Here is a 56,949-nt window from a genome sequence, read left to right as displayed (position 1 = left end):
GGGCCGCCAGCAATGCGGCGATGAGTGCGGTAGCCTATTCGGCGGCCACGATGTCCGGGGTTGCGGCATTTGCCGCCTGGTTCGGAATTCGTTCGCCCGCAGCGCAGGACCAAGGCTGAAACAGCGAAGGTTTGCTTTCGCATGCAACCAGTTGTTCCGGAAACAGCAAAGACCGGAAGGCATTTCCCTCCGGCCGCTGCCGGTGATCTGCGTGCGGTGCTATTCCGCCGCCTGGCTCAGCGGCTCGACGGCCAGCCAATCGGCAAAATCGGCGAGTGCGCGCTGGCTCATGGCCAGCTTGCGGGCAACCGCCTTGTCCTTGCCGCGAAACCTTCCGCCGCCCTCGGGGCGGACGATGGCGCCGGGTTCGAGCGGCGGAAACAGGCCGAAATTGATGTTCATCGGCTGGAACGAGCGCTTGCCCGGCTCGTCGTCGCTGACGATGTGGCCGCCGGTGATGTGGTTGATCAGCGCGCCGAACGCTGTGGTGACCGGCGGTGGCGTGAACGCCTGGCCGAGCCGTTCGGCGGCGGCGAAGCGGCCTGCCATCAGGCCGACTGCGGCGCTCTCGACATAACCCTCGCAGCCGGTGATCTGGCCGGCGAAGCGCAGGCCGGGGCGCGACTTCAGCTGCAGCGTCGGGTCGAGCAGCAGCGGCGAATTGAGATAGGTGTTGCGGTGCAGGCCGCCGAGGCGGGCAAATTCCGCGTTCTCGAGCCCCGGGATCATGCGGATGATGTCGGCCTGCGCGCCGTAGCGCAGCTTGGTCTGGAAGCCGACCATGTTGTAGAGCGTGCCGAGCGCATTGTCCTGGCGCAACTGTACCACGGCATAGGCCTTGATGTCCGGCTGGTGCGCGTTGGTGAGCCCCATCGGCTTCATCGGCCCGTGGCGCAGCGTCTCGCGACCGCGCTCGGCCATCACCTCGATGGGCAGGCAGCCGTCGAAATAGGGCGTGCCCTCCCATTCCTTGAACTCGGTCTTGTCACCTGCGATCAGCGCGTCGACGAAGGCGTCGTACTGGTCCTTGGTCATCGGGCAGTTGATGTAGTCCTTGCCGGTGCCGCCGGGACCGACCTTGTCGTAGCGCGACTGGAACCAGCAGACGTCCATGTCGATGGATTCGGTGTGGATGATCGGCGCGATGGCGTCGAAGAAGGCGAGCGCGTCCTGGCCGGTCTGCGCGGCGATGGCGGCCGCCAGGTCAGGCGCGGTCAGCGGTCCGGTGGCGATGATCGCCTGGTCCCAGTCTTCAGGCGGCAGGCCGGTAATCTCCTCACGCGCAATCGTGATGAGCGGTTCTGCTTCGATCGCCGCGGTCACCGCCTGGCTGAAGCCGTCGCGGTCGACGGCAAGCGCGCTGCCTGCCGGCACCTGATGCTTGTCGGCGCAGGCGATGATCAGCGATCCGGCTAGCCGCATCTCGGCATGGATGACGCCGACGGCGTTCGATGTCGCGTCATCGGAGCGGAAGGAGTTCGAGCATACCAGCTCGGCCAGGCCATCTGTCTTGTGCGCCTCGGTGCCGCGAACCGGGCGCATCTCGTGCAGGATGACGGGGACGCCGCGGCGGGCGAGCTGCCAGGCGGCTTCTGAGCCGGCAAGGCCGCCGCCGATGACATGGACGGGGGAGGTGGTGTTATCGGTCATGGCCGATGCTTTACAACAGAAGCGAACGAACCGGAATTGCTTTCGCCGGTGATCTGACTGAAATTCGCAGGAACCGGAGCGTCTGTCGTGTGTGGCAGAGGGCCTGGAATCAAAACGGCGCCCGATGGGCGCCGTTGCAGACAGTCACGAGGCCGCTCGCCTCAGCGGCGCAGGCCGCGGGCAACCCGATCAATGTCCATGCGGCTCAGGCCGATGTCGTTGAGCGACTCATTGGAGAGGTTGGACAGCTCCATTGCGGTCTGGCGGGTTTTCATCCAGCTGCGTGCGGTGCGAAGAATGTTCATGGTAGGCTCCTCAGTGTGGCGGTTGCCCGTCACATTGGCGGGCCATCATTTCCGTGCACTTGATATAGGCGATTGCCGTGCAAATGAGCAGGTCTGGATTGGCGCAGCTGCCATGCAAGAAATGGGGGACTGGCCGGAAACCAAGGCTGGGGTATAAAATGCCCAAAAAACAAGCTTGGCAAGGCGGTGCGGCTCGACGTGGCTGAACCGGTCCGGCAGACGGTCGCAACAAAACGGCGCCCCGGAGGGCGCCGCCAATCACACTATATCTGACCCGTTCAGGTCTTAACGGCGGCGCATGCCGCGGGCAACCGAGTCGATGTCGAAGCGGTTGAGGCCGATGTCGGCGAGCGTTTCGTTGGAGAGATTGGCAAGCTCGATTGCAGTCTGGCGGTTCTTCATCCAGGTGCGGGCGGCGCGAAGAATGTTCATGGTAGGCTCCTGAGGTGGCGGTTGCCCGTCACATTGGCGGGCCATCAATTCCGTGCCGTCGATATAGGCGTTTGCCTCAGAATTGTGCAGCGCAATAATCGCTGGCCTGCCATGCGTTTTTCGGAGGACTGATCCATCGCGGGTGCAGTTTTCAGAAGTGCAATTAAAATAGGCAGCAATCGTGTCGCCGCGGTGCTCTTTAGCCATGGATCCGCGCGGATACGGGCCCGAGCGGCAGGCCGCATGTGTGGTGCAAACGGAAACGGCGCCCTCTTGCGAGGGCGCCGTTTGATCGGGCGGCAACAGGGTTGCCGCGCGGGTGGTCTGCTTACTGGGCTGCGCGACGCGAGACGAACGGGATGTCGCCGCGGGAGATGCCGAGATCGCTCAGTTCGCGATCGGACATGCGGGAAAGTTCGTTGACGGTCGTGCGGTAAGCGCGCCACTCGTTGTAGGACTTGCGAATGTTCATTGTCGTTCCTTTCAGGCTTTGATCTGGACGGTTCGAACCGCCCGTTTGCATGCTCACAATATAGGTGACGAGGTTTGGATTGTGCAGTGCAATAAATTGCATAATAGCCATGCGGCTCGTGCAGGGCGGATTAACAAAGTGTTGATTTGCAGCCGGTTGCGGCTGCTGCCGGCGGACTCGGCGCTCATTGCGCCGGCCTTCACGCGGATGCGGATCGATTGACGGTGGCACGACTGGCTGGAAGGGGCGGGCGCTGAATCAAATAGCGCCCACCGGGGGAGGAGGATCCGGTGAGCGCCATTTTGCACGACTGGCAACCTGGGAGGAGGAGGTGGCTGCCAGTCACATCGGTACGGCAATGGGAGGAGGATACTGCCGGCCCGAATTCCTAAATCTTAAAGCGCGCGCCTGGCGACGAACGGGATGTCGCCGCGGCTCATGCCGATGTCGCCCAACTCACGCTCGGAAAGCCTGTTGAGCTCCGAGCAGGTTTCGCGATATTTCCGCCAACTGGCGTAGGATGTGATCAGTTTCATCTTTCGCTCCTTGGGGTCTCTGCCGGTTCGCCGCTGCAGCGCTCCGATGACCAACACATAGGTCATACTAATCGATTTGTGCAGTGCAATATCATCATGAGAGCCATGCGAAAAACGCATGCGTGGGCATTTGCCCATTTGGTGGGCTGAAATTTGTCTGCCGAATCAAATCGTTCGCACCGGCACCATTCGCATTTGCTGCCCGCTGCAAAGGGCTGGGGAATGCGGGCGCGGATGGCGCATTTCCCTTTGTGCGGCCCGAGCCCGGTGCTATAGAGGCGCCGCGTCCGGGTTCGCCCGGCGCCACCGGGGCAGCGCCCCATGCGGATGTGGCGGAATTGGTAGACGCACTTGGTTTAGGTCCAAGCGCCGAGAGGCGTGGGGGTTCGAGTCCCTCCATCCGCACCAGCACCGGTCAACCTTGTGCAGCGTTCGCCCACAGCGCCAATCAGGGCCGGGTGGACCGTCAGCGATCACAAGTGCGACGGGGCGTGATCGATCAACACCGCAGCGCAGGCGCCGGCCCGTTGATCTCGAGAGTTTCGGCCGCGCCGGGTGGTCAGGCAGCGGGTCTCTCTCTCTCTCTCTCTCTCTCTCTCTCTCTCTCTCTCTCTCTCTCTCTCTATTTCCGTGGCGCCCGGTACAATTCGCCATGGCGGCCCGCGATGGCGTGCCACCCGCGCGCCGCGATCTCGCCGGCCAGGCGTCGGGAATCGGGCTGTGCGGCAAGCCGGCCGTCCCTGATTCGGTCAAGCAGGTCGAAAGCCTGGTCCGGGCTTTCGGCGGAATGGCTCACGGCTCTCAGCCATGCGGGCGTGATCTGCGTGTGCGTGGTCAACAGGCCCGCCCCGTGCGCAAGGCAGGCGATGGCCGAACCACGCTTGTCGGTCACGCCGTCGGGGAAGGGCAGATACGCCACATCAGCCTCCGCCAGAAGTCTCGAGACGTCGGCCGAGGGCAGGTTCAGGTGCAACGTGACGCCCAGCCCTGCCTCCGCGTCGCGGACAAGCGCGGCGATGTCGGCATGGTCTTCCAGCAGCGCGCCGATCATCGAGATGTCGGCCGGCCAGTCGGCGGCGCGGATCCTGCGCGCCGTCGCGACAAAGTCCTCGATGCCCTTTCCGCGTGCGATCTGCCCGAAATAGACCAGGCGCAGCCGCGATCCGCATGGCACATGCGGGAACAGGGGGACGATATTGTTGCCGATCGGAATCACGCTCAGCCGGTCTTTCGAAAACGGAAACCAGCGCGCAAAGAGATCGCGTTCCTGGTCGCTCGAAAAGATGATCCGCCTGGCGAGCGCCGCGTGCGAAAGGAAGATCAGCTTGCGCGGCAGGCTGAAGAGCCGGAACTCATGCAGGGTGACGAAAACATCGGGCAGCAGCAGCGGCAGCAGAGCCGGCGAGAGCGAGTTGCCCATGTGCAGCGACGGATACTGGACGTGAAAGACCACGTCCTGGCTCCCGGCATATTTGCGGCGGATCCCGAGAATGCTTTGCAGCGACCAGGGCCGAAGATACTCGACGACCGCCTCGACGCCGGTTCCGGCAAAGGCGGCGGCGAGCTGTGCGGTGTAGTTGCCGACACCGCAATGGGATGTCTCGGGCGCCGAGACGAGAAATACGGTCTTCACGCGATCCTCCTGGATTGGCCGGCATGCTACATGCGCGCTGTTAAGAGCCGGTGAAGTTCGGCGGCATCCGCGCCGGTTCGGTCTTCGGGCCGCGCAGCGCCGGCCGGCCACCCCCGCCGCAACCTCGTCGCGGCAGGCTCCCGAGCGGTCATCTCTTCGTCACACGGAGGTCGTGATCTGTTGACGCTCAGGCTTGCCATTTGGCTGAAAATCGCATACTTGCGGGGACGGTCGGCCGGGGTTTCCCCTGCCGCTGGATTGGTTTGCGATGATCCTGTGTCATTTCGTGGACCAGAATGGGACCATATCGCAGAAGACAGAATGCTGCGGGAGCGCGAAACGCAAGCGGAAACAACGACTTGGATTCCAAGTTCGAAAGCGTTTCCTCAGTCCGGCGCGTTCCGGCCGCAGCAGTTCGAAAGTCCGGTTTGGCTGCCGACTGGCACATCCGACAGGGCAAGTTGAGACGGGCCTCCGATCGGGCAACCGATGCGAGAGGCATCACTGTAAATGCCACATGCGGCGCCGGAGGTCCGGCGTTGGCGCCGGGCGGCAACGTTCCGATCGGCGCAATCGCGAGGAAATGAAGGTTTGAACATGCAGGTTACCGAAACGCTTGCCGAAGGGCTGAAGCGCGAACTCAAGGTCGTCATTCCGGTCAAGGACATGGCAGCCGAAATGAATTTGAAGCTGGCTGACGCCAAGGACAAGGTCCGCATCAACGGATTCCGTCCGGGCAAGGTGCCGATGGCGCATCTGAAGAAGGTCTACGGACGTTCGATCATGGCGCAGCTCGTCAACGACATCATCCAGGAGCGTCCGACCGCGATCCTCTCCGAGCGTGGAGAAAAGGCTGCGACGCAGCCGCAGATCGCCATGACCGAGGACGAGGCGCTGGCCGACAAGATCCTCGCCGCCGAAGCCGATTTCGAATTCACCATCAGCTATGAAGTCATTCCGAGCTTCGACATCATGGATCTCTCCGAGATCAGTGTCGTGCGCGAAGTGGTCGACGTGCCTGCCGAGGAAGTCGACGAGCAGGTGCTTCGCGTCGCCGAGGGCAGCCGCACCTACGAGACCAAGAAGGGCAAGGCCGCCGACGGCGACCGCGTCACCATCGATTATCTCGGCAAGGTCGACGGCGAGGCCTTCGAAGGCGGCGCTGACCAGGACGCCGAACTGGTCATCGGCTCCAACCGCTTCATCCCCGGTTTCGAAGAGCAGCTCATCGGCCTGAAGGCCGGCGACGAGAAGGTCATCACGGTGACGTTCCCGGCCGCCTACCAGGCTGCCCATCTCGCCGGCAAGGAAGCCACCTTCGACATCACCGTCAAGGAAGTGGCAGCGCCCGGCAAGGTCGAGATCAACGACGAACTGGCCAAGTCGCTCAACCTCGAATCGGCTGACAAGCTGCGCGAAGTCGTCCGTTCGCAGATCGAAAGCCAGTACGGCCAGGTCACGCGGCAGAAGCTGAAGCGTCAGATCCTCGACCAGCTCGACGCGGCGCACAAGTTCGACAGCCCGTCGACCCTGGTCGACGCAGAGTTCGAAAACATCTGGCGCCAGATCAACACCGAGCTGTCGGATTCGGGCAAGACCTTCGAGGACGAGGACACCACGGAAGAAGCCGCGCGCGAGGAATACCGCACGCTGGCAGAACGCCGCGTCCGCCTCGGCCTGGTTCTGTCGCAGATCGGCGAAAAGGCCGGCATCCAGGTCTCCGACGACGAACTGCAGCGCTCGTTGTTCGAACAGGTTCGCCGCTTCCCGGGCCAGGAACGGGAGATCTACGAATATTTCCAGAAGACGCCCGGCGCCGTGGCTTCGCTGCGCGCCCCGATCTTCGAGGAAAAGACCGTCGATCACATGCTCGGCCTGATCAAAGTCACCGACAAGACGGTGTCGAAGGAAGAGCTGATGGCTGACGACGAGGCCGAAGGCTCCGACAAGGCCGAGAAGCCGGCCAAGAAGAAGGCCGCGCCGAAGAAGAAGGCCGCCAAGAAGGACGAAGCCGAGGGCGCAGCCGAGTAACCGGTTCCGCTTCGAATGCTCCGAGGCCCCGCCAGACCGGCGGGGCCTCTTGCGTTTGGGGTTGGCGCTTTCCGCATTTCCCCTGCGATCCCTGAGGGCGAGGAAGCAATTTCAGCGCCTCGACGCGGTTGAAAGCCGGAAAATGCGGGTCCGGAGGGTGCCTGCCTCCAATCCCTCACCAAAAAAATCTGCGACTTGGCCCTGACGGTCCGAGACCGCGATTTCGCAGCCTCTCCGGCGAGTGAGACGCGGGCGGGCGGCGCTCGCCCGACCCGACCGACCCGGATCCGGCAATGGCTAATCCGCCGACCTCGGGGAGGCGCCCGCGGTCGCGTCAGGCCGGGGCGGATGGGTCTGCGGAAAAAACTAGCGCAGGACCTCGACCGTGACATAGGTGCCGCGGCCATTGCGGCCGTAGATCTCGACATAGACGCGGGCGCGGCCACTCATCAGCGCACGGGCGGTGGACTGGTCGATGTCGCCGTTCTGCAGCAGCGATTCCATCGCCGCGCGGTTGTCGGCGCTGCCGAAGAACGGATCGTCCTCGTCGCCGGGCTGGCTGATGCCGTAGCGGTGAAAATTGGCGCGGTCCTGGCGCAGCACCTGCCAGGGCGCGGTCAGGCGCTTGCCGGACGAATTGTAGAGATCGTCCTCGCCGATGACGGCGGAATAGGCGCCGATGATCTCGTCGTTGTCGTCGGCCGGATTGCCGGACTGCTGCTCGTAGAACTCGCGGTCCATCTCGATCTGGCGCTGGACGTCGCCGGCGCATTCCTCGGGCAGCATCTGCCAGCTCTCCTCGGCGTCGAAGCAGGGGCCGAGATCCTCGCCCTGGCAGATGCTGGAGGCGATCTCGAGGCACCGATCGCTCTGCGCGAGCGCCGGCGCCGGGGCAAGGGCGAAGAGCGTCAACGCGAGGATGGCGGGCATGGATCTGATGGACATGGAAGGTCCTGAGGCTGGAGGATGGCTGCGGTATCGTAGGAGGCGAAGGAGATGGTGGCAAGGGACGCAACCCTCCGTATCCGCTGCGACCGGAATGCTCACCGCACCCCTTGATGGTTACAAATGCAACTGGTTTGATGCTGCCATGATGTGATGCGGCTTTTGTCAGCCGCCGGGAGGATTTGCCATGACGATTGCCAACGCGCTCGCCTACATGCCGGGCTTCGGCAACGATTTCGAGACCGAGAGCCTGCCCGGCGCCCTACCGCAGGGGCAGAACTCGCCGCAGCGATGCGCCTACGGGCTTTATGCCGAGCAGCTTTCGGGATCGCCCTTCACCGCGCCGCGCGGCGCCAACGAGCGTTCCTGGCTCTACCGGATCCGGCCGTCGGTCCGGCACACCGGCGACTTCCGGCCGCATGACCGGCCATTGTGGAAGACGGCGCCGCATGTCGAGCCGGGTGTGCTGTCGCTGGGCCAGCGGCGCTGGGACCCCGCGCCCTGGCCGGAGGAGCCGACCGATTTCCTCTCCGGCATGCGGACGATGACCACCACCGGCGACGCCGCGACCCAGGTCGGCATGGCGACCCATGTCTACATGCTCTCGGCCGACATGGTGGACGATTATTTCTTCAACGCCGACGCCGAGCTGATGATCGTGCCGCAGGAGGGAAGCCTCATGATCTTCACCGAGCTCGGCTGCATCGAGCTGTCGCCGCTGGAAATCGCCATCCTGCCGCGCGGCATGATCTTCCAGGTGGCGCGGGCCGAAGGCACGGAGCGGGCGCGCGGGTATGTCTGCGAAAACTACGGCGCTAAGTTCACGCTGCCCGAGCGCGGCCCGATCGGCGCCAATTGTCTCGCCAATCCGCGCGACTTCAAGACCCCGGTGGCGGCCTTTGAGGACAAGGAGACGCCCTGCCGCATCCATGTCAAATGGTGCGGCGGCTTCTATGTGACCGATGTCGGCCAGTCGCCGCTCGACGTGGTCGCCTGGCACGGCAACTTCGCCCCCTACAAATATGATTTACGTACCTTTTCGCCGGTCGGCGCCATCGGCTTCGACCATCCAGACCCGTCGATCTTCACGGTGCTGACGGCGCCGTCGGGCGAGGCGGGAACGGCCAATATCGACTTCGTCATCTTTCCGCCGCGCTGGATGGTGGCCGAGCATTCCTTCCGCCCGCCCTGGTACCATCGCAACATCATGAGCGAGTTCATGGGGCTGATCGCCGGACGCTACGACGCCAAGGAGGAAGGCTTCGTGCCCGGCGGCATCTCGCTGCACAACATGATGATGCCGCACGGGCCGGATGCGAGTGCGTTCGAAAAGGCCTCGACGGTGGAACTGAAACCGGTCAAGCTGTCCGACACGATGGCTTTCATGTTCGAGACCCGATTCCCGCAGATGCTCACGGGCTACGCGGCGGGGCTCACAACATTGCAGCCAGGCTACGTTCGATGCTGGGATGGACTCGAACGCAGATTCGACGGCACGCCGGAGGGACGCTGGGAGTGAGCAATCGACTGGTCCTGTTGGGCACCAAGGGCGGACCGGCCATCCGCCCGGGAGGCCCTTCGCCGACTTCAACGCTGCTGGAATTGGGCGGCCGGCGCATCGTGATCGATTGCGGGCTCGGGGTGACGCGCGCGCTGGTCGAGGCCGGAATGGCGCTGCCGATGCTCGACATGATCATCATCACCCATCTGCATTCCGATCACGTGCTTGAATTCGGGCCGCTGATCCACACCGCGTGGACCTCGGGGCTGAAGCAGCCCGTGACGGTGTTCGGACCGGTGGGTACCCGCTCCCTCTGGGACGGCTTCCTCGCATCGCTCGCCTATGACATCGACATCCGGATCTCCGACGAGGGCCGCCCCGACATTCGCCAGATGGTGGAGATCAGCGAATTCGGCGAGGGCGTTTTGCTCGATGATGCAACACTGCGGATCGAGGCGCTCAGGGTCGAGCATCCGCCGGTCACCGAGTGCTACGCGCTGAAATTCACCGGTGATGGACAGGTGGTGGCGATGTCGGCGGACACGGCATTCTTCCCGCCGCTCGCGGACTTTGCCCGCGGCGCCGACATACTTCTCCACGAGGCGATGCATCCGGCCGGCGTCGACCGGCTGGTGGCGCGTACCGGCAATGGCGCGCGGCTGAAGCGGCACCTCATCGACAGCCACACCATGGCCGCCGATGTCGGCCGCATCGCCATGATGGCCGGTGTCGGGCATCTGGTGCTCAACCATCTGGTCCCCGCCGACGACACCGAGATTACCGCCGCCCACTGGACAGAGGAGGTGCGGACGACATGGTCCGGGCCGCTGACGGTTGGGTCCGACGGACATGAGATTTCCCTGGCTTCGGCCGCTCACAGAAGGATTGCGCCATGAAACTTGCCACCCTCCGCGACGGCAGCCGCGACGGCCGACTGGTCGTCGTCTCGCGCGATCTCACCCGCGCCAGCGGCGTGCCGCACATCGCCCGGTCGCTGCAGGCAGCACTGGACGACTGGGCGCATGTGGCGCCGAGGCTCGCGGACGTGGCGTCGATGCTGGAAGCCGGCGCCGAGCCCGCCGAGCGCTTCCACGAGCGCGATACGCTCTCGCCGCTGCCGCGCGCCTACCAGTGGGCCGACGGCTCGGCCTATGTGAACCATGTCGAACTGGTGCGGAAGGCCCGCAACGCCGAGATGCCGCCGAGCTTCTGGGAAGACCCGCTGATCTATCAGGGAGGCTCGGACTCGTTTCTCGCGCCGCGCGGCGCCATCAGGGTGGCCGATCTCGCCCATGGCGCCGATTTCGAGGGCGAGGTGGCGGTCATCGTTGGCGACGTGGCGATGGGCGCCGACCTCGACGCCTGCCGCGATGCGATCAAGCTGGTGATGCTGGTCAACGACGTGTCGCTCAGGGGCCTGATCCCGGGCGAACTCGCCAAGGGTTTCGGCTTCTTCCAGTCCAAGCCGTCTTCGGCCTTTTCGCCGGTCGCCGTCTCGCCGGACGAGCTGGGCGAGGCCTGGGACGGCGGCAAGCTCTCGCTGCCGCTCTCAATCGATCTCAACGGACAGCCGTTCGGCCGCGCCGATGCCGGCACCGACATGACCTTCGACTTTCCGCGGCTGATCCAGCACGCGGCGCGCACCCGGCCGCTGATCGCCGGCAGCATCATCGGATCGGGAACGGTGTCGAACAAGGGCGCCGACGGCGGCCCCGGCAAGCCGGTCAGCGAGGGTGGCGCGGGCTATTCCTGTATCGCCGAACTCAGGATGATCGAGACCATCGACGGCGGCGGACCGAAGACGCCGTTCCTGAAATACGGCGACACGGTGCGCATCGCCATGAAGGATGCCGACGGCCGGACCATCTTCGGGGCGATCGAGCAGGTGGTGGAACAGGCGTGAGGACCATCGCATGAGCAAGGCCTTCGCATCCGCTGGCGACATGGCGGAAAAGCCGGTCACCTTCTCCGAGATCGGCCGCGACATCTGGGCGTTTACCGCCGAGGGCGATCCCAATTCAGGGGTGATCATCGGCGACGACAGCGTCATGGTGATCGAAGCGCAGGCGACGCCGCGGCTGGCGAACAAGGTGATCAAGAAGGTGCGCTCGGTCACCGACAAGCCGATCAGCCATCTGGTGCTCACCCACTACCACGCCGTGCGCGTGCTCGGCGCCTCGGCCTATGGCGCGGGGCAGGTGATCATGAGCGAGACCGCGCGCGCCATGGTGGCCGAGCGCGGCCAGGAGGACTGGGATTCCGAGTTCGGTCGCTTTCCGCGGCTGTTCGAGGGGCACGAGAGCATTCCCGGCCTGACCTGGCCGACCACCACCTTCCGTGACCGGATGACGGTGTATCTCGGCAAGCGCCGGGTCGATCTGATGTTTCTCGGCCGGGCGCACACGGCCGGCGACATCGCCGCCTTCGTGCCCGACGCCAACGTGATGTTCACCGGCGACATCGTCGAGGACCACTCGGCCTGCTATTGCGGCGACGGTCACTTCCACGACTGGCCGGGTACGCTCGAGAAGATCCGCGGCTTCGACCTCGACGCGGTGGCGCCGGGCCGCGGCGGGGCGCTCGCCGGCCGCGACAAGGTCAACGCGGCGCTCGCTTCGACCGCCGACTTCGTCCGCTCGACCTACCGGCCGGTGGCCCGGGTGGCTGGCCGCGGCGGCTCGCTCAAGCAGGCGTGGGACGCCTGCCGGGCGGAATGCGACCCAAAATTCTCGGGCTACGCCATCTACGAGCACTGCCTGCCGTTCAACGTGGCGCGCGCCTATGACGAGGCGCTCGGCATCGACACGCCGCGGATCTGGACGGCGGAGCGCGACCGGCAGATGTGGCAGGACCTGCAGGGAGGCTAGCAATGGACCCCTATCTCGGCCTGGCATTGAACAATGGTTATGCCAATGCGACGCTGTACGCGGCGATCGAGGGCATGTCGCGGGAGGCGTTCACCGCGCCGCGGCCGGGATTCTTCGGCTCGCTGGCGGCGACGCTGAACCACATCCACGAGGTCGATCTCTACTATATCGACGCAGTGGAAGAGGGCGGGCTCGGCCACAAGGTGTTCGCCCGCGACCGGGAGACCGATCCTGTGGCGCTGGCCCAGGCGGTGGCGCGCGCGGACGACAGGCTGGTGGCCGTCTGCCGCAGCCTGGACGCCGAACGGCTCTCGCGCAGAGTGGCGATCGAGATCGAGGGCGGTTTCATCCATGAGACAGTCGGCGACATCCTGCTGCATCTGTTCCAGCACCAGATCCACCATCGCGGCCAGGCGCATGTGCAGGTGCAGGACGCCGGCATTGCGCCGCCGCAGCTCGATGATTTCTTCCTCGAACACTACCGGACGCCGATCGCCACCCGTTTCGCGGCCCGGCTCCACGGTGGCGGGGCGGAGTAGGGCGGTGGCGGAGACCCGAAGATGGGCGCGTCGTAGCGCCTGCCACCTCGGCTCAGGCGAAGGCGACATCGTAGGCGCGAAGCTGGCGGTCCGTCGACATCAGTCGAAGACCGTCGAGTCGAGTCTGTGCGATAAGCATGCGGTCGAAGGGATCTGTGTGATGGGTCGGCAGGGAGGCCGCCTCCACCGCGTGAGCGGGTGTAATGATCAGAAACCGGTGACCGACCTCTGCAGCCTGGTTCCAGATTTCCTCCGGGATGGGCAGCTTTCCAGCGCGCTTCTTGATTTCGATCTCCCAGACCGTTGCCGCGCTGATCCAGGTAACGCCGTCACCTCTAAGCATTGGCCTATACCGGCTCGGCAGGCGTCGATTGTCGTAGAGCGACCATATCAAGACATGACTGTCGAGCAGATACATTGGCGGTCGCGTCACGTCAGTGTTTCAAAGCCGGTGGGGATCTCGTCCCAGTTGTCCGGCAACGAGAATTGCCCCTCGAATGCACCCACCTTCGGCCGCCTCGGCTTCTCGGGCGGCGCCTCGCCGCTGATGCGGGCATATGGCTTGCCGTTGCGGGTGAGGTGGATGTCTTCGCCCTTGGCGGCGCGGGCGAGCAGTTCTGACAGCCGGGCCCTGGCCTCGGTGACCGAATATGTGACGGGTTTGGCGGACTTGGCATGTTCGTTCATGGCAAACATCCTTCGTGACCTCAATTTAAGCGAGAAGCCGGTCTTCAGCAAGGCGAGCCATGCCGCGGTATGAGCACCGGCCCTTCGACTGCCGGCCGGCGCCGGAGCTGAGCGGGGCGGCACCCGGGCGCTACTCTGTCGTCATCGTCGGCGCCGGGCCGGTCGGGCTGGCGCTGGCCATCGATCTCGCGCTGCACGGAGTGACCTCGGTGGTGCTCGACGACAACAATGTGGTTTCGGTGGGCAGCCGGGCGATCTGCTGGGCAAAACGCACGCTGGAAATCTTCGACCGGCTCGGCGTCGGCGCAACGATGGCGAAAAAGGGAGTGACCTGGCAGGTAGGCCGGCTCTATCACCGCGACGAGGAGATCTGGTCGTTCGACCTCTTGCCCGAGCCCGGCCACCGCATGCCGGCCTTCGTCAATCTGCAGCAATATCATGTCGAAGCGATGCTGGTGGAGCGGGCGCAGCAGTTTCCCGAGCTGATCGACCTGCGCTTCAAGTCGAAGGTCACTGCGGTCGATCAGCTCAAGGATGGTGCGCGGGTGACGGTGGAGACACCGGATGGCGGCTATCCCATGGAAACCGATTGGCTGGTCGCCTGCGATGGGGCGCGATCCTTCGTGCGCGGCGCGCTGGGGCTCGAATTCTCAGGCCAGACATTCGAGGAGAAATTCCTCATCTGCGACATCGAGATGGAAGACAGCCCGTTCGGCGCGGGGCCGGCAGAGCGCCGCTTCTGGTTCGAGCCGAGCTTCCATGACGGCCAGTCGGTGCTCTTGCACAAGCAGCCTGACAACATCTACCGGATCGACCTGCAACTGGGGCGGGACGCCGATGTCGAGTTCGAGAAGCGCGAGGAGAATGTGCTGCCGCGCATCCGCCGCATTGTCGGCGATCGGCCGTTCTCGATCGACTGGATGAGCATCTATCGTTTCACCTGCGCGCGGCTTGAGCGCTTCGTCCGTGGCCGCGTGATCTTCTGCGGCGATAGCGCTCATGTTGTCTCGCCCTTTGGCGCCCGCGGCGGCAATGGCGGCATCCAGGATGCCGACAATCTGGGCTGGAAGCTTGCGGCGGTGATCAAGGGCGAGGCGCCGGCCGGCCCGATCGAGAGCTACAATGACGAGCGCGTGCACGCCAGCGACGAGAACATCGGGCATTCCACCCGCGCCACCAATTTCATGACGCCGAAATCGCCGGTGGAGACCATGTTCCGCGACGAGGTGCTGCACCTGGCGCGAGACCATGCGTTTGCGCGCAAACTGATCAATTCGGGGCGGCTGTCGCTGCCCTGTGCGCTGGCCGGCTCATCGTTGGTGACGCCGAACCCGGACGCGCCCCTGCAGCCCGGATCGGCCGCGCCCGATGCGCCGATCCGGAGTGCGGACGGCGAGGGCTGGCTGCTCCACCGGCTCGGGGGCGAATTCATGGTGCTGAGCGTCGGCCCCGCGCCGGATCTCGCGGACTGCGGCGTGCCCCACCTGGTCGTCGCGCCGGGGTCCGGCTTCGAGGATCCCACAGGGCTTGTGGCCACGCGCTACGGCACGGGCTGGACCTATCTCGTCCGGCCCGACCAGCATGTGGCAGCCGCCTTCGACCGGCCGGATGCCGCAACGGTGCGGGTGGCCCTGTCGCGGGCGCGCGGACAGTCGGCAGAGGAGAGAGTCGCATGATCGACATCGGCACTGACCGGCTGGGGCCGGCTGGCGACCTGTTCTATGACCGGCTGATCCGGGCGCATGCCGGCCTTGACCCGGAGGCCAGCCAGCGGCTCAACATGCGGCTGGTGCTGCTGATGGCCAATGCCATCGGTGACGCGAGGATTCTCGAAGCGGTGCTCGACGCCGCGAAAGGCAGCTCCGATGACTGATGTGGTGTTGTACGACTACTGGCGCTCCTCTGCCAGCTATCGCGTGCGGATCGCGCTGAACATGGCCGGCATCGGCTACCGCAGCGTCGCTGTCGATCTGGTGGCCGGCGAGCAGCGCTCGGAACCGCATCTCGACCGCAACCCGCAGGGCTATGTGCCGGCACTCGAGATCGACGGGCTGCTGCTCACCCAGTCGCTGGCCATCGTCGACTATATCGACGAGACCCGCGGCTGCGGCTTCCTGCCGGAAGATCCGGCCGGCCGGGCGCGGACAAGGGCACTGGCCCATGTCATCGCCATGGACATCCACCCGGTCTGCAACAGCAATGTGGTCGCCCGCGTGGCCGAGCTCACCGGCGGCGGCGACGCCGCGAAGGTCGAGTGGATGCGGGATTTCATCCGCAAGGGACTGGTGGCCTTCGAGAGGCTGCTCGACCATCCCGCCACGGGGCGTTTCTGCCACGGCGACCGACCGGGGGTCGCGGATTTCTGCCTGGTGCCGCAGCTCTACAATGCCGAGCGATGGGGCGCACAGATCGCCGACCTGGGGCGCATCCATGCCATCCGCATCGAATGCGACAGGCTGCAGGCCTTCATCCGGGCGCATCCCGACGCGGCAAGATGAGGGGCCGCTGCGCGCAGATTCGCTCTGGACGCGGGCTGAGCACTGCCTACCTTGTGCCTGACCGTAGCTGAATGGAGACCCCGTTGCCGAAGGCCGAGCTCGAACGCATCTATCGCCGATACATCGACTGCCTCAACGCCCGGGACTGGAACAACCTCGACCGCGTCGTCGGAGAGGACGTCCATTACAATGCCGAGCGCGTCGGGCTTTCCGGTTACCGGGCAATGCTGGAACGCGATTTCCGCGCCATTCCGGACCTCCGCTTCAACATCGGCCTGATCGCCTGCGATCCGCCGCATGTCGCAAGCCGGCTGCTGTTCGACTGCACCCCGGTGGGCGAGCTGTTCGGCCTGCCGGTGAACGGGCGGCGAGTGTCGTTCTCGGAAAATGTCTTCTATCAATTCCGCGAGCGGCGCATCGCGGCGGTATGGTCGGTCATCGACAAGGCAGCAATTGCCGCGCAGCTCTGACCGGCCGCGCCGATGTCAGTCTTTCGGCACCATGGTCAGACGCGAGATCTTGTCGATCAGCGCGGCATTGAGCAGGCTGCGGAACTTGACGTTGATGGTGTACTGGCCCTGGCTTCGCACGGCGCCGAGCACCTTGGAGCCGAGCCCGGGGATGATGACATAGGCGTCTTCCAGCCGGGTGGGGAAGTAGTCGCTCGTCAGAAGCGCCCCATCCTCGCAGATGTTGACGAGCCATGCGGGAACCTGGCTGCGCTCGGTCTCACCGCGCCTGCGGACATGGGTGATCACCGGACAATTGGCGTCGCGGCGAAAGTAGACCCGACGGTCGGATCTCTCTCCCAGTTGCGTCAGCGCGTGGCTCTTCATCTTCATGGCGTATCCCGTGGCAACGGCCCGGTCCCAGCATGCTCGCTTTGCGCTAAGGAAGTGTTGACGGCGGCGGGCGCGATTGCCCTGGCGGCCTCGGCTTCCATTCCCGCAGGCGCCGTTCCGCTTCGGCCAACAGCCCGGCGTCCAGAGTCTGCCTGAGATACAAAAGCCGGAGCCAGGCCTGGCCCGGCTTCTTCATCGAGGCCAGCGCCAGCCACATATAGGCTGCGACATTGTCGCGCGGAACGCCGCGCGCGGTGTTGTAGGAGACGCCAAGCTGGTACTGGGCGTCGGCGTCATCCAGTTCCGCGGCGATGCGCCACCAGTGCAGCGCCGTTGCCACGCTTCTTTCCACGCCCTCGCCCTCGGCATGGATCTGTGCGAGGTGATTGATCGAGTAGATGTTGCCCTGGGCCGCGGCGGCCTGGAAGTAGTGCAACGCCTTCTCCATGTCAGGCTCCACGCCATAGCCATACTGGTAGGCGTCGCCCATGTTTGCCTGCGAAGCGACAACGCCCTTGTCGGCGGCTTTCAGGTCCCATTTGACCGACTCGGCAATGTCCTCCGCGACGACCTGGCCGTTTCGATAGAGAAAAGCGAGGTCGGCCTGGGCATCGGCGTAGCCCTGCTCGGCCGACAGCCGCCACAACCGGGCCGCTTCCGCATAATCCTGGTCTATCTTGGTGCCGAAATAATAGAGCTTGGCCAGATTGTACTGTGCAACTTCGTTGTCCTGCTCCGCCGACGCGCGGTACCATTTGATCGCCTCCGCGCTGTCCTGAGGCACGCCGCTGCCCTCCATGTAGAGAACGCCCAGATTGTTCCTGGCCATCGAGTGCTCCTGATCGGCGGCGAGCCGGTACCATTTGGCGGCCTCGGCGGGCGCCGGGCTTATTCCCAGTCCGACATCGTAGAAGTAGCCGACCGCGAACTGGCCGTCGCGATCCCCCATGTCCGCCGCCTCCTTGTACCACTGGAACGCGGCAAGGTAGTCCTGTTCGAGGCCGCTGCCGGACTCATAGAGCCGGGCGAGCCCTGTCATGCCGCGGGAATTGCCGCCCTCGGCGGACTTGCGGTACCAGGATTCCGCCATTGCGTAGTCCTGCGGCACGACGACGCCGCCGGCGTAGAAATCGCCCAGATTGGCCTCGGCCATGTGGTTGGCCTGGGCAGCCGAAAGCCTGAGGTAGCGCACCGCCGCGTTGAGGTCGATTTCCGTTCCCGTGCCGTAGAGATAGTCCATGGCAAGGTTGTTCTGCGCCTGCCCGTGGCCGGCATCGGCGGCCAGCTTGTAGAGGCGGAAGGCCTCGAAGGCGTCGACGGGAACGCCGCGCCCGTTGTCATGGATGATGGCGAGGGCAAACTGTCCGTCGGCATCGTTGTCGTCTGCGGCGCGAGCATACCAGTGCCGGGCCTGGCCCAGGTCCGGTTCCACGCCGTAGCCGTAATAATAGCAGTGGCCGAGATAGACATAGGCGGGCACATGGCGGTGGCTGGCAGCCGTGCTGAGCCATTTCAGAGCTTCGGTATCATCCACCTCGACGCCGTCGCCGAAATAGTAGGAGATGCCAAGCTCGAATTCGGCGGCGGGATGGTGCTGGTTGGCGGCGAGCCGAAACCATTTGACCGATTCGGCGAGGTCGACGCGAAAACCGTCTTTCCGGTAGGCGTAGCTGTGGCCGAGCTGGTACTGCGCCTCGGCGTCGCCCGCCTCGGCCGCCTGTTCCCACAGGCGCGCCTGGCGCGAAAGGGCGACAGCGCCGACAGTTCGAGGATTTTCGGTTTCTCGGGCCTGGGTGAGGCCGGACGTGAGCATTGCCAACACCAGTGCAGCCGCTATCCGTCCGCCCATTCCCGCCCCCTTCGGCGCCTGCCGTCTTCCGCAACCGTTACGCTAGCAATTAATTATATATGCCTGTGGAATTGCAAGGTAAATCGCCGCCGGCCGATGCAGGGACAGCTGAAAACGCAAACCGCGGCGGCATCAGGGATGCACGCCGCGGCCGCGGGAGGGCAGGTCGATGGGAATCAGTTGACCTTGGGCAGAGTGATTTCGACGTCCACGGTCTTGGAGTTGGAAAAGCCGCCATTGTAGAGATAGAAGCCGCCGACGATGAGAACGACGGCCAGAATGGTGGCGATGAACCAACCGCTCGCGCCGCCGCCGCCGGTCTTGATGATCGTGGTCTTGTCTTCTGTCATGTGCATAATCCCTGTATGGCCGGAACTGTTTCCGGGTCTCGCACTCACAATCCGCGGCGCGTTGATTGGTTCCGTATTTGCTGATCAAAAGAATGCTCAGATGAGCCGGTGACTGCGAAGATCGTGCCGGGACTGTCGCGGAATGGCAGGCACGAGGCGGCGTGGACCGGCCGATCCCGCCGTGGCGGGACCACGTCCATCTTCAGGCGGCGGGCGGCCCGGGCAGGGCGGCGGCAAGCGCGCTGCGGATGATGCCCGAGATTTCGTTGCAGGCGGCGTCGGGGTCGGATGCCTCGATCGCAAGGGCCAGCCGGTGGTGGGCCTCGTAGGCGGCGACGCGGCGGCTGCGGCCGTGATCCGCGCCGGCATCGGCGGCGATCGTCAGAGTCACCGCAAGCTCGACCATGCCGCCGATGGAGCGCAGAAACGGATTGGCGGAGGCCTCGGCGATCGTGCGGTGAAATTCGAGTTCGGCCAGCGCGAAGGGCTCGACGGCGTCGAACGACATTTCCATCTGGTGGGCCCAGTATTTGAGCAGGCGGATATGGTCGGAATTGCGGTGGCGGGCGGCGAGATCGGCCGCGCGCAACTCCAGCGCCAGCCTGGTGTCGAACAGGCTGGCGATGAAATGCCTGTCCGGCTCGGCCTCGAAATGCCAGGACAGCACCTGGGCGTCGAACAGGTTCCAGCGGTTGCGCGGCAGCACCCGGGTCCCGACCTTTGGGCGGGCCTCGACCAGCCCCTTGGCCTCGAGCGTCTTCAGCGCCTCGCGCAGCACCGTGCGAGAGACGCCGTACTCGCTCATCATGGCCGCGTCATTGGGCAGGATCGAGCCGATGGGAAACCGCCCCGAAACGATGCCTACGCCGATATCGTTGATTACATAGGAGTGGAAATTGCGCGCCGCGAGCCGCCCCGAAAGAGAACGGATCAGGCTGCCGGCTTCACTCATGCTTCAATTTCCTGACATGCTTGAGCTTCGGCGCCGAGGACGAGAAGATCACCCGTTGCAGAACGATAAACAAAAACAGCAACATGCCGATCACGATCTTGGTCCACCAACTCGAAAGCGAGCCGTCGAAGATTATGTAGGTCTGCACCAGACCCTGCAGCATGACGCCGACAAAGCTGCCGAAGATGAAGCCGTATCCACCGGTCAGCAACGTGCCGCCGATGACCACCGCCCCTATGGCGTCGAGTTCGACGCCGACGGCTGCCAACGGATAGCCCGCCGAGGTGTAGAGCGAGAAGACGACACCGGCAAGACCTGCAAGGAAGCTCGACAGCGTGTAGACAAGAATGGTGGTGCGCGCCACCGGTACGCCCATCAGCGAAGCAGATGTGGCATTGCCGCCGAGCGCATAGACATAGGAGCCGAATTTGGTGCGGTGGGCAAGAATGGCGCCGATGACGAAGACCAGCAGCATCAGGCCGCCGATGAAGCTGATGCGGCCGCCGCCGTCGAGCTTGATGTAGAGCGTCGAGATGAACGAGTAGAATTCGTGGTTGACCGGGATCGAATCCTGGGTGAGCACGGAGGCTGCGCCGCGGGCGAGAAACATGCCGGCCAGCGTGACGATGAAGGACGGCACCTGCAGGAAATGGATGGCGCAGCCCATCAGCGCGCCGAAAGCGGAGGCGACGACCAGCGCGATGGCGAAGGCAATCAGCGGATGGACCGAAAACCAGCTGACCAGCACGGCGACGAGCACGCCGGTGAAGCCGATTACCGCTCCCACCGAGAGATCTATGCCGCCCGATATGATGACGAAGGTCATGCCGACGGCGGTGATGCCGAGGAACGCGTTGTCGGTGAGAAAATTGCCCAGCACGCGGGTCGAGAACATGTTGGGGAACTGTGCCACGCTGAGCCCATAGGCGATGATGAAGATGATCGTGGTGGCCGCCAACGGCCTGAGACTGCGGTTCATGGCGTGCTCCGCTTGCCGGCATTGCGACGGCTGAAGATCAACAACTGCTGGGCGATCGGCGACTGCAGGACGAGGATGAGGATGATGACACCCGCCTTGACGATCAGGTTGAACTCGGGCGGGAAGCCGGAGACCAGGATCCCGGTGTTCATGGCCTGGATGATGATCGCGCCGATGACCGCCATGGGAATGGAAAAGCGGCCGCCGAGCAACGAGGTGCCGCCAATGACGACGGCGAGGATGGCATCGAGCTCAAGCCAGAGGCCGGAATTGTTGGCGTCGGCGCCGCGGATGTCGGCGGCCACGATGATTCCGGCGACTGCGGCGCAGAAACCCGAAAGAGCATAGACTGAAATCAGCAGCATGCGAGAGCGGATGCCGGCGAAGGTCGCCGCCGAGCGATTGATGCCGACGGCTTCGATGAACAGCCCGATCGCGGTCCTCCGCACCGCCAGCGTCACCGCGATCATCAGCACCAGGGCGATGACCGCCGCCATCGGGAAGCCGAGAAACGAGCCGGTTCCCATGAAGATGAGATGCGGATCGGAGAAGGTGACGATCGAGCCCTCGGTGATCAGCTGCGCCAGGCCTCGCCCGGCCACCATCAGCACGAGGGTGGCGATGATCGGCTGGATGTCGAGAAGGGCCACGAGCAGGCCGTTCCAGACTCCGCACAATGTGCCGACCGCAAGCGCCACGACGATCGCGGTGAAAGCCGAATAGCCGTCCACGACCATGGTGGCGGCCACCGCGCCGGCCACCGCCATCACCGCGCCGACCGAGAGGTCGACGCCCTTGGTGGCGATCACCACCGTCATGCCGACGGCGAGGATGGCCACCGGCGCGCCGCGGTTCAGCACGTCGATGAGGCTGCCGAAGAAGCGGCCGTCCTGCCAGGCGATATCGAAAAAACCGGGAAACAGAAACCAGTTGAGGAGAAGAACGCCGGCCAGCGCGACGGTCTGCGCATTGAGGATGCGCATAAGGGGATGGCGTCTCATGATGCGATGGCCTCGTCGCTCTGGTTGGCGATTGCCTGGACAATGACCGAGGGATTGATGTTCTCGCCGCGCAGCTCGGCGACCAGTTCCCGGTCACGCATGACGACGATGCGGGACGAATAGGCAACCACCTCGTCAAGTTCGGAGGAGATCACGACCAGCGCCATGCCGTCGTCGCGCAACCGGTTGATGGTGCGGACGATCTCGGCGTGAGCGCCGACGTCGATGCCGCGGGTGGGCTCATCGAGGATGAGAAAGCCCGGATCGGTGGCAAGCCAGCGGGCCAGGATCACCTTCTGCTGGTTGCCGCCGGACAGCAGCTTGATCGGCATGTCGGGGGAGGCGGCGCGGATATCGAGCATCTCGGCAAACCGGCCGGCGATCTCGAGCTGGTCGTCGCGGTTGAGAGCCCTGAACCATCCGAGCTTGCCCTGCAGTGCGATGACGATGTTCTCCCGCACCGACAGGTCGCCGATGATGCCGTCGGCCTTGCGGTCCTCGGGGCAGAAGCCGAAGCCGTGGGCGATCGCGTCGGAGGCGGACTGGATGCTCACCGGCGTGCCGTTGAGCCGGATTTCGCCCGAATCGGCCGGGTCGATGCCGAACATGATGCGCGCCATTTCCGTGCGCCCAGAGCCGAGCAGGCCGGCCACTCCGATGACCTCGCCCTTGTGGATGTCGAGCGAGAAGGGCTGCAGGCTACCCGTCCGACCGGTTCCCCTGAAGCTGACGAGAAGCTCGCCGACTTCGCGCTCTCCGACCGCCGACGTGCCGCCCGAAAAGGAAATGTCCTTGCCGAGCATCATCCGCACCACGTCCGTCCGGCTCATCTCGGTGAGCGGCTCCGTGCCGATCAGCCGCCCGTTGCGCAGGATAGTCACGCGGTCGGCGATGGCGAAGACCTGGTCGAGAAAATGGGTGATGAAGACGATTGCCAGGCCCCGCGCCTTGAGGTCGGCGATGACCTCGAAGAGCTTTTCCACCTCATTGCGGTCGAGGCTGGCGGTGGGTTCATCGAGAATGAGCACCTTGCCTGAGAGTTCAACGGCGCGCGCTATGGCGACGATCTGCTGGACGGCGACGGAATAGGCGCCCAGTTCGGCGCGCGGATCGATATCGTCGAGCCCGTATCGTGCCAGGAGCTCGGTCGCCTCGCGCTCGATGCGCCGCTTGTCGACCATGCCGAAGCGGGTCGGTTGACGGCCGAGAAACAGGTTTTCGGCCACCGAACGGTTGGGAAGCAGGTTGACCTCCTGGTAGACGGTGCCGATGCCGTGCGCCTGCGCATGCAGAGGATCGCGAAAGCTGACCGGACGGTCCTCCAGCAGGACTTCGCCGGCATCGGGATGATAGGCGCCGGTGAGGATCTTGATCAGCGTCGATTTGCCGGCGCCGTTCTCGCCCAGAAGCGCGTGCACCTCACCGGGACGAAGCGCGAAATCGATGTCCTGCAGGGCGGTGTGCTCGCCGAAATACTTGCAGATGCCGCGCGCCTGCAAGGTGTAACTGGTGTCGGCCATCGATCCCCCTCCCGGCATCATTGCGCAACTATTCCCGCTTGCGCATCCACGCGCAAGCGGTTCCGCCGGACGGGCCGGCGGAACCGATCTCGATTCTGGCGCTCCTAGTAGCCGAGACCCTTGCGGGTGTCGTATTCACCCTGCGGATTGTCCGCCGGGGTGTAGAGCTTGGATTCGGTGATGATGAACTTCTCCGGCTTGGTGCCGTCCTTGAGATAGGCGGCCAGGACGTCGAAGGCCGGGCCGGCCATGTTCGGGGTCAGTTCGACGGTGGCGTTGGCTTCGCCGGCGACCATGGCCGCGAAGATGTCCGGAACCGCATCGATGGACACCACGTAGATGTCGGAGCCGGGCTTGAGGCCGGCATCCTTCATGGCCTGGATGGCGCCCACTGCCATGTCGTCATTGTGGGCGTACATGGCGCAGATGTCCTTGCCGCCATTCTCGGCCTTGATGAAGCCTTCCATGACTTCCTTGCCCTTCGAGCGAGTGAAGTCGCCGGTCTGGCTGCGCGCGATGGTGATGTTGGCATGGCCGGCAATGGCTTCCTCGAAGCCCTTCTTGCGGTTGATCGCAGGCGTCGAACCGACGGTGCCCTGGAGCTCGACCACCTTGCATTCCTTGTCGCCGACGGTGTCGACGAGCCACTGGCCGGCAACGCGGCCTTCCTTGACCTGGTCGGATGCGACGGAGGCGAGATAGAGGTCTTCGGACGCGTCAACGCCCCGGTCGAGCAGCACCACGGGGATGTCGGCTTCCTTGGCTTCGGTCAGCACGTCGTCCCAGCCGGTGGCGACCACGGGAGCCACCAGGATGGCGTCGACGCCCTGGGCGATGAAGCCGCGGATCGCCTTGATCTGGTTTTCCTGCTTCTGCTGCGCGTCGGCGAACTTGAGATCGATGCCGCGTTCTTCCGCCTGCTGCTTGGTGACCGAGGTTTCGGCTGCGCGCCAACCGGATTCGGATCCGATCTGCGAGAAGCCGACCGTCATTTCCGCGGCGAGCAGGGGTGTGGACAAGGCTGTGGCAATGCTTGCGGCGAGCGCAAGCCTGGCGAGTATTGACATGATTTCTTCCTCCCAAAGGCGCCGGCATGATCCATCCATACTCGGCGTGACTGGACGCTAGCAAAAGTACTATTATATGTAAAGTGGATTGTCGGGCAGCGCCGGGGATCGCCGAAGGAACTGAATCCGCGCCGCGCCGCGTTGCGCCCACAAAATCCACCTCCTAAATAAATCGTGCAAAATCAGATAGGTATTGAGAGAGACGTGGTCTCGTTGGCGCCGCAAGCAGCGAGGGAGTGCCGATATGGCCGCCCGAAGCCGGCGGCGCGGGAGTGCTATTCCCACCTGCGAGATGCGAAGGCGGAATTGCTGCATTGCACTATAAATGAGTATTGGGCGTGAGCGTGACGGCAAACGGCGAAGTTGTAATCCGCCGCACACAAATCACGCGGCCGGCAGAAGCATGGCGATCAAGATCTGCTCCGGTCTGGACTTGGAGCTCAGCCCGACTTCATTCGTGGAACGCATCGACCTCATGACGGCGGCCGACGAGGAACGCGTCGGCGACATGGCGAAGCGGCGACACATCGACATCGATCCGTCCGGCGGCCAGAAGCTCGGCGAAATGCTCGTAGATTGCCGGATACTCGCGGTCCGGCCCGGACACGGCGGGTTCGCCGTCGATGGTCAGCCTGCTGCCACCTTCCGACAGGAGCAGCGAGCCGGCATCGGTTTCGACGGCAATGTCCCAGGTCTGATGGCCTTCGTGGCGCCAGTCGAACTCCGCCGTCACCGTGGCCCCGAACGGATCGGCGAACTCCAGCCGCGCGGCGATCGGTGTCTGGCAGTTGGACGGAAAATCGAGATCCGCCGATGCGACGTGCACCGGGTGCGGCATGATGCGGGTGAGGATGGAAAGCGCATTGATGCCGGGATCGAAGACGCCGACATTGCCGGCATTCCAGATCCAGGCCTGGCCCGGATGCCAGCGACGGACATCTTCCTTCCAGACGATCCGGACCGATCGGATTCGGCGCGGGGCAAGCCAGTCGCGGGCCGGTTCCACACCGAGCGCATGCCTGGAATGCCAGGTGGCGTAAAGTGTCAGACCGCGCTCGCGGGCCTCGCCGACCAGGGTCTCCACCTCCGTCAGCGTGGCGCCAGGGGGCTTCTCCAGGAGGACGTGGCGCCCGGCGCGCAGGGCTGCCATCGCCATGTCGAAGCGGACGGCGGGCGGTGTGCACAAGGCTAAGGCGGTGATATCCGGACGCTTCAGCAGCATCGCGTCGAGCGCGTTGTAGTGCTCGACGCCATCGACCCGGGCATGACGGCTGACGGCCGCGCAAAGGGTGAAATTCGGATTGTGCTCTATCGACGGCATGTGCTGGTCGCGGGCTATCTTGCCGACCCCGACGATGGCGATGCGCGTCGGTTCAGTGGCTTTCACGGCCCACTGCCTTCCCGCGCCTGCCCTTGAGGATGTCGAAATCGGCGCCCAGATCCGCGCCTTCGACATGGTTGTGGTAGAGCGCCTCGTAGCCGCTGATCGGACGGTGGATCGACGGCGCCCAGGCGGCGAGCCGGCGCTCGAGTTCGGCGTCGGTGATGTCGAGATGCAGGCGGCGGCCGGGCACGTCGATCTCGATCATGTCGCCCGACTGCACCACCGCCAGCGGTCCGCCAACAGCGGCCTCGGGCGATGTGTGCAGCACCACGGTGCCGTAGGCGGTGCCGGACATGCGGGCGTCTGAAATCCGCACCATGTCCTTGATGCCCTTCTTGAGGACCTTGGGCGGCAGGCCCATATTGCCGACTTCGGCCATGCCGGGATAACCCTTCGGCCCGCAGTTCTTCATCACCATGATGCAGGTTTCGTCGATGTCGAGCGCGTCATCGTTGATCTTCGCCTTGTAGTCGTCGATGTCCTCGAAGACGACCGCGCGGCCGCGATGCTGCAGGAGGTGAGGCGAGGCGGCGGACGGCTTGAGAACGGCGCCGCGTGGGGCAAGATTGCCGCGCAACACGGCGATGCCGCCGGACTGGGTCAGCGCCTGCTCGACCGGCAGGATGACATCATCGTTCCAGTTCTTCACGCCTTCGATTTCCTCGGCGATTGTGCGGCCCGAAACGGTGAGGGCGTCGCCATGCAGCTTGCCGCCTTCGAGCAGCGACTTGAGCACCACCGGCAGACCGCCGGCATAGAAGAATTCTTCCATCAGATATTTGCCCGAGGGCTGCAGGTTGACGATGGTGGGAATGTCGCGGCCGAGCCGGTCCCAGTCGTCGAGCGTCAGGTCGACCTCGGCACGGCCGGCAATGGCCAGAAGGTGGATGACGGCGTTGGTCGAGCCGCCGATGGCGCCGTTGGCGCGAATGGCGTTCTCGAAGGCGGGCTTGGTCATGATGTCGGACGGCTTCAGGTCATCTTTCACCATGTCGACGATGCGGCGGCCAGTAAGCTGCGCCATCACCCGCCGACGTGAATCGACCGCCGGAATGGCGGCGTTGCCGGACAGGGCCATGCCGAGCGCCTCGGCCATCGAGGCCATCGTCGAGGCGGTCCCCATGGTGTTGCAGGAACCGGGCGAACGCGACATCGCCTGTTCGGCCTCGAGAAATTCGGCCTGGCTCATCTCGCCGGACTTGACCGCCTCCGACATCTGCCACAGCGCGGTGCCGGAACCGACGTCCTGGCCGCGCCACTTCCCATTGAGCATCGGCCCGCCGGTCACGACGATTGCCGGAATATCGACCGAGGCCGCGCCCATCAGCAGCGCCGGCGTGGTCTTGTCGCAGCCGACCATCAGCACCACGCCGTCGAGCGGATTGGCGCGCAGCGCCTCCTCCACATCCATGGCACAGAGGTTGCGGTAGAGCATGGCGGTGGGTCTGAGCGAGGCTTCACTCGGCGAGAACACCGGGAACTCCAGCGGCAGGCCGCCGGCCTCGTAGATGCCATGACGAACGCGCTCGGCGAGGTCGCGCAGATGCGCGTTGCAGGGCGTGAGTTCGGACCAGGTGTTGCAGATGCCGATGACCGGGCGGCCGTCGAACAGATCCTCGGGAAACCCCTGATTCTTCATCCAGGAGCGATGATAGATGTTGTCGCGGCTGGTTCCGCCATACCATTCCTGACTGCGGAGTTTGCGGGGCCACTGGGCTTTCTGGAAGGTCATGGGGTCGGCCTCGATTAGAGTGACGTGACGGCGACGGCGGCATTGGACCCGCTCGTCACCTCAAGTGAATTGCGCAACGGCAGGCCGAATCCCGCCGCCTCGATCTCGAATATATCACCATTCTCCGGCTTGATACCGGCGGCGAAGGAAAGAGTCGCCGTCCCGAACATGTGGACATGCACATCGCCCGGCTGGCGGAACAGGTCGTACTTGAAATGGTGATGCTCGAGATTGGCGAGCGTATGGCTCATATTGGCTTCGCCCGAGAGAAACGGCGCCTCGAATATCGTCGCATCGCCGCGCCGGATGCGGCTGGTGCCCTGGACGTCGTCGGGTAGGGCGCCCAGCCGGATTTCCGGACCGAAGCTTGCCGGCCTGAGCTTGGAATGGGCGAGATAGAGATAGTTCTGCCGTTCGGTAACGTGGTCAGAGAATTCGTTGGCGAGCGCGAAGCCGACGCGGCAGGGCCTGCCGTCGGAGGCGATCACATAGATGCCTGCGAGCTCAGGTTCCTCGCCGCCATCGAGCGCGAAGGTGGGGGAGACGAGGGCTGCACCGGGGCTCGCCAGCGAGGCGCCGGTGCCCTTGTAGAACCACTCGGGCTGCACGCCCACTTCTCCGGCCCTCGGCCTGCCGCCCTCGACGCCCATGCGGAACATCTTCATCGAATCGGTCATCTGCGCGGCAGCCTGCTCGCCGGCATGCATCGCATCCCGGGTGGAAGCCGAGCCCAGATGGGTCAGGCCGGTGCCGGTCAGGTGCAGGTGACTGGGATCGGGATGGGTGATCGGCGGCAGCACCCGGCCCTCGGAATAGGCGCGCGGCAGATCGACGGCCTCGGCGAGGCCGAGCGCCCCGATGTGGTCGGCGAGCGACGTGCCGGACTCCGCGCAGGCCATGGCAAGATCGTAGACCGAAGATGCCCCCTTGACGACAAAGGCCTCGGTGCCGGAGCGGGCCACCACCTGGATGCGGCCGTCACTGGTTCGGATCTGGGAAATCAGCATGGTCATCACGCTTTCTGCTTGTTGTAGACGTCGAAGACGACGGCGGCCAGCAGCACCAGGCCCTTGATGACCTGCTGGTAGTCGATGCCGATGCCGAGGATCGACATGCCGTTGTTCATCACGCCCATGATGAAGGCGCCGACCACGGCGCCGACAATCTTTCCGACCCCGCCCGACATGGAGGCGCCGCCGATGAAGACGGCGGCGATGACGTCAAGCTCGAAGCCGACGCCGGCCTTCGGCGTCGCCGAATTGAGCCGCGCGGTGACGATCATGCCGGCGAGTGCTGCGAGCACGCCCATGTTGACGAAGCAAAGGAACGTCAGCCGGTCGGCGTTGATGCCCGAGAGCCGCGCCGCCTTGAGGTTGCCGCCGATGGCGTAGATGCGTCGGCCGGTGACGGTGGATTCGGTGAAGAAGGCATAGATGACCGTCAGCACGGCCATCGACACGGCGACATTGGGGATGCCGCGGAAGGTGGCGAGCTTCCAGCCCACGAAGATCAGCGCAGCGGCGATCACTGCGTTGCGAATGACGAAGACGATCGTCGGCTCCTCGTTGATGCCGTAGGAGATGTTGCGCGTCCGGGTGCGCCAGCCCAGATAGATCAGCGCCGAGGCGGCGAGGACGGCGATCAGGATGGCCGTGACATTGGGCCGGCCGACGCCGAAGACATCGGTGATGAAGCCGGTCGACAGCGACTGGAAGGCCTTCGGAAACGGCCCCACATTGCGGCCGTCGAGCAGCCAGAGGGTTAGCCCGCGAAACACCAGCATGCCGGCCAGCGTGACGATGAAGGACGGGATGCGCCAGTAGGCGATCCAGTAGCCCTGCGCCGCGCCGATGAGACCGCCGACGACGAGGCAGGTGGGGACCACGACCCAGACCGGCAGGCCGTAATTGATCGTCAGCACTGCCGCCACCGCGCCGGTGAAGGCGGCCACCGAGCCCACCGACAGGTCGATATGGCCCGCGACGATCACCAGCAGCATGCCGAGCGCCATGATGATGACGTAGGAGTTCTGCAGGAAAAGGTTGGTGATGTTCTGGGCGACCAGGAAATCGATGCCGACCTGGGCCTTCACAAGCACGGAGAAGAAGATGACGATGGCGATCAGCGCCATCAGCATCCCGTATTCGCGCAGATGCGATCTCAGATAGACAAGGCCGGGATTTCCCGCCCGCCGCGCTTCACCTTCGGTCATTTCCGACATTGGCCGGCCTCCCTTAATTGCGCACGATGAGCGACATGATGCGCTCCTGGCTGGCTTCGTCGGCGGACAGTTCGCCGACCAGTGCGCCTTCGTTCATGACATAGATGCGGTCGCACATGCCGAGCAGTTCCGGCATCTCGGAGGAGATCATCACCACGCCGCGGCCTTCGGCGGCGAGCTTGTTCATGATCCCGTAGATTTCAAACTTCGCCCCGACGTCGATGCCGCGGGTGGGCTCGTCGAGGATGAGCACCTGCGGGCCGGTGAAGAGCCATTTCGACAGCACCACCTTCTGCTGGTTGCCGCCCGACAGGTTGACCACATGCTGGTGGACGCTCGGCGTGCGGATGTTCATGGCACCGCGATAGCCCTCGGCGATCTTCTGCTCCTCGGCCTCGTTGATGACGCCGTTGGCAGATATACCGGGAAGATTGGCAAGCGAGATGTTGCGCAGGATCGGGTCATCGAGCACCAGCCCAAGCCCCTTGCGGTCCTCGGTGACGTAGGCGAGGCCGGCGGCGACTGCGTCCTTTACGCGGCCGACTTCGGCCGGCCTGCCGCCGATCGTCACCGAGCCGGTGATGTCGCGGCCGTAACTCTTGCCGAAGATGCTCATGGCAAGCTCGGTGCGGCCCGAGCCCATCAGACCGGCGATTCCGACGATCTCGCCCTTGCGCACGTTGAAGGAGACGTTCTTGATCACCTTGCGGTCTGCGAGTTCGGGATGCCAGACGTTCCAGTTCTTGACCTCCATCAGCACTTCGCCGGGATTGCGCTTGCGCTCGGGGTAGCGGTGGGCCATGTCGCGGCCGACCATGTCGCGGATGATGCGATCCTCGGAAATCTCGTCGCGGGTCATGGTGCAGACGGTGGCGCCGTCGCGCAGCACGGTCAGCCGGTCGGCGACCTTGGCGACTTCGTTGAGCTTGTGGCTGATCAGGATCGAGGTGATGCCTTGCGCCTTGAGTTCGAGCAGCAGGTCGAGCAGTTTCTGGCTGTCGTTCTCCTGCAGCGCCGCGGTCGGCTCGTCGAGGATGAGCAGGCGCACGTCCTTGGACAGCGCCTTGGCAATCTCGATCAACTGCTGCTTGCCGACGCCCAGCTTCTCGACCATCGTGGTGGGTGCCTCGCGCAGGCCGACCTTTTCCAGCAGCGTCTCGGTGCGGGCGAAGGTCTCGGGCCAGTCGATGATGCCGTTCTTCGAGACTTCGTTGCCGAGGAACAGGTTTTCGGACACCGACAGCAGCGGTATCAGCGCCAGTTCCTGGTGAATGATGATGATGCCGACGCGTTCGCTGTCGGAAATTGTGTGGAAGGCGGCGGGCTTGCCGTCATAGACGACCTGGCCGTCATAACTTCCGGCCGGGTAGACGCCGGACAGCACCTTCATCAGCGTCGACTTGCCGGCGCCATTCTCGCCGACCAGGGCGTGGATTTCGCCTTCCTCGACGGTGAACGAAACCTGGTCGAGTGCCTTGACGCCCGGGAAGGTCTTGGTGATCGACTGCATTTCGAGAAGGGTGGCCATTGCGCTGTCCATCTGTGGCATGTCCAGCCCGCGGCAGTCGCCGCGGGCTGGAGGCGTCATGGTGCCTTTGGGGCGATGCTACTTGATCTGGTCGGCCGTGTAGTAGCCGGAGCCAATCAGGGTCTCTTCCCAGTTCGACTTGTCGACGGTGTGCGGCTCGAGCAGGTAGGACGGAACGACCTTGACGCCGTTGTCATAGGTCGAGGTGTCGTTGATCTCGGGTTCGCTGCCCGACAGCACCGCATCGACCATCTTGACGGTGACGCCGGCCAGTTCGCGGGTGTCCTTGAAGATCGTCGAGTACTGCTCGTCGGCGAGGATCGACTTGACCGACGGCACTTCGGCGTCCTGGCCGGTAACGATCGGCATCTTGAGGTCGCCCGAGCCGTAGCCGACGCCCTTGAGAGCCGACAGGATGCCGATCGACAGGCCGTCATAGGGAGACAGTGCGCCGTGGACCTGCTTGTCGCCATAGTTGGCCGAGAGCAGGTTCTCCATGCGCGACTGGGCTACCGCCCCATCCCAGCGCAGGGTGCCGACCTTGTCCATGCCCATCTGGCCGGATGGAACAGCCACATCGCCGGAATCGATCAGCGGCTGCAGGACCGACATGGCGCCGTTGTAGAAGAAGAACGCATTGTTGTCGTCGGGCGAACCGCCGAAGAGTTCGACGTTCCACGGCTTGACGTCCGGGAAGCGCTCCTTGAGGCCGGCCACCAGGCTGTTGGCCTGCAGCACGCCGACCTTGAAATTGTCGAAGGTGGCGTAATAGTCGACATTGCCGCTGTCGCGGATCAGGCGGTCATAGGCAATGACCTTGATGCCGGCGGCGGCGGCGTTGTCGAGCGCGTTCGACAGCGTGGTGCCGTCGATGGCCGCGATCACCAGCACCTTGGCGCCCTTGGTGATCATGTTCTCGATCTGGGCGAGCTGGTTGGGGATGTCGTCCTCGGCATATTGCAGATCGGTGGCGTAGCCGGCGTCGGTGAACTGCTTGACCATGGATTCGCCGTCTGAAATCCAGCGGGCCGAGGACTTTGTCGGCATGGCTATGCCGACGGTGCCCTTGTCTGCGGCAAACGACGGTGCGGCGAAGCTTGCGAAGGCAAAGGCCGCCACGGTTGCGGACATGAGTGTGCGTCTAGTCAATGACATGGGTAGTCCTCCCTTGTGTGGTCCCGCGAGGCGTCGTGCCGGTCGGGTCCGGATTGATGGCTGCATTGGCGCATGCCGGTATTGCTGCGGCTCCCGCGCAGCGCCTTTGGAAAGGTCGGAGCAGATAAGGCGCTATTGGTATTCCGGTCAAATATCGATAGAGCTGTTGGATATACCTGAATTGGTATGGCAATCGAAACGGTGGAGACCGCCATGACCACGAGATTTCCCCAGATGCGCGGCGACCTGATGCAGCGCGGCGTCAAGCTCGCCCATCTCAGGCTGATGGCGCAGCTGGCGGAGACCAACCAGATCTCGGCGGCTGCCGCGGCGATGAACATCTCGCAGCCGGCCGCCTCGCGGCTGGCTGCGGAACTCGAAAAGATCACGGGCGTCGAGCTCTATGTGCGCAATCCGCGTGGCGTGGAACTCACCGAACAGGGCAGGCGGCTGGCCGCACGGGCGCAGTCGATGGTGCAGGGGCTTCGGGATGCCGGCCGCGAGCTGGTGGAACTGGGCGAGGGCCAGGCCGGCAGCGTGACGATCGGATCGGTTTCGGGCGCGGCCATCGAACTGGTGCTGCCGTCAATCAAGCGGATGCGGGTGACCAATCCCGGCGTCGAGACCACCGTCAACGTCGACATCAGCGATGTGTTGGCCAAGGACCTGCTCGCCAACAGGCTGGATTTCTACATCGGCCGGGTTCCGGCCCAGTCGGACCGACGGCTGTTCTCGGTCAGCGTCATCGGCGAGGAACCGATGGTGCTGGTGGTGCGGCGGGACCATCCGCTGGCCCATGCCAGCCATGTCACCTTGTCTGATTGCGTCGGTTACGACTGGGTGATGCAGGGGCAGGGCGGCCTGCTGCGCCGAACCGTCGACGACTATCTGATCGCCCAGGGACTGCCGCTGCCGCAGAAGGTGCTCAACACCGCCTCGGTGCTCTTGACGCTCGCCACCGTGATGGAGACCAACGCAATCGCGCCGATGGCGCGCGCGGTGGCCGAGATCTTTGGCGGCGACCGAGGTTTTGACGGCCGCACTGTCGCGCTTGCCGTGGCGCCGGACCTGGCGGTGTCGCCGTTCGCGCTGGTCCGGCGCGCCCACGACGAGCTGTCGCCGGCGGCGCGCACCTTCCATGCCTATCTGGCGGATCTGGGCCGCGCCTATGCGGCGCGGCTGGCGGGGAAGAGCGGCTGAGCCGGCCGGCCCGACGACGGACTAAAGCAGGCCGCGGGCAGCGAGATTGCGCATCAGATGGCTGATGCCGAAGGTCCAGGGAGCGATTTCGGTCGACAGTCTCACTGTGTTTTGCAGCCGGCCGAGATCATGGCTGGCAATCGAAACCTTGTCGCCGAGCTTGTGGGTAAAGCCTTCGCCGGGCACGTCGCGGTCCTCGGTGGGCGCAAACAGCGTGCCGAGAAACAGCATGATGCCGTCCGGGTACTGGTGGTGCCGGCCCATGGCCTGGCTTACCAGGTCGAGAGGGTCGCGACTGATTTCCGACATGGACGACCGGCCGTGCAGCACATAGCCGTCCTCGCCGACGACACGCAGGTCGAGTTCTGCCTTGCGCACGTCATCGAGCGAATAGCTTTCGTCAAAAAGCCGGATCGCCGGGCCGATCGAGCACGAGGCGTTGTTGTCCTTCGCCTTCGACAGAAGCAGGGCCGAGCGGCCCTCGACGTCGCGCAGATTGACGTCGTTGCCCAGCGTCGCGCCGACCACACGGCCTTTCGACGAGACGGTGAGCACGATCTCCGGCTCCGGGTTGTTCCACTTCGAGATCGGGTGCAGCCCGACATCGGCGCCGGCGCCCACGGACGACAGCACCTGGGCCTTGGAGAAGACTTCCGCGTCCGGGCCGATGCCGACCTCCAGATACTGGCTCCAGACGCCCTCGGCGATCAGCGCCGCCTTGACCTTGGCGGCCTCGGGCGAACCCGGAACGATGTTGCGCAGGCTGTCGCCGATTGAGGCAGTGACGCGCCGGCGAATGGCATCGGCCTTCTGCGGATCCCCGGCGGCCTGTTCCTCGATGACGCGTTCGGCCATCGAACGGGCGAAGGTGACGCCGCAGGCCTTGATCGATTGCAGGTCGCAGGGCGCGAGAAAATGGATGATCGCGTCGTCGTGGTTGTTGGCCGCGGCGATCTTGTCGACCGCGCCGAGCGAGCGGCCATGGGCGTGGCGGACGTAATCGGCCGGTTCGTCCATCTCGCAGATGTCGCGCACCAGCGGGGCCTCGCGGCTGGTGATGTCGATGACTTCGCCGTCGCGCAACGTGACGACCGATGGACCCCGGGCATCCGGGTTCCAGACCCGGGCGAGCAACAATCCGGATTCCGGAAACAGGGTGGTCATCACAATTCCTCCAAGTGCGGCGGGCGGGGCTGATGCCGATGACGCCGAATCCCTCACCCATGCTGCTTCGACGCACCTGCATCCAATAGCAGACGTCCGCCCGGCGCAACAGCGGATCACCGCGGCGGATGCGGCTTGCGGTGGCGGGCAATTGCGCAAAAGTGCTTGTCTTGCACCCGTGTTCTGGTGCAGGAATTGCGGCGCCGGTGGCCCGGGAACGCGGGCGCCGGCACTAAAAAAGCGGCGGCAAGGCCCCATATAGGACATCACGGCGCCTCCGGCCGCGGCCGAGGGGCGCACGATTCAGCACCCCGCCAGGGCTGGAAGGGGCAGGCCGCGGGGCTTGCCGACACCCTGTCATTCATTCTGGCGACGACCGCCAGTCCCATACCATCCGTATCATACAAGGACATCGACCATGAGCTTCAAACCCACCGGAAAGCACCTGATCGCCGGCAAATGGATCGGCGGCGAGGCGACATTCATGTCCGAGCCGGCGCATGGCCCGGCGCATGAATTTTCCGTCGGCACCGTGGCGCTGGTGGACCAGGCGGCAAAGGCTGCCGAAGCGGCTTTCTACGGTTTCGGCTATTCGACTCGCGCCCAGCGCGCGGCGCTGCTCAACCGCATCGCGGACGAGATCGAGGCGCGCGCAGCCGAGATCACCGAGATCGGCACCCAGGAAACAGGTCTGCCGGAGGCTCGGCTCAACGGCGAGCGCGGCCGCACCACGGGCCAGCTCAGGCTGTTTGCCAGCCATATCGAGAAGGGTGACTATCTCGATCGCCGCCACGACGTGGCGCTTCCCGACCGGACCCCGCCGCGTCCCGACATCAAGATGATGCAGCGGCCGATCGGCCCGGTGGCCGTCTTCGGCGCCTCCAACTTTCCACTCGCCTTCTCCACTGCCGGCGGCGACACGGCGGCAGCACTCGCAGCCGGCTGCCCGGTGGTGGTCAAGGGCCATTCGGCCCATCCCGGCACCGGCGAGATCATCGCCCAGGCGATCGACGCCGCGCTCAAGGCGCTCGACATGGATCCGGGCATCTTCTCGCTCATCCAGGGCGGCAAGCGCGATGTCGGCTCCAGCCTGGTGCAGCATCCGCTGATCAAGGCGGTCGGCTTCACCGGCTCGCTGGCGGGCGGTCGCGCGCTCTACGACCTGTGCGCGCAGCGCCCGGAGCCGATTCCGTTCTTCGGCGAACTGGGCTCGGTCAATCCGATGTTCCTGCTGCCGGAGGCGATCAAGGCGCGCGGCGAGGCGATCGCCAAGGGCTGGGCCGGATCGCTGACCATGGGCGCGGGCCAGTTCTGCACCAATCCCGGGATTTCGGTCGTCATCGACGGCCCCGAAGCGGAGGCGTTCATCTCGGCATCGGTGGCAGCGCTCGAGCCGACCCCGGTGCAGACCATGCTGACCGACGGCATCGCGTCGGCCTACCGCGCCGGACGCGACCGCATCGCGGCATCCGCCGGCGTGCAGGAATTGCTGACATCGACCTGCGACCTGCGCAACGCCACGCCCTATCTGTTCGTCACCACAGGCAAGGAATGGCTCGGCAACCATTACCTCGGCGAAGAGGTGTTTGGCCCACTCGGCCTGGTGGTCAAGGTCGGCGACGCCGAGGAAATGCTGACGGTGGCCAGAAGCCTGCAGGGCCAGCTCACCTGCACGCTGCATCTCGATGACGGCGATGTCGAACTCGCCCGAGGCCTGATGCCGATCCTGGAGCGCAAGGCGGGCAGGGTGCTTGCCAACGGCTACCCGACGGGCGTCGAGGTCTCCGAGGCGATGGTGCATGGCGGACCTTATCCCGCCTCGACCAATTTCGGCGCCACTTCTGTCGGCACGCTGTCGATCCGGCGCTTCCTGCGACCGGTGAGCTACCAGAACATTCCCGATGCGGTGCTGCCTGCCGATCTGGTCTGATCATCCAGGGCAGGGCCGCCGCACATGTCTGGCGGCCCTGCCTCTCGCTGATCGGCGAAAGAGCCGGAAAACCATTCACATCACCTCTTTGGGAGAGATACATGAAGCTGTTTGTCAAGGTGATGCTGGCCGCGGCCATCGGCCTGTATGCCTCCCTGGTGCAGGCGTCGGCCGCCGACCACAAGCTCGCCGTCCATGTCGATCAGAGCGATCCGGCGGCCATGAATCTCGCGCTCAACAACCTTGAGAACGTCGAGGCCTATTACGCAGAAAAGGGCGATTCGGTGACCATAGAAGTCGTCGCCTACGGTCCGGGCCTGAAGATGTACACCGCCGACAGCCCGGTCCGGGACCGGATTTCGGCGTTGTCGCTCGAGCACCCGAGTCTCGTCTTCTCCGCCTGCGGCAACACACTGGCGGCCATGGAAAAGAAGGCCGGCACGAAGATCGCGCTGATTGCCGAAACATCCATGGTCCCGTCGGGCGTTGTCCGGCTGATGGAGCTGCAGGAGCAGGGCTACAGCTACGTCAAGCCCTGACCGGGCCGGCCGCAGCGGCCCCGGGGACGCGCGCCGGATCCTCGCCGGCGATCACCCGACTGGGCATTGGCGGCGACAGCCACGCCGTGATAGTGAGACACGCCGCGCCGCGGTCATGAGACCGTCGCAAATATGCGGCTATTGATTGAGCCTAGACCCCCGTTCTCCATCTCCCGTTTCCGACTGGAAATTGTCATGAAGTTTCGCTTTCCCATCGTCATCATCGATGAAGACTTCCGCTCCGAAAATTCTTCGGGGCTGGGCATCCGCGCCATGGCGCAGGCCATCGAAAGCGAGGGCTTCGAAGTGCTAGGGGTGACGGGCTACGGCGATCTTTCACAATATGCTCAGCAGCAGTCCCGGGCCAGCGCCTTTGTGCTGTCGATCGACGACGAGGAATTCAGCCCCGGCCCCGATCTCGATCCGGCGGTCCTCAATCTGCGCAATTTCATCGAGGAGGTGCGCTGGAAGAACGCCGACGTGCCGATCTATATCTACGGCGAGACCAAGACCAGCCGGCACCTGCCCAACGACATCCTGCGCGAACTGCACGGCTTCATCCACATGTTCGAGGACACGCCGGAATTCGTGGCGCGGCACATCATCCGCGAGGCCAAAAGCTATCTTGAGGGCATCAAGCCGCCGTTCTTCAAGGCGCTTCTCAACTACGCCGAAGACGGGTCCTATTCCTGGCATTGCCCCGGCCATTCGGGGGGCGTGGCGTTCCTGAAGAGCCCCGTCGGGCAGATGTATCACCAGTTCTACGGCGAGAACATGCTGCGCGCCGATGTCTGCAATGCGGTGGAGGAACTCGGCCAGCTGCTCGACCACAATGGCGCCATCGGCGCCTCGGAGCGCAATGCGGCGCGGATCTTCAATGCCGACCACTGCTTCTTCGTCACCAACGGCACCTCGACATCCAACAAGATGGTCTGGCACCACACCGTGGCGCCCGGCGACGTGGTGGTGGTGGATCGCAACTGCCACAAGTCGATCCTGCACTCGATCATCATGACTGGCTCGATTCCGGTCTTTCTCAAGCCGACTCGCAACCACTACGGCATCATCGGTCCGATCCCGCAGAGCGAATTCGAGATCGACTCGATCAAGGCGAAGATCCGCGCCAATCCGCTGCTGCAGGGCGTCGATGCCGAAACGGTCAAGCCCAGGATCATGACGCTGACCCAGTCCACCTATGACGGCGTTCTCTACAACACCGAAACGATCAAGACGCTGCTCGACGGCTACATCGCCAATCTGCATTTCGACGAGGCCTGGCTGCCGCACGCCGCCTTCCATCCGTTCTACGGCAGTTTCCACTCGATGGGTCGCAAGCGCGCCCGGCCGATGCACTCGGTGACCTACGCCACACAGTCCATCCACAAGCTGCTGGCCGGCATCAGCCAGGCGAGCCATGTGCTGGTGCAGGACAGCCAGGACACCAAGCTCGATCGCCATCTCTTCAACGAAGCCTACCTGATGCACACGTCGACCAGCCCGCAATACTCCATCATCGCCAGCTGCGATGTCGCGGCCGCGATGATGGAGCCGCCCGGCGGCACCGCGCTGGTCGAGGAGAGCATTGCCGAGGCGCTCGATTTCCGGCGGGCCATGCGCAAGGTCGACGAGGAGTTCGGCGACGGAGACTGGTGGTTCCAGGTCTGGGGACCTGAGGAGCTGGAAGAGGAGGGGATCGGCCGTACCAAGGACTGGGTGCTCAAGCGCACCGATGCCGATGGCGTGCAGCCGTCCGACGGCGAGGATTCCTGGCACGGCTTCGGCGACATGGCGCCCGGCTTCAACATGCTCGACCCGATCAAGGCGACGCTGATCACGCCGGGGCTCAATCTTGACGGGCGCTTCGAGCAGACCGGCATCCCCGCCTCGATCGTGACCAAGTATCTGGCCGAGCACGGCGTGGTGGTGGAAAAGACCGGGCTCTACAGCTTCTTCATCATGTTCACCATCGGCATCACCAAGGGCCGCTGGAACTCGCTGCTGACCGAATTGCAGCAGTTCAAGGACGATTATGACCAGAACCAGCCGATGTGGCGCATCATGCCGGAGTTCTGCGCCAAGCAGCCGCGCTACGAGAAGATGGGCCTGCGCGACCTGTGCCAGCATGTGCATTCGCTCTACGCCAAATATGACGTGGCGATCCTGTCCACCGACATGTATCTGAGCGATCATACGCCGGCGATGAAGCCCAGCGATGCCTTCGCTCATATCGCGCAGCGCACCACCCAGCGGGTGCCGATCGACGAGCTCGAGGGCCGCATCACCACCAGCCTGGTGACGCCCTATCCGCCGGGCATCCCGCTGCTGATTCCGGGAGAGGTGTTCAATCGAAAGATTGTCGAGTATCTGAGGTTCAACCGCGAATTTGCTCGCGAATGCCCCGGCTTCGAGACCGATATCCACGGACTGGTGCAGGAAGCCGGGAGCGACGGCGTAATAGCCTATTTCGCCGACTGCGTGGCTTCCTGAGCGCATGATGGGATTGCCGCGCCTCCCGGCACTCTCTGCCGGGAGGCGGGCGGTGTCGGCGGCGCCGCCCGGCCCCCGACCGCATGCGGCGGCCGGTGATCCTGCCGTATCTGCCCCCTGACGGCACTGCCGCGCGGTTTCCGAGGGGTGCCGCACGCAGCTGCGGCTGCGGTCCTGAAGATCTCCATCCATTCCTTTCGCCGCATCATCGCTGCGTGCGCTGATTGACCGCCCGATTGCCTCACTGCGCTTCCGGGTCCCCGCGCAACCGTGACTCCGGTCGGCTCGCGGGCCTGTATGGCACCGTGGCATTGCGGCAACAGGCCGATTTCAATCAGGGAAATGCACAAGGGGGAATTGACTCGCATCGAAGCTCGGGTAGATACATGACAAAATTAGTCATCTTTCTGTCGCGGTTCGCCCACCGCCAGGATAGCATCGAAATCTCAACCGCTTATTTGTGCGGTGATTGACGAAAGGCCGCGCAGCATGGCGCCTCGACCCACCAGAATCCAACCCGCTTCGAGCCAGCATGCAACCGCGGGGCAGGGGTTGAAAAACCGGCTGATGGTGGCGCTGTTGTCCAGTTCCTCGCTGCTCGCCGGAACCGCCGTCCTGGCGCAATCGACCGAGACGACCACGCTTGAAACTATCACCGTTTCGGGCGGCGACGAGACGCCTGTCGGTCCCGACGCCACCATCGTGGCCAAGACCTCGCGCACGGCGAGCAAGACCAGCACGCCGCTCGTCGACACGCCGGCCTCGGTCTCGGTGGTCACCGAAAAGGAGCTTGAAGAGCGCGGCGTCACCACGCTCGACGAGGCGCTGTCCTACACGCCCGGCGTGGTCACCGATGTCTACGGCTCCGACAACCGCTACGACCACTACATGATCCGCGGATTCTACAGCACCGGCCTCAGCACTTTCCGCGACGGCCTGCCGCTCCGTGTGAGCAACTTCACGGGCAGCCGCATGGAGCCCTACGGCCTGCAGCGCCTGGAGGTGCTCAAGGGCGCCAACTCCACCTTGTTCGGCCTGTCGCAGCCCGGCGGCATCGTCAACGCCGTCTCCAAGCGGCCGCTGGACTACAAGTTCGGCGAGATCTACACCACATTCGGCGAGGATCATCTCGAGACCGGTGCCGATATCGGCGGTCCGATCGACGCCGAAGGCCTCTGGAGCTACCGCCTGACCGGCAAGTGGCAGGACGCCAGGCAGGGCATCGACTTCAGCCAGGACGATCGCATCTACATCGCTCCGGCGCTGACCTTCAGCCCGTCGGCCGACACCGACTTCACCATCCTGAGCAGCTACAACAAGCGCAACGGCTCGACCTCGCACGGCATTCCCTACGGCAGCGGCATCGATTCGGAAACCTATCTGGCCGAGCCCGACTACGACAACATGGACACCGAGGAGTGGAATATCGGCTACGAGTTCCGCCACGATTTCGGCAACGGCCTGGAATTCCGCCAGAACGCCCGCTACACCCATCTCGAGCTGCTCTACGAGGGCGTCTATGCCGGTGGCAGCGGAGTGGAGGCCGGACGCAGTGCGCTCGGCATCGACGGCACCGCGGACCGCTTCGGGATCGACAACCAGCTGCAGTACGACGCGAGCTTCGGCGCCTTCGATTCGACCATGCTGCTCGGCGTCAGCTACGATCATGAAGATGTGCGGGAAGTGCGGCTCGACGGATATCTTGATGGAATCGACATCAACAATCCGGTCTATGTCGGCAGGGACGCGATCACCTTCTATCCGGCGGCCGTCACCGACAGCACGCAGAAGACGGCGAGTGCCTATCTGCAGGAGCAACTCACGCTCAACGACCAGTGGATCCTGACGCTCGGCGGGCGCTACGACCATGTCGACACGGTATCGGAAGGCACCTATGGCGACAATGCCGCCACCGACGCTGCGTTCACCTCGCGCGCCGGCCTGACCTACAAGGCGACCGATGAGGTCTCGCTGTTTGCCAATTACGCCGAATCCTTCCAGCCGATGGACGCCAACCGCAGCCTGCTCGTCGGCGAGGCGAAGCCGCAGAAGGGCACCCAGTACGAAGTGGGGGCGAAATACCAGCCCGCCGGCATGGACGCGCTGTTCAGCGTGGCGCTGTTCGACCTCACCCAGACCAATGTCGCCCAATACACGCCGGATTATTCCGCCCAGTACCAGATCGGCGAAATCAATGTCCGCGGCCTCGAACTCGAGGGCAAGGTCGCCATGACCAACCGGATCAATCTGACGGCCGCCTATTCCTACTGGGATGCCGAGATCAAGGACGACACCACGCCGGTCAATGTCGGAAAGCGGCCGCAGCTCGTCCCCGCCCACATGGCCTCGCTGTGGGGTGACTACACCATCCCGGGGAATGGCCGTTTCGGCGACGTCACGCTCGGGCTCGGTGCTCGGTTCGTGGGCGAGGTCTTCGCCGACTACGCCAACACCATCGAGCTGCCGTCGCGCATCGTCTTCGATGCGGCGCTCAACTACCAGGTCAGCGAGAACGTCGCGCTGGCGGTCAATGCGACCAACCTGTTCGACAAGGAATATGTGAGCTCCGTCGATACCTATTCCAACACCGCCTATTACGGCGACCGCCGCGCGGTGAAGGCGACGCTGCGCTACACCTGGTGAGGGGGTGCGCCTTCCGGACGGGGTCTGTCCCGGACGGCGCGGCCGCCAGCCCGAGCATGACTGAAGGAGCTACACCGATGGGCGCTTTTCCCTGCAGCCGACGCCAGGTGCTGGGCGGCATGGCGGCGACGCTGTTTGCACCGGCGCTGCTCTCCGCCACCCGCGCATCCGCGGCTGGCGGGGCGCTGAGCTTTCCACATGCCTTCGGCACCACGGTGCTGCCGGAGCCGCCGCGGCGCGTCGTCTCGATCGGCTACACGACGCAGGACCCGCTGCTGGCGCTCGACATCGTTCCTGTCGGGATCCGCGAGTGGTTCGGGGATCAGCCGCACGGCGTGTGGCCGTGGGCGCAGGCCCACCTTAAGGGCGCCGATCCCGCGGTGATCAGGGGCAATGTCAGCCTCGAGGCGGTCGCGGTGCTCAGGCCGGACCTCATCGTCGGCATCGGCTCGGGCATCAATGAGGCGGAATACGCATCGTTGTCGCGCATTGCACCGGTGCTGATGCAACCGCCGGAATTTCCGGCTTACGGCATGCCGTGGGATGCGATGACCGGTCTCATTGGCCGCGCCGTCGGCCGGGAGGCGGCAGCCGACGAAAAGATTAGGGAGGCGGCGGCAATTCTCGCCGCCATGCGCGCGCGCCATCCCGGCTGGAGCGGCAGGACGGGCGTCGCCGCCTATCACTATGGTGGCGAGACCGGCATCTTCGCCCCCTCCGACACGCGCGGTCATTTTCTCGCCCAACTCGGCTTCGAGCCGGTTCCTGCTGCGCGCCACCTCGACAAGACCGGCGCCTTCTACCAGAAGCTGTCGCCCGAGGACCTTTCGGCGCTGGAGGCCGACCTCATATTCTGGGTTTCCTCCACAGAGACGGCCGCCGATCTCGCACAGCTGCCGATGCGGCGCGCGCTCAAGGCGCATGCCGAAGGTCGCGAGGTGTTCGCCGGCGGGCTGCTGGCGGCGGCGATCTCGTTCGGGACGATTCTGTCGCTGCCGTTCGCCGCTTCGGAACTGGAGGCAGACATTGCGGCAGCTGTCGACGGCGATCCGGCCACAGCCGTGCCGTCAGCGGTCAAGGCGGGCCTAGCGCCGTGACGATGCCCCAGGCCAGGGCGACCGAGAACGCGGGCCCACAGACCCGGCGCCGTGTCCTTCTGATGGCATCCGGCTGCGCCGTGCTGCTGCTCGTCTGCATCGCCAGCCTGATCGCAGGCGCGCGGACGGTCTCCATTTCAACCGTGGCCGCGGCGCTGTTTGCCTACGACGGCGGCAATGCCGACCATATCGCCATTGCCGACTACCGGCTGCCGCGCACCCTGCTGGGTCTGATGTGCGGGGCGGCCTTTGGCGTTTCGGGTGCACTGATGCAGGCGACAACGCGCAATCCGCTCGCCGATCCGGGGCTGCTCGGCGTCAACGCCGGCGCCGCCTTCTTCGTCACCGTCGCCGCTGGCGTGTTTGGCGTCCAGGCGATGGGCGCACAGCTCGGCTTCGCCTTTCTGGGCGCCATCGCGGCGACGCTGATGGTCCATGCGCTGGGCTCGGTCGGGCGAGACGGCGCCACGCCGCTGCGTCTGCTGCTGGCCGGTGTGGCCATCACTGCCGTTCTCGGCGGATTCGGGCAGGCGGTCACCCTGCTCAATCCGATGGCGTTCGACAGCCTGCGCGTCTGGATGATCGGCTCGCTGGCCGGGCGCGACACGGGCGTCGTCTACGCGGTCGCGCCCTTCATCGTCGCGGGACTGATGCTGGCGCTGCTGGTCTCGCCCTCAATGAACGCGATTGCCCTCGGGGAAGACCAGGCACGCGCGCTCGGAACCCGGATCGCCGGCAGCCGGCTGATGGCGGCGGTTTCGGTCACGCTGCTGGCCGGCGCCGCGACGGCGGCGGTCGGCCCGATCGGCTTCGTCGGACTGATGGCGCCGCATGTGGTGCGCTGGCTTTTCGGCCCGGACCAGCGGCTGGTCGTCGCCGGCACCATGGTCTTCGCGCCCATCCTGCTGATCTCAGCCGACATTCTCGGCCGCTTCCTGCTCAGGCCGGGCGAACTGGAGGCGGGGATCGTCACCGCCTTTGTCGGCGCGCCGGTGCTGATCCTGCTGGTGCGCCGCAGCAAGGTGAGCCGGCTGTGAGCGCGCCGCCGGATCTTGCCCGTGGCGTCCTCGTCATCCGTCCGCTCGGCTGGCTGACCGGCGGCCGGATCTCGATGCGGCTCAGCCGCCGCACGCTGATTGCCTGCATGGGCATGGGCACTGCAAGTCTGGTGCTCATGCTGATGTCGCTGGTCTCCGGCGACTACGGCCTGCCGTTCTCGGAGGTGGCGCGGGCGCTCTCGGGGCGCGGCGACGGGATGGCGGGCATGATTGTTCTGGAATGGCGCCTTCCGCGGGCACTGCTGGCGCTGCTGCTCGGCGCCGCGCTCGGCGTCAGCGGCGCGATCTTCCAATCGCTCACGCGCAATCCGCTCGGTTCTCCCGACATCATCGGCTTTTCGGCCGGCGCCCATACGGGCGCGCTGGTGGTGATGCTGATCTTTTCAGGCGGTTACTATGAGACGGCGGTCGGCGCGCTCGGCGGCGGCATAGCCACCGCCGTCGCCGTCTATGCGCTGACCTGGCGGCAGGGCGTCGACGGCTTCCGGCTGATCGTCGTCGGGATCGGCATCGCTGCCATGCTGTCGGCGGCCAATGTGTGGATGATCCGCAAGGCCGAGCTGCAGGTCGCCATGTCGGCGGCGATGTGGGCGGCGGGTTCGCTCAACGGGCTTGGCCTCGACCGGCTGCTGCCGGCGGCACTCGCGCTGGCGCTGCTGATGCCGGCGGCGCTGATGCTGGCGCGGCCATTGCGCCAGCTTGAGCTCGGCGACGACGCCGCCATGGCCTCGGGGGTTTCGCCCGAGCGGGTCAGGGTGTGCCTGGCGCTGGTCGGCGTGGCGCTGGTGGCTCTGGTCACTGCGGCCGCCGGGCCGATTGGCTTCATCGCGCTTGCCGCGCCGCAACTCGCCCGCAGGCTCGTGCGCTCGGCCGGGGTGGCACTCGTCCCTTCGGCGCTGATGGGTGGCTTGCTGCTGATCGCATCGGACTGGGCGGCGCAGCATGCCTTCGGCTTCCAGCTGCCGGTGGGCGTGATGACGTTCAATGTCGGCGGGCTCTATTTCATCTGGCTGCTTGTCAGCGAGGCACGCAAATGACGCGTGACCGTCTTCACGCGGATGCTGTGACGCTGGGATACGGCGAGCGGATCATCGCGCACGATCTCTCGGTGAGCATTCCGGACGGCTCCTTCACCATCATCGTCGGGCCCAATGCCTGCGGCAAGTCGACCCTGCTCAGGGCGCTGTCGCGGCTGCTGCCGCCCTCGCGGGGAGACGTGATCCTCGATGGCGGCAGCATCGGCAGGCTGCCTGCCAGAGAGGTGGCTCGCCGGTTGGGGCTGCTGCCGCAGAGCTCGATCGCACCCGACGGCATCAGTGTCGCCGACCTGGTGGCGCGCGGCCGCTACCCGCACCAGTCGATGTTCCGGCAATGGTCGCCGGCCGATCGCGACGCCGTGGCGGCGGCGATGATGTCCACCGGCATCGCCGACCTGGCCGATCGTCCGGTCGATGAACTTTCGGGTGGCCAGCGGCAGCGGGTGTGGATCGCCATGGTGCTGGCGCAGCAGACTCCCATCCTGCTGCTCGACGAGCCGACCACCTTTCTCGACATCGCCCACCAGATCGAACTCATGGATCTCCTGGCCGACATCAATTCCGCGGGCCGCACGGTGGTCGCCGTGCTGCACGATCTCAACCATGCCTGCCGCTATGCCACGCATCTCATCGCCATGCGCGAAGGCGCGGTGGTGGCGGAGGGGCGGCCCGAGAGGATCGTGTCCGAGGCGTTGATCGAACGCGTCTTCGGGCTTGCCTGCGCCATCATCGCCGATCCGGTGACCGGCACGCCGCTGATCGTGCCGCGCCGGAGACGTCCTTCCGGCGGCGGCTCGGGAGATGCAAGGCCGCGCGGCGACCCTGCAAGACGGCCTGCCGGGGGATCCGCGGAGTCGATTTTCCAGCTCAAAGACGAGGACCAGCCATGACCGGAACCGCCACCCGCACCCTGTCCGGCATCGCGGTGCCGCATGACGCGCTCGCGATGCTCGACGAGATCTGCGAGCATTTCATCGAGCATTCCCGCGTCGAGCGGGACGGAGACTTCGCGCGGCTGACGAGCGAGATCGGCGTCGCCGGCATCCGCGCGCTCGACGGAAAGCTCATCATCGACCTCAGCTGCCCAAGCGAGGAAGCGCTGCAGATGAGCTGCAACAGCATCGCCGAGCACCTGTTCTATTTCGCCGGGGACGAGCCGATGGAACTCCAATGGTCTGAGCCCGCCGCGCCGGCGCCGCTGCCCAACCTGCACGAATGCACGGTGGTCTCGTCCGAGGATGTCACCCCGCGGATGCGCCGGGTGAAGCTCGCCTGTTCCGACATTGCCCCTTTCGTGGGAGGCGGGATGCATGTGCGGCTGCTGGTTCCGCCGCGACAGAGGACGCCGGTCTGGCCGAGCATTCTGCCCGACGGGCGCACCGGCTGGCCGGAGGGCGAGGACGAACTGCTGGTGCGCGTCTACACCATACGCGCCGTCGACGCGGAACGTGGCGAATTGTGGGTCGACTTCGTCCAGCACGGCGCGCCGGGCGAGCATGCCCCGGGTGCCGGCTTTGCCCGCACCGCCCGGCCGGGCGATCGGGTGGCGCTGATCGGGCCTGGCGGCGGCGACCTGCCTCAGGCCGACCATGTGCTGCTTGCCGGCGACGAATCGGCGCTGCCGGCCATTGCCCGCATCGCAGCCGAAATTCCGGCCGGTACCCGGCTGGTGGCGATCATCGAGGTGGAAGACGAGGCCGAAGAGCAGCCGCTGCCCTCGAAAGGCACGCTTGAGGTGCGTTGGCTGCACCGGAAAGCCTATCCGGCCGATGCCGGCATGGTTCTGGCCTCGGCAGTCAAGGCAGCCGTCGTCGCCATGGGGCCCGAGACCTATGTCTGGGTCGGCTGCGAGAAGGAAGAGATCCGCTCGATCCGCAGCTTCCTCAAGCAGCGCGGCCACGCGCGCGAGAAGCGCTATGTGGCCTGGTACTGGGAAAGGGACAAGGGTTAGGGTGCTTCAGCTTGCGGGGAAACTGCAGCCCCCGCCCAGCTTTGCAACGCTCCCCCGCGACGATGGGGCTCACGTCGTGCGCAGATTCCCTCCCGCGAGCGGCCAACGGTCTCCCTCAGGGATTATCGAGGTGCGGTCGCCGAAGCCGGGATTCGCCGTACCGCCGCAAGACCACCGGCAAATAAAAGCCCGACAATGATTATTTGACCAGCCCGGAATTCTTGCCTTCAATCCATAGTTGATTTCCGACTTTACTTGGGTGCTGTTTGGCTCCGGCCAAGGGTCCGCGCTGATCAAGCCGAAGGCAGGGGGACCGGAATGGGCGATCCATGTCGGCCATACATAGCGCAATGCTGCTCCGGAGCGCTCGCCTCCTGCACGTGTGCTCCATAAGGATAGGGAAATGCACGTAATTTTTAGAGAGGTAGCCCATGTCGAGGCGCAAGTAACAAGATGATTTTATGACCACTATACATTCGTTTTAGCGCCCCTCACATTCAAATCGCATCGTAGTTAGAGTGAATATTCACGCCGGATACCCTGCTGCCGCAAATCAATTAAATATATCGTCATATTTAAATTTGTATAAATAGATTTATGTATAAAATATTATGTGAGCCTTTTTCGACTCAATTTTCTGTCGGTGTATAGTGAAATTGGTTGTATATTATAATTTATTTTTTTAAACCGTCCTTGGGGACTGCCCGTTCTTGATCCAGTTTTCTTTTTTGATTGATGCGAACATGTAACAAGCCTTAAGAAATTTGACTTTTTCCATAAAGCGGCGAGATGTTGAAGTTGATCGTCGCGTTCAAATGTGCGATTTCGGGACAGTGCAGTAGTTGCGCGCGATGCGTGCGAATTGGTGGGGAGCTTGCATGCTCAAGAAGGCAGTGGTGCTCGTGTGTTTGTCCTCCGCGTTGTCGGCATGCTTTTCCGGACCTTCGCTGGCCATGTCGTTGAAGGAAGCGGTTTCGGAGGCCTTGGGGTCGAACCCGGAGGTTCTGGCTGCGGCTGAGAACCGTGAGGCTGTCGAGTTCGAGCTTCGCCAGGCGCGCGGACTTTATCTTCCGACGCTTGATCTGGAGGCTTCGGCCGGGGGTCGTCTGCTGGACACGCCGGCGCGTCGGCGGCTTGGGACGGACGACGAGTCTCTGGACATCGGCGATGCCGGGCTGACGCTGCGTCAGACGCTGTTTGACGGCGGGGCCCGGCGCTCGGAACTGGAGCGGCAGGCGGCGCGTGTTGACGGCGCCTCGTTCCGGGTTCTGGAGCGCTCCGAGGCGATCGCGCTTGCGGTGTCGCAGGAGTATTTCGAGATCCTGCTGCAGGCCGAGATCGTGGCGATCGCCCGGCAGAATGCCGGTGTGCTTTCGGGCATTGTCGATGACATTTCCGCCGGCGTGAGCGGCGGCACGCTGACGAGCGCCGACCGCACCCAGGGTCGCGAGCGTCTGCTGTCGGCGCGGGCTCGGCTCAAGGAAGCCGAGGAAGATCTGGAGGAGGCGCGGATCCGCTTTGCCCGGCTGGTTGGGGTGCCGCTGCGCTCGGCGGACCAGCCGCCGTCGCTGAGCCGGGCGCTGCCGCGCAGCGCCGACGCGGCCGTGGAGCAGGCGCGGTCGAAGAGCCCGCGGATTGCGGCGGCCGGGGCCGACGCGGATGCGTCCGACGCGATGGTGCGCGGCGCGCGCGCGGCCTATCTGCCGACGGTCTCCTTCGAGGCGCGCGCCCGGGTTGGCAGCGACATCGACGGCGCCGAGGGGCGGACCTCTGATCTCGAGGCCAAGGTCGTGGCGCGGTGGAATCTCTATCGCGGCGGCCGCGACCAGTCGGCCGAGCAGGAGCGGATCCGGCGCGCCGGGGAGGCGCGGCAGAACCTGGTGCTTGCCCATCGCGAAGTGACCGAGTCCATCCTGTCGGCGTGGAACCGCAAGACCAAGCGGGCCGAGCAGGCGGCGACGCTGCGCGAGCAGACCGCCTCGAACATGGCGCTGGTCTCGGCCTATCGCGACCAGTTCCGGGTCGGCGACCGCTCGCTGCTCGACGTGCTGAGCGCCCAGAACACCCGCTTCAACTCCGACGTGCTGGCCAAGACGACGCAGTACGCCTCGCGGTTTGCGGACTACCAGCTGCTGGCGGCGATGGGAGTGCTGGTGGAGACCCTCAAGCTCAATCCGGTCGAACAGGCCGAGCCCTATGCGCGCGAGGCCTTCAAGGCGCCTGCGGATGCGCCGGAGCCGGTGTATGCGCGGATTCCCTCGCGGCAGGTTGCCGACGGGCCTCTCGACCTGCTGGCGACCATCCGGCGCTGAGGGCCGGTGGCGACTGGCCGGCATGCGATCACCCACAGGAAGGCGCCATGAATTTCCGTGAAGCGTTCCGGCAGATCAGCCTCGCCTTCGAGCGGTCCGGGTCCGACAGCGTGCTGTTTGCCTCGATGCCGCCCGACGACCTGGTCGAGCCCGGCATCGAGGTTCTGGAGACGCTGGCGCGGCGGCACGGGCTGCACGTGGTCGAAGGCCGCGCCCGCGACCTGGTCAGGGGCAATGTCCAGCTTCCTGGGATCCTGCATCTGGGCGGCGGCGGGTATGCGGTCATCGTCGACGAGACGGAGGCGGGCGAACTCGTCTGCATCGATGCCGGGCAGGCCGGCGGCCGGGCGGTTTTCGATCCCGGCCTGATCGGCGATCGGGAGCATGCGGCGTTCTGGTCGTTCGAGAAGATCTATCTCAACGATGCCGCCGACATCGGCCTTGCCAGTTCGGGCCGGATCGAGACGCCGCACTGGCTGTCGAGCGCGGTCAGGCCGTTCTGGCGCTCCTATGTCAAGCTTGGTCTGGGCGCGCTGTTCATCAACCTGCTGGCGCTGGCCTCGCCGCTGTTCGTGATGAATGTCTATGACCGGGTTCTGCCCAACGCCGCCATCTCGACGCTGTGGGTTCTCGCCACCGGGGTGATGATCGCCTTCGTGATGGACTTCCTGCTCAAGACGGCACGGGCGGCGCTGATCGACTACACCGGGCGCAAGATCGACCTGAAGCTGGCGATGAAGATCTTCGAGAAGGTGATGAGCACGTCGCTGTCGGCGCGGGCGATGTCGACGGGGGAATATGCCAGCCGGGTGACGCAGTACGAGTTCGTGCGCGAGTTCTTCACCTCGAGCACGATTGCGACGCTGATCGACACGGCGTTCATCTTCGTCTTCGTGCTCGCCATCTTCGCCATTGCCGGCTGGCTTTCTCTGGTGCCGCTGGCGGCGGTGATCATCGTCATCGCCATCGGCCTGATCGCGCAGCAGATGATCTCGCGTCGGGTGGCCGCGGCCGCCAATGAATCGGCGCTGCGCCAGGCGCTGCTGGTGGAGACGATCGCCACCGGGGAGACCATCAAGAGCCTGCGCGCCGAGGGGGCGATGCTCAAGCGCTGGCGCGAGCTGTGCATCAACTCGTCCAACACGTCCGAGCGCATCAAGTCGGTCTCCTCGATGGCGTCCAACGCCACGCAGCTGGTGCAGCAGGTGGTGACGGTGGCGATCATCGTCTTCGGCGCCTATCTGTTCGACCAGGGGCTGGTGACCACGGGGGCCATCATCGCCTCGGTGACGCTGTCGGGCAGGGCGGTGGCGCCGCTTGGGCAGCTGGCGATGACGCTGGCGCGGATGCGCCAGGCGATGCTGTCGCTGAAGATCCTCGACAGGATCATGGACCAGCCCGAGGACACGCCGACGGCGACCGGCTTCGTCAACCGGACGATCGCCAGCGGCGATGTGCGCTTCGAGCAGGTGGTGTTCCGCTATCCGAACTCGGACCAGAACGCGCTCGACGGGGTGAGCTTCTCGATCCGGGCTGGCGAGCGGGTTGGGATCATCGGCCGCATCGGCTCGGGCAAGACGACGCTGGGTCGGCTGCTGTCGCGGCTCTATGTCGCCGCCGAGGGCAAGATCCTGTTCGAGGGCGTGGATGTGAGCCAGTTCCATCCCGCCGAGGTGCGTGCCGCGGTGGCCTTTGCCGGGCAGTCGAGCGACCTGTTCTCGGGCTCGCTCAAGGACAACCTGCTGATGGCGGCGCCGCGGGCCAGCGACGAGGATCTGATCGCGGTGTCTCGGCTGACCGGCATCGACCGCTTCGTCACCCGGCATCCGCGCGGCTTCGACATGCCGGTGGGCGAGAACGGCTGCAACCTGTCGAGCGGTCAGAAGCAGTCGGTGGCCATTGCCCGGCTGCTGTTGTGCAAGCCGAAGATCGTGTTCCTGGACGAGCCCTCGGGGGCGATGGATCTGGCCAGCGAGCGGCAGCTGATCCAGAGCCTGCGCGACGTCTTCGACCGGGAGACGACGGTGATCATCTCGACGCACCGGCACTCGATGCTGGAACTGGTCGAGCGGCTGATCGTCATCGACAACGGCCGCGTCATCGCCGACGGCCCGCGGGACCGTGTCATCCAGGCGCTGCAGCAGAAGGCCGTGGCATGAGGTCGGATTCCGCCGACCATCCGCCGCTTGCGGCCCAGGCGATCCTGTTCGGCTGCGTGCTGACGCTGACGCTGTTTCTGGGCTGGTCGGCCTTTGCCCATGTCGAGGAGATCGCGCGCGGCGACGGCAAGGTGATCCCGCTGTCGAAGACCCAGATCGTGCAGGCGAGCGAGCCCGGCGTGGTGCAGGAGATTGCCGTCAAGCTCGGCGAGACGGTGAGAAAGGGGCAGCTGCTGGTCCGGCTCGACGACACCAGCACCAAATCGTCGCTGGGGGAATCCCAGACGAAGTCGGATGCGGCGCGGGCGACGATCGCGCGGCTGGAGATCGAGATCGACGATCTCTTCGGCAAGGAATTCGCCTGCCCCGAGGAGGCGCGGGCGATCTCCTCGGACATCTGCCGCAACGAGGCGCTGCTGCTGGCCGCGCGCCGCGACGGCTTCACCAACAAGGCCTCGGTTCTGGAGGCGCGGCGCGACCAGCGCCGGCAGGAGATCGACGAGGCGCGCACCAGCATAGCCAATCTCGACCGGCTGATCGCCGCCATGCAGGCCGAGCGCGACCAGATCGCGCCGCTGGTCAAGCGCGGCATCCATCCGGAGATCAACCTGCTCAGGCTCGACCGCGAGATGGTGCAGCAGCAGGGCCAGCGCGACGCCATCGCGCAGAGCCTGTTCCGGCTGGAATCGCAGCTCAAGGAGGCGCAGCTGCAGATCGAGGAGCTCAAGCTGCAGTTCAGGGTCGAGGCGCGGCGCGAACTCAGCCAGACGCTGGCCGAACTCGGGGTTCTGCAGGCCACCATCAGCGGCGCTTCCGACCGGGTGCGGCGCACCGACGTGGTCTCGCCGGTCGACGGCATCATCAACACGCTCGACGTCAACACCATCGGCGCCTTCCTGCAGCCGGGCGCGGTGGTTGCCGGGGTGGTTCCCGTGACCGAGACGCTGCTGGTGGAGGCCCGGATCTCGCCCAGGGACGTGGCCTTCGTGCAGCCCGGCCAGCGCGCGCTGGTCAAGATCTCGGCCTATGACTTCTCCATCTTCGGCGGCCTCGAGGGCAAGGTGTCGACCGTCTCCGCCGACAGCCTGGTCGATGCCAAGACCGGCGAGACCTACTATGAGGTGCTGGTGCAGACGGGTGATTCAAAGATCGGCAAGAACGGCAAGGTGCACGCAATCCGACCCGGCATGGTCGCAACCGTCGAGATCATCACTGGCGACAAGACCGTCCTCGACTATCTCGTCAAGCCCTTCAACAAGGCAAGATACGAGGCGATGACCGAGCGATGACACCCATGCGCCCGAGTGATCTCCGCCTGGCCGGGAGGGCCGATAGATGACCTCGAATTATGCCACACCGCATTTCCGCGCGGTCAATTCCCGCGGCGCCCGGCGCGGTATCCGGCTCGAGAACATATTCTGGTCCGCCATTGAGGACATCACGCGGCGACAGGGAATCTCCGTGGGCGCCTATTTCGACCGGATCGAGGGCGAGGTCCTTTCCGAGGCGGGGTTCAGTTCGCGGGTCCGCTCGGCGGTAGCCAATGACCTGGTCTCGCGGCTGCGCGATCTCGAGAGGGTCAACAGCCGCGAGCGTGCCTTCGCGCTGGTGCTGGCAAGCCCCGCGCCCGCCTTTCTGCTGACAGACGACAAGCGCATCGTGCGCTACAATCAGGCCTTCTTCCGTTTCATTCAGCAGCATTTTTCGGGTGTGGCTGACGCCGACGTGCTCAGGAGCATGGTGCTGTCGCTGGACGTGCAGATCGGCGAGGTTCTCTCCAGGCTGCAGGCAGAGCCCGGCCGGCCGGTGGTGGCAGGCTTTGCCATCGGCATTGGCGAGCGGCGGGCCCGCGGCAGGCTCAACATGGTGCTGGCGTCGGTCAACGACGCCGGCATGATCCTGGCCTATGTCACCCCCTGAGGTCAGAACCCGGCGCCGGGAGCCACCTGGCCGAGATTGCCGGTGGACGCCATCTCGATCTTCTGTGCCGGCGTGTAGCCAAAGATGTAATTGCCCGATCCACCCACGGCAAACAGCGGTGCGTAATCGGGAAGATCGGTGTCGTGCCGGTTCTCGTCTCGCATGTTGTCGAGGATCAGCGTGCCCCCATCCATACTGACGGCCAGCACTGCGTGATAGAGGCGGCGGCGCGTATCCTTGACCACGACGACGGCCATGTCCGCCATCGGTATGCCGCGCTCGGCCATCAGTCCCATCTTCAGCACGGCGAAATCCTCGCAGTCGCCCATGCCGCTGGCAATGGTCTCGGCGGGCAGCGACCAGTGGTCGGTCATTGCATGGGTCTTGCGGTCCTCGGCATAGGTGATGCGAGCGTTGACCTGACGATTGACTTCGGCCGCCAGTCTCTCGACACCGGACCCGGCGGGGGGAATCCTGTCCGCAAACTCGCGAACTTCCGCCGGGCAGCGCCCGCTGCCGCAGAGCATGCCGCGGTCGAGGCTTGCGGCGCGGCGGATCTCGAGTGCCAGTCGCTTGCCTGTCGGTATGGCGCCAAACCGGATCGGCCTGGCGCCGAATAGGTTCACATTGCGTCCGGGCGCAAACGCCGAGAATGCTGCGGCCGGCGCTGCCGCGCCGTATGTCGGCCGGGCGGGATCTGCCGGCTGCCCCGCATCGTTGCCGGGTCCGAGAAGCGCGACCAGGTCGAAATAGGGCGAGACGGCCGCCATCGCCGACAAGGGCGCTCTCTGTTCGGTGCCGGCCCGGACTGTCCAGAAGCCGGCAACGGGCAGGGCGACCATCATGTCGAAGACCGGCAGCGACTGCGGGGCCTGATCCACTGCTGCCAGCGGCCTCGCAGGGGAGCTTGCAGTCATCCCAAGATATACGAGCAGTATTGCCGCAAGAATAGTATGTTTTTTGCTCTTCATGTGCCGCCCCTGTTATGGCTGCACATTGCACGAAACTATTTAAGCCCTTGAAAAGGAACAATACTAACGCATCAATCACATTTTTTCGTGGGTTTGATTCAAATTTTATCGAGTTCCGGGCGGCGCCCTTCGGACGGTCCCGGTCGAGCTGGGACGTGACGGCATAGGATTGTATGTCCTGTCATTAACTATATGAAATAATGTTGGTTATCGGCATAGAAGTCTATGCTTGTGCGTTGACAAACTATTTGTACAAGCAAATCCAAGGTTCTAAAAACAGCGCAACTGGGAGTATTGCGATGACCGAAGAACAGGACCTGTCGGAATTCAACTCAAGCCGAGAATTTCTTGCCAATAAGGATGAAGTTGTCGTTGTAGCCCAGGCAGTCATGGGCGGCCGCGTTGCGCCGGCCGGACAAGGACCAGTGGAGAACACTCCGCCGGTCGAGCCGGTCCGTCTCGAAATCGAACCGGACGCGCAAAACCGGGTGCTGCTGTCCGCAAATGTGTCGCTCGAGAACATAAGGGTCGATGGCGATGATCTGATCCTGGTGCAGGCCGACGGCTCAGAGATCCGTATTCTCGGCGGTGCGCTCGACATTCCGACCTTTGTCGTCGGCGACACGGAGATCCCGCGTGATGTGCTGGTGGCGGCGCTGAATGCCAACGGGTTTGACGTCGCCGCGGGCAGCAATTCGGTGGCCCCTCAGGCGCCGGCGGGGTCGGGGTCGCAATTCCAGGACGGCGAAGGCGGCGGTATCGGTGGCGAGGGGCCGGCCACGCTGGCGCTGCTCGGTGACGACACCGGGTCCTTCGGGGAGACGGGTGCGGCAAGCTTCACGGATGTGGACAACTTCGAGGCCATCCTCATTGCCGGCGACTTCGAGGGCGGCCTTGTCGAGAGCGCGGACACGGTCGGCGGCGTCGACGAGGATGCGGCTCCGGCCACCGGTTCGATCAGCTTCAACGACACGTTCTACGGCCTGACAATCGGCGCCGAGGTGGCGACGCGCACGCTGGTGGAGGCTCAGCTGGACAGCGGCCTGGTCCTCACTCCCGGGCAGGTCGATGCGCTGCTTGCAGGGTTTTCGCTTGAGGATGCCGACGGCATTGCGACCGGCCCGGCGGCCAATGGCGACAGCACCATCAACTGGACCTATGCGGTTCCCAACAGCGCGGTGGATTTCCTGGCCGCCGGCGAAACGGTGACGCTGTCCTTCGACGTCAACCTGACCGGCGGCAATCTGCCGACGCAGTCGATCGGCATCGTCACCATCGTCGTCACCGGCACCAACGACGCTCCGGAAATCACTGCGCAGACGGATGTGTCCGAAACGCTTGTCGAGGACGAGGGCGTGGTGCAGACGTCGGGCGCATTCGACGTGCGCGACGTCGACATCAGCGACACCGTCTCCGTGTCGGGCATCGGCGTGGCGGCGAGCGGTGACATCGCCGGTTTGCCGGACGCGGCAGCCCTGCTCGGCATGTTCACCGTCACGCCCGGCCTGGCCGCGGCGCTGATCGACGGCGCCTCGACCACCGGCACGGTGGCGTGGAGCTTCAATTCCGGCACCGACCAGTTCGATTACCTGGCGGCGGGCGAGCAGCTTGTCATCACCTACACGGTGACGCTGAGCGACGACAGCGCGGTGGCGGGGAGCGTGACCCAGGATGTCACCGTCACCATCACCGGCACCAACGATGCACCGGTCGTCGACACGGCCGACGTCACCGGGGCGGTCACCGAACCGGTGACGCCTGTGGGCGACCTCACCGACAGCGGCACGATCGGCTTCTCCGATGTC

At 64.9% G+C, this 56,949-nt stretch carries 51 protein-coding genes and 1 tRNA gene (1 of these 52 running past the window's edge); 27 read left to right on the top strand and 25 right to left on the bottom strand.

Annotated features, from left to right (window positions below; all coding sequences use genetic code 11):
* Positions 1–119: the final stretch of an MFS transporter gene (locus DFR52_RS04330; RefSeq protein WP_110030643.1), read on the top strand. 1,363 nt of this gene lie to the left of the window's left edge; 119 of the gene's 1,482 nt are visible here — the last part of the coding sequence; its start codon lies beyond the left edge, outside the window; it ends in the stop codon at positions 117–119.
* 100 nt (positions 120–219) lie between these two features.
* Here DFR52_RS04330 and trmFO read toward each other — a convergent pair whose 3' ends face one another.
* The 5 genes from trmFO to DFR52_RS04305 all read right to left on the bottom strand — a co-directional run bounded on the left by trmFO (position 220) and on the right by DFR52_RS04305 (position 3,395).
* Complete coding sequence (trmFO, locus tag DFR52_RS04325; RefSeq protein WP_110030642.1) at positions 220–1,650, bottom strand: methylenetetrahydrofolate--tRNA-(uracil(54)-C(5))-methyltransferase (FADH(2)-oxidizing) TrmFO; 1,431 nt, start codon at positions 1,648–1,650, stop codon at positions 220–222.
* Between the two features lie 161 nt (positions 1,651–1,811).
* The gene (locus DFR52_RS04320) at positions 1,812–1,955 is read right to left on the bottom strand and encodes a DUF1127 domain-containing protein (RefSeq protein ID WP_110030641.1); all 144 of its coding nucleotides are present in this window, start codon (positions 1,953–1,955) and stop codon (positions 1,812–1,814) included.
* Between the two features lie 285 nt (positions 1,956–2,240).
* Positions 2,241–2,387 carry a DUF1127 domain-containing protein gene (locus DFR52_RS04315; RefSeq protein ID WP_110030640.1) on the bottom strand — a complete coding sequence of 49 codons (147 nt, stop codon included), beginning with the start codon at positions 2,385–2,387 and terminating at the stop codon, positions 2,241–2,243.
* Between the two features lie 328 nt (positions 2,388–2,715).
* A complete protein-coding gene (locus tag DFR52_RS04310; RefSeq protein WP_110030639.1) occupies positions 2,716–2,859 on the bottom strand; it encodes a DUF1127 domain-containing protein in 144 nt (47 codons plus the stop codon).
* Between the two features lie 395 nt (positions 2,860–3,254).
* The gene (locus tag DFR52_RS04305; protein ID WP_110031128.1) at positions 3,255–3,395 is read right to left on the bottom strand and encodes a DUF1127 domain-containing protein; all 141 of its coding nucleotides are present in this window, start codon (positions 3,393–3,395) and stop codon (positions 3,255–3,257) included.
* Positions 3,396–3,718: 323 nt separating this feature from the next.
* Here DFR52_RS04305 and DFR52_RS04300 point away from each other — a divergent pair.
* Positions 3,719–3,803 (top strand) — tRNA-Leu (locus tag DFR52_RS04300).
* A gap of 214 nt (positions 3,804–4,017) precedes the next feature.
* Here DFR52_RS04300 and DFR52_RS24155 read toward each other — a convergent pair.
* A complete protein-coding gene (locus DFR52_RS24155) occupies positions 4,018–5,028 on the bottom strand; it encodes a glycosyltransferase family protein (protein WP_146215533.1) in 1,011 nt (336 codons plus the stop codon).
* A 597-nt stretch (positions 5,029–5,625) separates the two neighbouring features.
* On the opposite strand from DFR52_RS24155, the gene tig reads away from it, so the two are divergent.
* Positions 5,626–7,059, top strand: coding sequence for a trigger factor (gene tig / locus DFR52_RS04290; protein ID WP_110031127.1), 1,434 nt, complete (start codon positions 5,626–5,628; stop codon positions 7,057–7,059).
* Positions 7,060–7,425: 366 nt separating this feature from the next.
* Here the strand turns inward: tig and DFR52_RS24665 are convergent, their stop codons facing one another.
* Complete coding sequence (locus DFR52_RS24665; protein ID WP_210205759.1) at positions 7,426–8,004, bottom strand: hypothetical protein; 579 nt, start codon at positions 8,002–8,004, stop codon at positions 7,426–7,428.
* A 187-nt stretch (positions 8,005–8,191) separates the two neighbouring features.
* On the opposite strand from DFR52_RS24665, the gene hmgA reads away from it, so the two are divergent.
* Genes hmgA through DFR52_RS04260 form a run of 5 tightly spaced genes read left to right on the top strand, consistent with a single transcriptional unit; the run spans position 8,192 to position 12,911 of the window.
* Positions 8,192–9,523, top strand: coding sequence for a homogentisate 1,2-dioxygenase (hmgA, locus tag DFR52_RS04280; protein ID WP_110030637.1), 1,332 nt, complete (start codon positions 8,192–8,194; stop codon positions 9,521–9,523).
* The gene (locus DFR52_RS04275) at positions 9,520–10,401 is read left to right on the top strand and encodes an MBL fold metallo-hydrolase (protein ID WP_110030636.1); all 882 of its coding nucleotides are present in this window, start codon (positions 9,520–9,522) and stop codon (positions 10,399–10,401) included. The genes hmgA and DFR52_RS04275 overlap by 4 nt, the downstream gene beginning before the upstream one ends.
* Positions 10,398–11,408, top strand: a complete 1,011-nt coding sequence (locus DFR52_RS04270; RefSeq protein ID WP_110030635.1) for a fumarylacetoacetate hydrolase family protein — start codon at positions 10,398–10,400, stop codon at positions 11,406–11,408. The genes DFR52_RS04275 and DFR52_RS04270 overlap by 4 nt, the downstream gene beginning before the upstream one ends.
* 10 nt (positions 11,409–11,418) lie before the next feature.
* Positions 11,419–12,372 (top strand): MBL fold metallo-hydrolase, encoded by a 954-nt coding sequence (locus DFR52_RS04265; protein WP_110030634.1) that lies wholly within the window; start codon positions 11,419–11,421, stop codon positions 12,370–12,372.
* 2 nt (positions 12,373–12,374) lie between these two features.
* Complete coding sequence (locus DFR52_RS04260; RefSeq protein WP_110030633.1) at positions 12,375–12,911, top strand: DinB family protein; 537 nt, start codon at positions 12,375–12,377, stop codon at positions 12,909–12,911.
* A gap of 52 nt (positions 12,912–12,963) precedes the next feature.
* Here DFR52_RS04260 and DFR52_RS04255 read toward each other — a convergent pair whose 3' ends face one another.
* Positions 12,964–13,329, bottom strand: coding sequence for a type II toxin-antitoxin system VapC family toxin (locus DFR52_RS04255; RefSeq protein ID WP_110030632.1), 366 nt, complete (start codon positions 13,327–13,329; stop codon positions 12,964–12,966).
* Between the two features lie 11 nt (positions 13,330–13,340).
* Positions 13,341–13,598, bottom strand: coding sequence for a type II toxin-antitoxin system Phd/YefM family antitoxin (locus DFR52_RS04250; protein WP_158284851.1), 258 nt, complete (start codon positions 13,596–13,598; stop codon positions 13,341–13,343).
* Between the two features lie 59 nt (positions 13,599–13,657).
* On the opposite strand from DFR52_RS04250, the gene DFR52_RS04245 reads away from it, so the two are divergent.
* The 4 genes from DFR52_RS04245 to DFR52_RS04230 all read left to right on the top strand — a co-directional run bounded on the left by DFR52_RS04245 (position 13,658) and on the right by DFR52_RS04230 (position 16,566).
* Positions 13,658–15,274: an FAD-dependent oxidoreductase gene (locus DFR52_RS04245; protein ID WP_110030630.1), complete on the top strand. Its 1,617-nt coding sequence runs from the start codon at positions 13,658–13,660 to the stop codon at positions 15,272–15,274.
* On the top strand, positions 15,271–15,471 hold the full coding sequence (locus DFR52_RS04240; RefSeq protein ID WP_110030629.1) for a DUF2783 domain-containing protein: 201 nt from the start codon (positions 15,271–15,273) through the stop codon (positions 15,469–15,471). Before DFR52_RS04245 ends, DFR52_RS04240 begins: the two co-directional genes overlap by 4 nt.
* A complete protein-coding gene (maiA, locus tag DFR52_RS04235; protein WP_110030628.1) occupies positions 15,464–16,096 on the top strand; it encodes a maleylacetoacetate isomerase in 633 nt (210 codons plus the stop codon). Before DFR52_RS04240 ends, maiA begins: the two co-directional genes overlap by 8 nt.
* A gap of 83 nt (positions 16,097–16,179) precedes the next feature.
* On the top strand, positions 16,180–16,566 hold the full coding sequence (locus tag DFR52_RS04230; protein WP_210205758.1) for an ester cyclase: 387 nt from the start codon (positions 16,180–16,182) through the stop codon (positions 16,564–16,566).
* Positions 16,567–16,581: 15 nt separating this feature from the next.
* Here DFR52_RS04230 and DFR52_RS04225 read toward each other — a convergent pair whose 3' ends face one another.
* From DFR52_RS04225 to chvE, 14 genes are all read right to left on the bottom strand, one after another.
* On the bottom strand, positions 16,582–16,938 hold the full coding sequence (locus tag DFR52_RS04225) for a hypothetical protein (protein ID WP_110030626.1): 357 nt from the start codon (positions 16,936–16,938) through the stop codon (positions 16,582–16,584).
* A 46-nt stretch (positions 16,939–16,984) separates the two neighbouring features.
* Positions 16,985–18,787 (bottom strand): tetratricopeptide repeat protein, encoded by a 1,803-nt coding sequence (locus tag DFR52_RS04220; RefSeq protein ID WP_110030625.1) that lies wholly within the window; start codon positions 18,785–18,787, stop codon positions 16,985–16,987.
* Positions 18,788–18,963: 176 nt separating this feature from the next.
* Positions 18,964–19,137, bottom strand: a complete 174-nt coding sequence (locus tag DFR52_RS24565; protein ID WP_170132211.1) for a hypothetical protein — start codon at positions 19,135–19,137, stop codon at positions 18,964–18,966.
* A 202-nt stretch (positions 19,138–19,339) separates the two neighbouring features.
* Positions 19,340–20,089 carry a FadR/GntR family transcriptional regulator gene (locus DFR52_RS04210; RefSeq protein WP_110030623.1) on the bottom strand — a complete coding sequence of 250 codons (750 nt, stop codon included), beginning with the start codon at positions 20,087–20,089 and terminating at the stop codon, positions 19,340–19,342.
* Positions 20,082–21,068, bottom strand: a complete 987-nt coding sequence (gene yjfF, locus DFR52_RS04205; RefSeq protein ID WP_110030622.1) for a galactofuranose ABC transporter, permease protein YjfF — start codon at positions 21,066–21,068, stop codon at positions 20,082–20,084. Before yjfF ends, DFR52_RS04210 begins: the two co-directional genes overlap by 8 nt.
* On the bottom strand, positions 21,065–22,069 hold the full coding sequence (locus DFR52_RS04200; protein ID WP_110030621.1) for an ABC transporter permease: 1,005 nt from the start codon (positions 22,067–22,069) through the stop codon (positions 21,065–21,067). The genes yjfF and DFR52_RS04200 overlap by 4 nt, the downstream gene beginning before the upstream one ends.
* Positions 22,066–23,589: a sugar ABC transporter ATP-binding protein gene (locus DFR52_RS04195; RefSeq protein ID WP_110030620.1), complete on the bottom strand. Its 1,524-nt coding sequence runs from the start codon at positions 23,587–23,589 to the stop codon at positions 22,066–22,068. The genes DFR52_RS04200 and DFR52_RS04195 overlap by 4 nt, the downstream gene beginning before the upstream one ends.
* 104 nt (positions 23,590–23,693) lie before the next feature.
* Positions 23,694–24,656, bottom strand: a complete 963-nt coding sequence (gene ytfQ / locus DFR52_RS04190) for a galactofuranose ABC transporter, galactofuranose-binding protein YtfQ (protein WP_110030619.1) — start codon at positions 24,654–24,656, stop codon at positions 23,694–23,696.
* A 451-nt stretch (positions 24,657–25,107) separates the two neighbouring features.
* A complete protein-coding gene (locus DFR52_RS04185) occupies positions 25,108–26,043 on the bottom strand; it encodes a Gfo/Idh/MocA family protein (RefSeq protein WP_280954177.1) in 936 nt (311 codons plus the stop codon).
* Positions 26,030–27,772, bottom strand: a complete 1,743-nt coding sequence (araD, locus tag DFR52_RS04180) for an L-arabinonate dehydratase (RefSeq protein WP_110030617.1) — start codon at positions 27,770–27,772, stop codon at positions 26,030–26,032. The genes DFR52_RS04185 and araD overlap by 14 nt, the downstream gene beginning before the upstream one ends.
* Before the next feature lie 14 nt (positions 27,773–27,786).
* Positions 27,787–28,779, bottom strand: coding sequence for an AraD1 family protein (araD1, locus tag DFR52_RS04175; RefSeq protein WP_110031125.1), 993 nt, complete (start codon positions 28,777–28,779; stop codon positions 27,787–27,789).
* A 5-nt stretch (positions 28,780–28,784) separates the two neighbouring features.
* Positions 28,785–29,993, bottom strand: coding sequence for a multiple monosaccharide ABC transporter permease (mmsB, locus tag DFR52_RS04170; protein ID WP_425351130.1), 1,209 nt, complete (start codon positions 29,991–29,993; stop codon positions 28,785–28,787).
* 13 nt (positions 29,994–30,006) lie between these two features.
* Complete coding sequence (gene mmsA, locus DFR52_RS04165) at positions 30,007–31,521, bottom strand: multiple monosaccharide ABC transporter ATP-binding protein (RefSeq protein WP_110030616.1); 1,515 nt, start codon at positions 31,519–31,521, stop codon at positions 30,007–30,009.
* Between the two features lie 78 nt (positions 31,522–31,599).
* The gene (chvE, locus tag DFR52_RS04160; RefSeq protein ID WP_210205757.1) at positions 31,600–32,676 is read right to left on the bottom strand and encodes a multiple monosaccharide ABC transporter substrate-binding protein; all 1,077 of its coding nucleotides are present in this window, start codon (positions 32,674–32,676) and stop codon (positions 31,600–31,602) included.
* A gap of 213 nt (positions 32,677–32,889) precedes the next feature.
* Here chvE and DFR52_RS04155 point away from each other — a divergent pair, with 213 nt between their 5' ends.
* The gene (locus DFR52_RS04155; protein WP_158284850.1) at positions 32,890–33,876 is read left to right on the top strand and encodes a LysR family transcriptional regulator; all 987 of its coding nucleotides are present in this window, start codon (positions 32,890–32,892) and stop codon (positions 33,874–33,876) included.
* Positions 33,877–33,897: 21 nt separating this feature from the next.
* Here DFR52_RS04155 and DFR52_RS04150 read toward each other — a convergent pair whose 3' ends face one another.
* A complete protein-coding gene (locus DFR52_RS04150; RefSeq protein WP_110030613.1) occupies positions 33,898–35,040 on the bottom strand; it encodes a fumarylacetoacetate hydrolase family protein in 1,143 nt (380 codons plus the stop codon).
* 418 nt (positions 35,041–35,458) lie between these two features.
* Here DFR52_RS04150 and DFR52_RS04145 point away from each other — a divergent pair, with 418 nt between their 5' ends.
* The 13 genes from DFR52_RS04145 to DFR52_RS04085 all read left to right on the top strand — a co-directional run bounded on the left by DFR52_RS04145 (position 35,459) and on the right by DFR52_RS04085 (position 54,173).
* Positions 35,459–36,970: an aldehyde dehydrogenase (NADP(+)) gene (locus tag DFR52_RS04145; protein WP_110030612.1), complete on the top strand. Its 1,512-nt coding sequence runs from the start codon at positions 35,459–35,461 to the stop codon at positions 36,968–36,970.
* A 101-nt stretch (positions 36,971–37,071) separates the two neighbouring features.
* Positions 37,072–37,509: a DsrE family protein gene (locus tag DFR52_RS04140; protein ID WP_110030611.1), complete on the top strand. Its 438-nt coding sequence runs from the start codon at positions 37,072–37,074 to the stop codon at positions 37,507–37,509.
* A gap of 195 nt (positions 37,510–37,704) precedes the next feature.
* Positions 37,705–39,996 (top strand): arginine/lysine/ornithine decarboxylase, encoded by a 2,292-nt coding sequence (locus DFR52_RS04135; RefSeq protein ID WP_110030610.1) that lies wholly within the window; start codon positions 37,705–37,707, stop codon positions 39,994–39,996.
* Positions 39,997–40,548: 552 nt separating this feature from the next.
* Complete coding sequence (locus DFR52_RS04130) at positions 40,549–42,639, top strand: TonB-dependent siderophore receptor (protein ID WP_245415182.1); 2,091 nt, start codon at positions 40,549–40,551, stop codon at positions 42,637–42,639.
* Positions 42,640–42,716: 77 nt separating this feature from the next.
* Positions 42,717–43,736 (top strand): ABC transporter substrate-binding protein, encoded by a 1,020-nt coding sequence (locus DFR52_RS04125; protein WP_110030609.1) that lies wholly within the window; start codon positions 42,717–42,719, stop codon positions 43,734–43,736.
* A 2-nt stretch (positions 43,737–43,738) separates the two neighbouring features.
* Entirely contained in the window at positions 43,739–44,773 is a 1,035-nt protein-coding gene (locus DFR52_RS04120) for a FecCD family ABC transporter permease (RefSeq protein ID WP_110030608.1), read from the top strand.
* A complete protein-coding gene (locus DFR52_RS04115) occupies positions 44,770–45,831 on the top strand; it encodes a FecCD family ABC transporter permease (protein WP_245415181.1) in 1,062 nt (353 codons plus the stop codon). Before DFR52_RS04120 ends, DFR52_RS04115 begins: the two co-directional genes overlap by 4 nt.
* Positions 45,828–46,721 carry an ABC transporter ATP-binding protein gene (locus DFR52_RS04110; protein ID WP_110030607.1) on the top strand — a complete coding sequence of 298 codons (894 nt, stop codon included), beginning with the start codon at positions 45,828–45,830 and terminating at the stop codon, positions 46,719–46,721. The genes DFR52_RS04115 and DFR52_RS04110 overlap by 4 nt, the downstream gene beginning before the upstream one ends.
* Positions 46,718–47,782, top strand: coding sequence for a DUF2218 domain-containing protein (locus tag DFR52_RS04105; protein WP_110030606.1), 1,065 nt, complete (start codon positions 46,718–46,720; stop codon positions 47,780–47,782). Before DFR52_RS04110 ends, DFR52_RS04105 begins: the two co-directional genes overlap by 4 nt.
* Positions 47,783–48,660: 878 nt before the next feature.
* Complete coding sequence (locus DFR52_RS04100) at positions 48,661–50,094, top strand: TolC family outer membrane protein (protein ID WP_245415180.1); 1,434 nt, start codon at positions 48,661–48,663, stop codon at positions 50,092–50,094.
* A gap of 47 nt (positions 50,095–50,141) precedes the next feature.
* Complete coding sequence (locus DFR52_RS04095) at positions 50,142–52,253, top strand: type I secretion system permease/ATPase (RefSeq protein ID WP_110030605.1); 2,112 nt, start codon at positions 50,142–50,144, stop codon at positions 52,251–52,253.
* Positions 52,250–53,542, top strand: a complete 1,293-nt coding sequence (locus DFR52_RS04090; RefSeq protein WP_110030604.1) for an HlyD family type I secretion periplasmic adaptor subunit — start codon at positions 52,250–52,252, stop codon at positions 53,540–53,542. Before DFR52_RS04095 ends, DFR52_RS04090 begins: the two co-directional genes overlap by 4 nt.
* A 46-nt stretch (positions 53,543–53,588) precedes the next feature.
* A complete protein-coding gene (locus DFR52_RS04085; RefSeq protein WP_110030603.1) occupies positions 53,589–54,173 on the top strand; it encodes a ribbon-helix-helix domain-containing protein in 585 nt (194 codons plus the stop codon).
* Positions 54,174–54,175: 2 nt separating this feature from the next.
* Here DFR52_RS04085 and DFR52_RS04080 read toward each other — a convergent pair whose 3' ends face one another.
* On the bottom strand, positions 54,176–55,054 hold the full coding sequence (locus tag DFR52_RS04080; RefSeq protein WP_158284849.1) for a transglutaminase-like cysteine peptidase: 879 nt from the start codon (positions 55,052–55,054) through the stop codon (positions 54,176–54,178).
* Between the two features lie 515 nt (positions 55,055–55,569).
* Here DFR52_RS04080 and DFR52_RS24420 point away from each other — a divergent pair.
* On the top strand, positions 55,570–56,949 hold a 1,380-nt coding region (locus tag DFR52_RS24420), incomplete at its 3' end, for a VCBS domain-containing protein (RefSeq protein ID WP_210205756.1).

The sequence above is a fragment of the Hoeflea marina genome (genome assembly GCF_003182275.1).
Taxonomy (GTDB): Bacteria; Pseudomonadota; Alphaproteobacteria; order Rhizobiales; family Rhizobiaceae; genus Hoeflea; species Hoeflea marina.
The sequence above is the reverse complement of the archived record's forward strand: the minus strand, read 5'-3'. Positions and strand labels throughout refer to the sequence as shown.

What these genes read in the sequence shown, in the direction of transcription:
- DFR52_RS04090 (WP_110030604.1), top strand. Translation starts at nt 52,250, where the DNA reads ATGAGGTCGGATTCCGCCGACCATCCGCCGCTTGCGGCCCAGGCGATC.
- DFR52_RS04145 (WP_110030612.1), top strand. Translation starts at nt 35,459, where the DNA reads ATGAGCTTCAAACCCACCGGAAAGCACCTGATCGCCGGCAAATGGATC.
- ytfQ (WP_110030619.1), bottom strand. Translation starts at nt 24,656, where the DNA reads ATGTCAATACTCGCCAGGCTTGCGCTCGCCGCAAGCATTGCCACAGCC.
- DFR52_RS04270 (WP_110030635.1), top strand. Translation starts at nt 10,398, where the DNA reads ATGAAACTTGCCACCCTCCGCGACGGCAGCCGCGACGGCCGACTGGTC.
- DFR52_RS04195 (WP_110030620.1), bottom strand. Translation starts at nt 23,589, where the DNA reads ATGGCCGACACCAGTTACACCTTGCAGGCGCGCGGCATCTGCAAGTAT.
- chvE (WP_210205757.1), bottom strand. Translation starts at nt 32,676, where the DNA reads ATGTCATTGACTAGACGCACACTCATGTCCGCAACCGTGGCGGCCTTT.
- mmsB (WP_425351130.1), bottom strand. Translation starts at nt 29,993, where the DNA reads ATGTCGGAAATGACCGAAGGTGAAGCGCGGCGGGCGGGAAATCCCGGC.
- DFR52_RS04265 (WP_110030634.1), top strand. Translation starts at nt 11,419, where the DNA reads ATGAGCAAGGCCTTCGCATCCGCTGGCGACATGGCGGAAAAGCCGGTC.
- DFR52_RS04245 (WP_110030630.1), top strand. Translation starts at nt 13,658, where the DNA reads ATGCCGCGGTATGAGCACCGGCCCTTCGACTGCCGGCCGGCGCCGGAG.
- DFR52_RS04155 (WP_158284850.1), top strand. Translation starts at nt 32,890, where the DNA reads ATGACCACGAGATTTCCCCAGATGCGCGGCGACCTGATGCAGCGCGGC.
- DFR52_RS04310 (WP_110030639.1), bottom strand. Translation starts at nt 2,859, where the DNA reads ATGAACATTCGCAAGTCCTACAACGAGTGGCGCGCTTACCGCACGACC.
- DFR52_RS04240 (WP_110030629.1), top strand. Translation starts at nt 15,271, where the DNA reads ATGATCGACATCGGCACTGACCGGCTGGGGCCGGCTGGCGACCTGTTC.
- DFR52_RS04140 (WP_110030611.1), top strand. Translation starts at nt 37,072, where the DNA reads ATGAAGCTGTTTGTCAAGGTGATGCTGGCCGCGGCCATCGGCCTGTAT.
- DFR52_RS04225 (WP_110030626.1), bottom strand. Translation starts at nt 16,938, where the DNA reads ATGAAGATGAAGAGCCACGCGCTGACGCAACTGGGAGAGAGATCCGAC.
- DFR52_RS04305 (WP_110031128.1), bottom strand. Translation starts at nt 3,395, where the DNA reads ATGAAACTGATCACATCCTACGCCAGTTGGCGGAAATATCGCGAAACC.
- DFR52_RS04320 (WP_110030641.1), bottom strand. Translation starts at nt 1,955, where the DNA reads ATGAACATTCTTCGCACCGCACGCAGCTGGATGAAAACCCGCCAGACC.
- DFR52_RS04125 (WP_110030609.1), top strand. Translation starts at nt 42,717, where the DNA reads ATGGGCGCTTTTCCCTGCAGCCGACGCCAGGTGCTGGGCGGCATGGCG.
- maiA (WP_110030628.1), top strand. Translation starts at nt 15,464, where the DNA reads ATGACTGATGTGGTGTTGTACGACTACTGGCGCTCCTCTGCCAGCTAT.
- DFR52_RS04315 (WP_110030640.1), bottom strand. Translation starts at nt 2,387, where the DNA reads ATGAACATTCTTCGCGCCGCCCGCACCTGGATGAAGAACCGCCAGACT.
- yjfF (WP_110030622.1), bottom strand. Translation starts at nt 21,068, where the DNA reads ATGAACCGCAGTCTCAGGCCGTTGGCGGCCACCACGATCATCTTCATC.
- araD1 (WP_110031125.1), bottom strand. Translation starts at nt 28,779, where the DNA reads ATGCTGATTTCCCAGATCCGAACCAGTGACGGCCGCATCCAGGTGGTG.
- tig (WP_110031127.1), top strand. Translation starts at nt 5,626, where the DNA reads ATGCAGGTTACCGAAACGCTTGCCGAAGGGCTGAAGCGCGAACTCAAG.
- mmsA (WP_110030616.1), bottom strand. Translation starts at nt 31,521, where the DNA reads ATGGCCACCCTTCTCGAAATGCAGTCGATCACCAAGACCTTCCCGGGC.
- trmFO (WP_110030642.1), bottom strand. Translation starts at nt 1,650, where the DNA reads ATGACCGATAACACCACCTCCCCCGTCCATGTCATCGGCGGCGGCCTT.
- DFR52_RS24665 (WP_210205759.1), bottom strand. Translation starts at nt 8,004, where the DNA reads ATGTCCATCAGATCCATGCCCGCCATCCTCGCGTTGACGCTCTTCGCC.
- DFR52_RS04255 (WP_110030632.1), bottom strand. Translation starts at nt 13,329, where the DNA reads ATGTATCTGCTCGACAGTCATGTCTTGATATGGTCGCTCTACGACAAT.
- araD (WP_110030617.1), bottom strand. Translation starts at nt 27,772, where the DNA reads ATGACCTTCCAGAAAGCCCAGTGGCCCCGCAAACTCCGCAGTCAGGAA.
- DFR52_RS04120 (WP_110030608.1), top strand. Translation starts at nt 43,739, where the DNA reads ATGCCCCAGGCCAGGGCGACCGAGAACGCGGGCCCACAGACCCGGCGC.
- DFR52_RS04200 (WP_110030621.1), bottom strand. Translation starts at nt 22,069, where the DNA reads ATGAGACGCCATCCCCTTATGCGCATCCTCAATGCGCAGACCGTCGCG.
- DFR52_RS04105 (WP_110030606.1), top strand. Translation starts at nt 46,718, where the DNA reads ATGACCGGAACCGCCACCCGCACCCTGTCCGGCATCGCGGTGCCGCAT.
- DFR52_RS04135 (WP_110030610.1), top strand. Translation starts at nt 37,705, where the DNA reads ATGAAGTTTCGCTTTCCCATCGTCATCATCGATGAAGACTTCCGCTCC.
- DFR52_RS04085 (WP_110030603.1), top strand. Translation starts at nt 53,589, where the DNA reads ATGACCTCGAATTATGCCACACCGCATTTCCGCGCGGTCAATTCCCGC.
- DFR52_RS04110 (WP_110030607.1), top strand. Translation starts at nt 45,828, where the DNA reads ATGACGCGTGACCGTCTTCACGCGGATGCTGTGACGCTGGGATACGGC.
- DFR52_RS04095 (WP_110030605.1), top strand. Translation starts at nt 50,142, where the DNA reads ATGAATTTCCGTGAAGCGTTCCGGCAGATCAGCCTCGCCTTCGAGCGG.
- DFR52_RS04250 (WP_158284851.1), bottom strand. Translation starts at nt 13,598, where the DNA reads ATGAACGAACATGCCAAGTCCGCCAAACCCGTCACATATTCGGTCACC.
- hmgA (WP_110030637.1), top strand. Translation starts at nt 8,192, where the DNA reads ATGACGATTGCCAACGCGCTCGCCTACATGCCGGGCTTCGGCAACGAT.
- DFR52_RS04100 (WP_245415180.1), top strand. Translation starts at nt 48,661, where the DNA reads ATGCTCAAGAAGGCAGTGGTGCTCGTGTGTTTGTCCTCCGCGTTGTCG.
- DFR52_RS04210 (WP_110030623.1), bottom strand. Translation starts at nt 20,089, where the DNA reads ATGAGTGAAGCCGGCAGCCTGATCCGTTCTCTTTCGGGGCGGCTCGCG.
- DFR52_RS04220 (WP_110030625.1), bottom strand. Translation starts at nt 18,787, where the DNA reads ATGGGCGGACGGATAGCGGCTGCACTGGTGTTGGCAATGCTCACGTCC.
- DFR52_RS04150 (WP_110030613.1), bottom strand. Translation starts at nt 35,040, where the DNA reads ATGACCACCCTGTTTCCGGAATCCGGATTGTTGCTCGCCCGGGTCTGG.
- DFR52_RS04260 (WP_110030633.1), top strand. Translation starts at nt 12,375, where the DNA reads ATGGACCCCTATCTCGGCCTGGCATTGAACAATGGTTATGCCAATGCG.
- DFR52_RS24565 (WP_170132211.1), bottom strand. Translation starts at nt 19,137, where the DNA reads ATGACAGAAGACAAGACCACGATCATCAAGACCGGCGGCGGCGGCGCG.